Origin of the sequence: Streptomyces sp. NPDC048290, from assembly GCF_040652095.1 — a bacterium.
Classification (GTDB): domain Bacteria; phylum Actinomycetota; class Actinomycetes; order Streptomycetales; family Streptomycetaceae; genus Streptomyces.
The window spans coordinates 1-57671 of the sequence record NZ_JBEZLM010000004.1 but is presented as its reverse complement, the minus strand read 5'-3'; the positions used below and the strand labels follow the sequence as shown (position 1 = coordinate 57671).

Here is a 57671-nt window from a genome sequence, read left to right as displayed (position 1 = left end):
CGCTTGACGGTGAGGGCGGTGTCCATGGGGTGACCGTCCGGCGTCAGCGCCGCCGCGGCGACCAGCAGCCCCAGCGTCCACAGGGCGCCCCGGTGCCCGCCCCCGGCCAGCCCCACCGTGTGCTCCGCCGAGCGCCCGATCGCGCCCAGCTCCCCCCGCAACTGCTCCGTCGGCTCCCCGGCGCGCCGGGCCGCCGCCGCCATCGCCGCGAGGCCGGGCGCCAGTGCCTTCGCCGTCCAGCGCAGGCTGCGATGGTCCCGGCCGTCCGTGGCGCCGAGGTCGCGCGGATCGGGCAGCCCCGGCTTGGGCGCCAGCACCAACTGCCCCGTCAACGCCGAAACAGCCGCCTGCGCCAGCGCCTCATCCACCCGGTTCTGCATCGTCGTACCTTACGAACCACCCCTGTGAATCCCCTGTCCCCCCACCCCCACCTTCCAGGAACGCGCCCTCCAGGAACGCGCCCTTCAGGGGCGCGGGGAACTGCGCGAATTCCCCCCACGCACCGGCACCCGACGACGCACCCCTCCAGGGGCGCGGGGAACTGCGCAAAATCCCCCCACGCACCCGCACCCGACAACCCACCCCTCAGGGGCGCGGGGAACTGCGCGAAAACCCCCACGCACCCGCACCCGCACCCGAAAACGCCCCCGCCCCAAGGCTCACCCCCGCAACAACCCCGCCATCCAAGCCTCCACCGCCGCCCCCTCCCGAGGCAGCGCAGCGCTAAGGTTCCGGTTCCCCTCCCCCGTCACCAGCACGTCATCCTCGATCCGCACCCCGATCCCCCGGTACTCCTCCGGCACGGTCAGATCATCGGCCTGGAAGTACAGCCCCGGCTCCACCGTCAGGCACATCCCCGGCTCGAGCACCCCGTCCACATACGACTCGGTCCGCGCCGCCGCGCAGTCATGGACGTCCATGCCGAGCATGTGCCCCGTCCCGTGCAGCGTCCACCGCCGCTGGAGCCCCAGCTCCAGGACCCGCTCGACCGGCCCTTCCACGAGCCCCCACTCCACCAGCCGCTCCGCCAGCACCCGCTGCGACGCGTCATGGAAGTCCCGGTACTTCGCCCCCGGCCGCACCGCCGCGATACCGGCCTCCTGGGCGTCGTACACGGCGTCGTAGATCTTGCGCTGGATCGCGCTGAACCGCCCGTTCACCGGCAGCGTCCGCGTGACGTCCGCGGTGTAGTACGTGTGGGTCTCGACGCCCGCGTCGAGCAGCAGCAGGTCGCCGGAGCGCACGGGCCCGTCGTTGCGCACCCAGTGCAGCGTGCAGGCGTGTGCCCCGGAGGCGCAGATGGAGCCGTAGCCGACGTCGTTGCCCTCGACCCGGGCGCGCAGGAAGAACGTGCCCTCGATGTACCGCTCCGACGTGGCCTCCGCCTTGTCGAGCACGCGGACGACGTCCTCGAAGCCCCGCACGGTGGAGTCGACGGCCTTCTGGAGTTCCCCGATCTCGAAGTCGTCCTTGACCAGCCGCTGCTCCGAGAGGAAGACCCGCAGCTCCTCGTCCCGCTCGGCGGTGACCTTGTCGGTGAGGGCGGCCTCGATCCCGGCGTCGTAGCCGCGCACCACCCGCACCGGGCCGGTGGCCTCGCGCAGCGCGTCCGGGAGCCGTCGCACGTCGGAGGCGGGGACGCCGTACAGCCGCTCCGCCTCGCCGAGCGAGTGGCGGCGGCCGACCCACAGCTCGCCCTGGCCGCTGAGCCAGAACTCGCCGTTCTCCCGGTCGGAGCGGGGGAGGAGGTAGATGGTGGCGGTGTGGCCGCCGCTCACGCGCGGCTCCAGCACCAGGACGCCGTCCTCGGTCTGGTTGCCGGTGAGGTACGCGTACTCGACCGACGCCCGGAACGGGTACTCGGTGTCGTTGGAGCGGGTCTTGAGGTTGCCCGCGGGCACCACCAGCCGCTCGCCGGGGAACCGCTCGGAGAGCGCGGCGCGCCGGGCGGCGGTCTCGGCGGCCTGCGCGATCGGCGCGAGGTCGCGCAGCTCGGTGTCGGCCCAGCCGGACTTCATGCTCTCGGCCAGCTCGTCGGACACCCCGGGGTACAGCCCGTTCTTGCGCTGCTTGACCGGCTTGCCGGACTCGCCCTCCGCGTCGCTCTCCAGCGCGTCCCCGGGCTCGACGTCCGGGTTCTCCAGGTTCTCCGGGGTCTCCGGGGTGAGCTGGTCGGCCACGGTCTTCCTCCTGCGTACGGCATCGGCACGGCACCGCCAAGCCCGCTGCGGCACCCCTGGCGACCGCACTCCTGTGGCACGGCCCCGTCCATCGTACGGACGTACGGAAGGGGGCACGGCAACCGGAATGCCCCGTTACGTGCGGCTACCGCCCGCCTACTCGAAGCGTGCCGCCAGCATCACCACGTCCTCGTCGCTGTCCGCCGTGTCCAGCCCGTCCGGCAGGACCGCGCGCAGTACGTGCTCGGTGAGCGCCTCGGGGTCGTGGCGGACCGCCTTGGGCACCCCGGCCGCCGCCGAGTGCAGCCGGGCGAACGCGCGGTCGACCGGGTCGCCGGTGCGCTGGAGCAGTCCGTCGGTGTAGAGGAGCACCGTCTCGCCCGCCTCCGCCTGGACCTCCACGCTGGGCGCCTCCCAGCAGGCGAGCATGCCGAGCGGCGCGGACACGGATGTCTCCACGAACTCGGTGCGCCGCTCGCCGATCAGCAGCGGCGGACAGTGCCCGGCCCCGGCGAGGGTGAGCTTGCCGAGCGCGGGCTCGACGTAGGCGAACAGCGCGGTGGCCGACCGGGCGGGCTCGGTGAGCCGCAGCAGCAGCTCCAGATCGGACAGCACCGCCACCGGGTCCTCGCCCTCCATCACGGCGTACGCGCGCAGCGAGGCCCGCAGCCGCCCCATCGCGGCGACCGCGCTCGGCCCCGACCCGGTCACCGAGCCCACCGCCAGTCCGAGCGCCGCGTCGGGCAGCGGCAGCGCGTCGTACCAGTCGCCGCCACCGCGCGGCCCGGTGCGGTGCCGGGCGGCGAGCTGGACGCCGGAGACCCGGGGCAGCCGGGAGGGCAGCAACTCTTCGGCGACGGTGGCCAGCGCGGCGCGGGTGCGCTCGACCTCCAGCAGCCGGGCGAGATGCTCCCCGGCGTAGCGGGTGTACAGCCCGGCGAGGTGCCGCATCCGCTCGGCGGGCGCGGCGGGTTCGTCGTACAGCCAGACGGCGGCACCGAGGCGGCCGGCGTCCGTGCCGGTGAGCGGCAGGGCGTAACTCGCGGCGTAGCCCAGCCGGGCGGCGACCTCCCGGTGACGCGGGTCGAGCCCCTCCTCGGCGAGCAGATCGGCCCGTACCGCCTCGGCCGCTCCGCCGCTCGTCCCGTGGGACGACACGCCCGGACCGTCGAGGAGCGTGCCGTGGGGCAGCGAGGCGCGCGGGACGGTCTCCAGATGGCCGAGGTCGGCGGGGGCGAGACCGAGTCCGACGGTGGAGCGGGGTCCGAGTCCGTCGGCCGGTTCCAGGGCGACCAGTCCGCGGCGGGCGCCGACCAAGGCGGCACCGGCGCGCAGCAGTTCCTGGAGGGCGTCGGGCAGGGTGCCGGTCCGGGCCAGCCGTTCGGTCAGCTCGTGCAGGGTCGTCAGGTCGGAGACCCATCCGGCGAGCCGGTCCTGGAGCAGCGCCCCGGGGGCGGCCCCTGGAGAGGCGTCCGAACAGGCTCCCTTGTCGGCCCCTGAACCGGCTCCCGGGCCGTTCGCCGGGCCCGTCCCCGGGTCGCTTCCCGGGTCGCCTCCTGGGCCGGAAGTGACCGCCGTGGAGCCCGGGACCACCGGCGAGGGCGCGACAGTGTGTGCGGATGAGGGAACCGTGGAATCGATTCCGGCCACTTTCGGAGGGTGCGGGGCGTTCATGGTGTCCGGCTTTCCGGCCGGTGCGTACTGCTCCAAAGCATCGCAAACCCCCATGTCATTCTGCGCCGCTAGCAGTGTCTCCACATGTACACGCACTCGTGAGGGGATGTCCAGCATTGTCCTGCTGGGATTCCTGGTGTCCAAGCGTCCGAAGAGACAGATCACCGTTCCCCTTGTGGAAAGGCAAAGTTGGCCTAAAACTGACTCATGGATCGGGTGATTGAGGTCGACTGGCCTTGCTCGAACGGAGCGTCACAGCGGTCGTGATGGGTACGTACTCGGTGAAGGCCAGGGGTGGTTGAGTGTCACCCGGAACCTGGTGGCGGACCCGGGCGTCTTAGCCACCGACGACCGTGCCCCATCCTCTCGTGGTGGCGGCGAAGAGTAAGAGCGCGACCCGAAAACGCCATACTTCGCCACCCCACGCCACGTCCATGCTTCTGATAGACGCAGATACACGCGGTATGGACGCGACGGCAGCGGACGCAGCCGACGCTCGACCCATAGGGGTTCCCCGTGCTCACGGCAGGGGTGTGATGCGCCCAAAGGTACGCACAGTGAAGTGATCGACACATGGTGTGATGTGGCCCACGGTGTTGCCAGGCGTGCAACGGAAAGGAACGAGCGCTCATGCGCGAGATCCTCGGAAGGCGACGCAGGCTCCTGTCCAGGCGGAACGACGGGAGACCTGAGCTGGTCGGCGCGGCTTTGACCTTCGCGACACAGTGGCAGTGGCCGATACTCCCGGGTGTGGCGGCCGACCCGCAGGGCCGGTCCCGCTGCGGCTGCCCCGACCCCGAATGCACGGTCCCCGGGGCCCACCCCTTCGACCCCGGGCTGCTCGCGGCCACCACCGACGCGCGGATGGTCCGCTGGTGGTGGGCCAACCGCCCCACCGCCCCCATCGTCCTCGCCACCGGCGGCGCCGCGCCCTGCGCGGTGAGCCTGCCCGCGCCCGCCGCCGCCCGCGCGCTCGACGCGCTGGACCACAAGGGCATCCGGCTCGGCCCGGTCGTCGCCTCGCCCACCCGCTGGGCGCTGCTGGTCCGTCCGTACTCGATGGCCCAGCTGGGCGAACTGCTGTACGCCAAGGACTTCGTCCCCGGCTCCCTGCGGTTCCACGGCGAGGGCGGCTATCTGGCCCTGCCGCCATCCGTCACCGGCCAGGGCGAGATCCGCTGGGAGCGCGCGCCGCTGCCCGGCTCGGCCTCCCCCTGGGTGCCCGATGTGGAGGCCGTGGTCGACACGGTCGTCGAGGTGCTCACTCGTACGGGTGTGAGCGCGCCCGAGTTGTAGGGGTGTCGGGCGCCGCCGGAACCGGGCGCCCGTCCCCGCTCGTTATCGTCCCTCGCATGAACCCCCGTCTTCTCGCCCTCGCGGGCCTCGCGGTGAGTGCTGTCGTCCTCCCCCTGGCGGTCGCCTCCGCGGGACCGGCGGGCGGTACGAGCACGGGCCGTGCCGGCAGTACGGCCGGTACGGCGGCGTCCCCGACGGGGCGGGACGGGAGCGACGGGACCGACAGGACCGCCCCGGACTCTCCAGGCTCTCCAGGCTCCCTGGGGTCCCTGGACTCCCCGTTCTCCCAGGGCTCCCCGGACGGCGACTCCGCTGGTGCGGCGTCCCAGCCGTCCCCCCGGGTCTCCGGCTCCGCCACCCCCCTGACCCTCGGTCTCGCCACCGCCGCCCGCTGCGGTCCCGAACTCACCTCGCCCGAGGGCATCGAGGCGCAGACATGTGTGCTCACCCAGGGCGAGGACACCTGGGCCCGCACCTACTACCGCAACGCCACCGGCGCCCCGCTGACCGCCGTCCTCACCCTGATGGGCCCCGGCGGACGCACGGTGACCCTGCACTGTCCGGTCGGCGCGGAGGACGAACCGGCGCACTGCTCGACCCCGAGGGAGCGGACCCGCGCCGAACCGGCGCAGTACACGGCGGTCGCGGAGTTCGCGGACGCGGCGGGCGCCGGGCCCTCGCTGCTGCGCGCGGGAAGCAACTCGACTCCGGCGAACTGGGACCCGTCCACGGGCAGTTGACCGGCGCGGCGGCGGGCGGCGGACCGGGCCCTGGACGCCGTACCGGCGGCGGGCATGAGAAGACCCGGTTGCTGGCGACGGGGGATGCACCAGCAACCGGGCTACTGGAACGGTAACAAGAGATCGGCTGTTAGCAAATTCGATCTCGGGAAATGCCCGCCGATTTGGACTCCGACTGGCTTGTTGCATACGGGAGTTGGCGCGCAATCGCGGGGTGTGATCGCCGGGCGGGGCGACCCCGGGGGGTTTCTCGGTGCCGCCCTCCGGGGTGCCGCGCCCGGTGCCGTGCCGGGCTGGGCGGCGGATCAGCTGAGCGTGACCTGCCGGGCGGCGGATCAGCTGAGCGTGACCTGACGGTTGGTGAGACCGCCGCGGGCCCGCCGCTCCTCGCCGGTGAGCGGCGCGTCCGTGGCCAGCGCGACGGCCAGCCGCTCGGCGAACTCCGCGGCCGGCTTCTCGATGTCCTCCGCGCCCGTCCCGCTCGGCAGGTCCCACACCGGCACGGTCAGACCGTGCGCCCGGAACGAGCCCACCAGGCGGGTGCCCTCGCCGAGCCCCGAGCGCCCGGCCGCGTGCAGCCGGGCCAGCGCGTCGAGCAGCTGCTCCTCCGGGTGCGGCATGACCCAGCGCAGATGGTTCTTGTCGGGGGCCTCGCACCAGTACGCGGCGTCCACACCGGTCAGCTTGACGGTGGGGATGGCGGCGGCGTTGGCCCGCTCCAGGGAGGCGGTCACCTCCGCGGAGGCGTTCTCCGAGTCCGGCACCCAGAACTCGAAACCGGTGTGCACGACGGGCGTGAACGCGCCCTCCGGGTCCAGCAGATCCTGGAGCCGGGGCCCGTCGGCCGGGACACGCCGCCCCTGCACCGGCGTGCCCGGTGTCGCGGTCAGCGCCTGGGCGAGGGTGTCGGCGAGATCACGGCTGATGTCGCCGGAGGCGGTGTCGTTCTGGAGGCCGATCAGCACCGAGCCGTCGTCGCGGCGCAGCGCGGGCCAGGCCATCGGCAGCACCGTGGCGAGCGTGACCGACGGGACGCCGTCCGGCAGCCCGCCCTTGAGGTGCAGCTCGGCGGTCGCGGCCGGGACCAGTTCGCGCAGCGCCACCCAGTCGCATTCACCGGGCAGGCCCTCGAACGGCCGGTGCACCAGCTCCGTCACGGCCTGTGCGGCGGCGCGGCCATGACACGCCTTGTAGCGGCGGCCACTGCCGCAGGGGCAGGGCTCCCGCGCGCCGACGACCGGAACCTCTCCGTCCGTGAGCTGTGGGCGCGCGCCCTTCGTCTGGGGTCGCTTCTTGGCCATGGTGGGTGTCTCCCGGAGGCGGCTCTTCTGGTACGGGCGCGAGCCTAGCCGCTCGGGTGCGGGGGGACGGGAGGCGGCGGGGGTGGGGATGCGGGACGGGTGTGCGGGCGCGGTGTGCGGGGGGTGACGTATGGGGGCGTGAGGCGTGGGGGCGGGACATATGGGGGGCGTGATGGATCGGGCGCCAGGAGGATGACGCCCGCGTCAGCCGTTCCCGTGGCAGCTGTGCCCGCGTCAGCTGTGCCTGTGCCCGCCGTGTCCGCGTCAGCTGTGCCTGTGCTAGCCGTGCCAGTGCAGGCCGTGCCCGCGTCAGCCGTGCCAGTGCCAGCTGTGCCTGTGCTAGCCGTGCCCACGCCAACCACGGCCGTATCAGCCGTACCAGTTCCAGCCGTGCCCGCGTCAACCGCGCTTGCGTCAGCCGTGCCCGCGCCACCCCTGCGCTCGCGTCAGCCGTCCTGTGCCGCCCACCACATGAAGCCGCTGCACATGACCGGGTTTCGCCCGCTCAGTCGATGTCGTCGAACGCGTCCGCGAAGTCCAGGTCCGGGATCGCCGAGAGCGCGGGCGCCCCGACCCGGGCCGCGAAGTCGTCGCGGCGATGGGCGGACGCCCGGTCGCGTACGTCGTCGTGGACCACGACCCACACCGTGACCTCGCCCCGGGCGTCGTCCCGGACGCCCCAGTCGTCGGCCAGTGCCGTGATGATGTTCAGCCCCCGGCCGCCGTGTGCCGTGACGGACGGGGTGGCCGGGGCGGGGCGGGTGGGTCCGCCGCCGTCCGTGACCTCGACGATCAGCCGGCCGCGGGCGTCCACCCGCCAGGCGGCCCGGACGTCCCCGTCCCCGGCCAGGGCCTCGCCCAGGGGGCGGCCGTGTTTGCAGGCATTGCTCAACAGTTCGGAAAGGATCAACACAGCATCGTCAATGACCGATTCGGCCACACCGCCCGTGCGCAACTGATCGCGCATCCGGTGTCTCGCCTTCCCCACGCCCGCAGGGCCATGGGGTACGGCCATGCTCGACGACGTGGGCACCTCCTGTGCCACCACCAACGCCACCCCCGAGACCTCCTTCGCCCCACGCCACGGTGTGGATGCCCCCTTGGCCTGAACCGGAAACCGGCCAACCCATGTGCTGTGACGCACTCACCTGGATCGAACACGGACCGAACGCGCCGGTGCACACCTTGTGACGAGGGCGTCAGGAGCCCGTCAGGAGACTGTCAAGAGGCGATGCGTGTGTGGCTGGAAATAAACGGCGTGGCCGAGACCGGAGAATGGCGGGGCGGCGGGGGCGCGGTCAAGAGACCGGCAGGTTTCTTTACAGTCCTGGTCTCTTTACAGCCCAGGCCTCTTCACAGTCCGGGCTTCTTTACGGCCCAGGCGTCTTCACGGACCGGCTGTGCCGATGCGCCCCGCCGTCCCCTCGTCCCCTCGTCATCTCGTCCCCTCAGCGGCCGAGGTGGCGCAGGACCGCGCGGGGCCGGTTGGTGATGATGGCGTCGATGCCGAGGTCGACACAGAGGTCGACGTCCTCGGGCTCGTTGACGGTCCAGACGTGCACCTGGTGCCCGGCGCGCCGGAAGCGTTCGACGTAGGCCGGGTGGTGGCGGACGATCCGGATCGAGGGGCCGGCGATCCGGACCCCGGCGGGCAGCCGTCCGTCGCGCAGCCGGGGCGAGGCGAACTGCATGAGATAGACGGTGGGCAGGGTCGGCGCGGCGGCGCGGACGCGGTGCAGGGAGCGCGCGGAGAAGCTCATCACCCGTACCGCGGACTCCTCCGGGGCGGCCGGGGCGTCCAGGCCGAAGCGCTTGAGGAGGTGCAGCAGCCGCTCCTCGACCTGTCCGGCCCAGCGGGTGGGGTGCTTGGTCTCGATCGCCAGCTCCACCCGGCGCCCGGCGTCCGCGACCAGCTCCAGGAGCCGTTCGAGGGTGAGGACGGAGGTGTCGGCCGGGTCCTCGGGCCGGTGCTCCCAGTCGGGCTCCTCGTCGCGCGTGCGGTACGCCTCGGTCCGCTTCCAGGAGCCGAAGTCCAGGGCGGCGAGTTCGGCCAGCTCCAGCGCGGAGACGGCACCGCGGCCGTTGGACGTACGGTTGACGCGGCGGTCGTGGACACAGACGAGATGGCCGTCGGCGGTGAGACGTACATCGCATTCGAGGGCGTCGGCGCCGTCCTCGATCGCCTTTCTGTACGCGGCGAGCGTGTGTTCGGGGGCGTCCTCGGAGGCGCCGCGGTGGGCGACGACCTGGATGCCGCGCCGGGGTGCGTGGGTCACCGCGACATGGTGCCATCGGGGGACGTCGGCATGCATCCGTTAAGCCCAATAAATCCGAAACATCACATGTATTCCCATATAAAGAACAGTCAGGGATACACAGGCTCGGCTTATGGTGCTCTGACAGCCGGTGGGAAAAGCTGATGGCACACACCTGCGTGCGTGTGCGTGCGGACACACGCGGGCGAGTGAAGACAGTGGAGACGGAGACCGGCCCTCACCGGGCCCACCCGTGACGATGACCGTGGATCGAGGAGAGCAGCTGTGAGCACCGAGAACGAGGGCACCGCGGTACCACCGGCCCCGTCCGCACCTCCCGTGCCGGTGGACACTCCCGCAGCCTCCCCGCAGGCCGCCGCGCCGACGCCCCCGCTCCCGCCGGGCACCCCGGCGACCCCGGGGTACGAGCCGGCGCCCGCCTACGCGACGGCACCACCCCCCGACGCCACCGTCCCCGGGTACGGCGGCTCCGCGCCGGACGCCTCCTGGCCGCCCCCGGCGCCCCCGGCGGCGGGCGGTCCGGACGGTCCGGGCGATCCCTGGGGCGCCGCGTTCCAGCAGCCGACGCCCGCGCCGAAGTCCGGCTCGGGGCGCGGCCGTGGCGGGCTGCTCGCCGGTGTGCTGGTGGCCGCGCTGGTCGCGGGCGGCCTCGGCGGCGGCCTGGGCTACACCCTGGCGAAGGACAACGACGAGACCAGCTCCACCACGGTCTCGGCCGCCGACAGCGGCGGCGACCTCAAGCGCGACCCGGGCACGGTCGCCGGAGTCGCCGCGACGGCCCTGCCGAGCACGGTCACCATCGAGGCCGCCTCCAGCAGCGGCGAGGGCGGCACGGGCACGGGCTTCGTGTTCGACACCGAGGGCCACATCATCACCAACAACCATGTCGTGGCCGACGCCGTCGACGGCGGCACCCTGAGCGTGACCTTCCCGAGCGGCAAGAAGTACGACGCCGAGGTGATCGGCAACGCGCAGGGCTACGACGTGGCGGTGGTGAAGCTCAAGAGCGCCCCGTCGGACCTGAAGCCGCTGACCCTCGGCAACTCCGACCAGGTGGCCGTGGGCGACTCGACGATCGCGATCGGCGCCCCCTTCGGCCTGTCGAACACGGTGACGACCGGCATCATCAGCGCCAAGAACCGCCCGGTCGCGTCCAGCGACGGCAGCGGCTCCAACGCGTCGTACATGAGCGCGCTCCAGACCGACGCGTCCATCAACCCGGGCAACTCCGGTGGCCCGCTGCTGGACGCCAAGGGCAATGTGATCGGCATCAACTCCGCGATCCAGTCCTCCGGCAACGGCTTCGGCGGCACCAGCCAGTCCGGCTCGATCGGCCTGGGCTTCGCCATCCCGATCAACCAGGCCAAGTACGTCGCCCAGGAACTGATCAAGACCGGCAAGCCGGTGTACGCCAGGATCGGCGCCTCCGTCTCCCTGGAGGAGGGCACCGGCGGCGCGAAGATCACCGACACCGGGGCGGGCGGCGCCGAGGCGGTGGAGCCGGGCGGCCCGGCGGCCGACGCGGGCCTCAAGCCCGGCGATGTGATCACCAAGTTGGACAACCGGGTGATCGACAGCGGCCCCACCCTGATCGGCGAGATCTGGACCCACAAGCCCGGCGACAAGGTCACCCTCACCTACGAGCGCGGCGGCAAGACCAACACCGTCGACGTGACCCTCGACTCCCGAGTCGGCGACAGCTGACCCACCCCCGACCGAACCCGGTTACTCTTGTCCCCGCGCCGGGGATCACCACCCCGGCCCGGGGTGGGTTGCCCGAGCGGCCTAAGGGAACGGTCTTGAAAACCGTCGTGGCAGCGATGTCACCGTGGGTTCAAATCCCACACCCACCGCGTCTTCGTAAGGCCCTCTGACCGGCGTCAGCCGTCGGCAGAGGGCCTTACGGGTTTTTCGGGGACGGGGGCGGGGTTACGGGAGGGGGATCGACGCGTTCACGCGGTGCAGGTGGATCAGGATGTCGAAGGAGCGGGACATCGCCACCGGGGGGCGCTCGGTCGTGAAGGAGCTGGGGACCACGAACGTGGGGCGGGGGGTGGCCAGCCACGGGCCCGCCGCCGGGTGGGGGGTAAGGGCGCGGAGGTCGACGTAGTAGTCACGGGGGCGGGCGCGGTCCAGGAGGTGTTCGTTGCTGTCGGGGGCCGCCGGGCCGGTGTCGAAGACCTGGTACTGGCCGGTGTCCAGGTTCATCGCGCGGTACGCGCCGCTGTGGATCGACGTGCCGATCGCGACGTACGCGTCGCCGATCAGGTCGCGCAGGAACGAGCCCTGCACCACCGGGTGGGACGTCGGGTTCGGGGACTCGTAGGCGAGGTGGGCGTTGTGGGCGGAGACCAGGACGCGGTCGCCGGTCTGGCGCTGCCACCAGACCGTGTTCTCGGCCATCGCCCGGTCGCGGTGCCGGTTGGGTTCGGCCTGCTGGTCCTGGTCCTGGAGTTCATGGGCGAAGAGGGTCGTCATCTGGGCGACCACCCGGGCGTCCTGGAGGATCCAGGGGTCCGTGTCGCCCGCCCGCTCCAGCAGGTCGTACGCCGCCTTCGCCGAGGTGTCGTACGCCTGCCGCTCGGTGCGCGGGGCCGAGACCAGGGCCTGGACGCGGGCTTCCATGGTGGCGGGCAGGGCGAGCAGTCCGGCGTAGTGGCGGCGGAGTTGCGGGGCCAGGTCCGGGCGGTGCTCGTCGGCCCAGGTGAGGATGCGGGCGTACTGGGCGCGGTTGACGTCCCCGATGTCATTGCCCATGACACGCAGTTGGTCGCCGGGCGGGGCCGTGCGGTTGTACCCGCGCATCCAGGTGAACAGGGTCAGGAACTCCTGGTTGTTCCAGTCGCCGAACGAGCCCTGGAACTCCTCGGCCATGATCTGGCGCAGATCGCCCTCGCCGGTGCGGACGTATGTGTCGATCCGCGCCCCCGCCGACCAGGACATCTCCAGCGCGAAGACCCGGAAGTCCGCGCTGCGGACGAGGTGCCGGAAGAGGCGGTCCTTCAGCTGGAACAGTTCCTTCGAGCCGTGGGTGGCCTCGCCGACGCCGACGACGGTCGCGTCCGCCGTCATCCGGGTGAGGGCGGTGAGGTCCGCGGTGGAGGGGGCCTGCGGGGTCGTGGTGCGCAGGGGTTTCGCGTGGGCGTCCAGGGCCCTGATGACGGGGCGGTCCGGGGAGGGGGAGTGCGTTGTCGCCACGGGGTGTGCGGGGGCTCGTGGTGTCGGTGCCGTCGTCGCCGTCGCCGGTGACGAGGTGAGGGCCAGGGCCGTCACCAAGGCGATGGCGGTGCCGGTCAGATACGCCGGGCCGGGGTGTGAGCTGGGCACAGAGGTCTCCCCTCGGAGAGGTGCGCGCAGATGCGCGGAGGTGTGCGGACGGGTCGGTGCAGCTCGTGGCCACGAGGCGCGGCTCCCGGGCGTCCCCTCGCTTCCGGTGCCTGTCCTCATCCTCAGGGGCCCCGTACCGCAAAAAAAGCGGTGCTCTGCTCAGCCTGCGCTAAATTCTGGTCATGGAGTCCCGTGCCGCCGTCATCGCCGTACTCGTCGCCGACGGAGTGCCCGGCCATCAGCTGACCGTCGGCCCGATGGTCTTCACCACCGCCGCCACGGCCTTCCGTACGGTCGAGTACGACGTACGGGTCTGCGCCGCCACCGGCACCGTCGAGACCGGCGAACCCGTGCTGCGGTTCGCCGTGCCCCACGGGCTGGACACGCTCGGGGCGCTCGGCGCCGGGGACACCGTCCTCGTCACCGGGCACCGCGCCTACCGTGAGCCGCCCGCGCCCGCCCTCGCCGACGCCCTACGCGGGTGCGCCGCCCGGGGCTGCCGGATGGCCGCCGTCGGCACCGGCTCCTTCACTCTCGCCGCCCTCGGACTCCTCGACGGGCGCCGCGCGACCACCTCCTGGCCCCGGCTCGCGGAGTTCACCGCGCTGTTTCCGCGCGTGACGACCGTGCCGTCGGGCGAGCCCTCGGTCGCCGACGGGCCCTTCCACACCGCCGCCGGAGTCTTCGGCGGGCTCGACCTCGCCGTCGACCTGGTCGAACGCGACCATGGCGTACGGGTCGCCGCCGAGGTCGCCCGGCGCATCCTGCTGCCGTTCCACGACCAGGTCGCCGCCGATCACCAGGAGATCGAACGCGAGGCCGTCGAACGGGGCGTCGACATCGGCCCCACCCTGGAGTGGCTGGAAACCAACCTCCACCGTCCGCTCACCCTCGACGAGATCGCCGCCCACGCCGGTGTCAGCGTCAGCAGCCTGAACCGGCGTTTCCGGGCCCGTACCGGACAGCCGCCGCTCCAGTACCTGCTCGGCGTCCGGCTCCAGCGGGCGCAACTGCTGCTGGAGAACAGCGAGACACCGGTCGAACAGATCGCCGCCCGCACCGGGTTCGGTTCCTCCGCCAACCTCCGCCATCACTTCCAGCGGCGCACCGGGACCAGTCCCCGCGGCTATCGAGCGGCGCACCGGGTCCTCACGGGGATCGCGGCCAAGCCGGAGGGGGAGGGGGAGGGGGAGGGAGAGGGGGAAGAGGGCAGGGGAAGCTAGTGGGTGTCGGAGGCGTACGGCTTGCCGTCCCCTCCGTACCCGACCTGCCTTACCGTGCCCTCCGGTGAGGTACCCCATCCGCCTCACCGTGGCCTCCGGTGCTGTACCACCCTCACCGCACCGCACCGCACCGCACCTCACCGTCCCCTCCGGTACCCCACCAACCGTGCCGCCGACCCGATCGTCGCCCGTGCCTCCCGTTCCGACAGGCCCGTCGAGACCGCCGCGTCGATCAGCGACGGCAGCAGATCCTGGCCGATTCCGTTCTCGTACGCCCGGCAGGCCGCCCAGAACAGGCGGGTGTTGCGCTGTCCGGCGTGGGCCGCGGCGACGAAGTGGAGCAGGCCCAGTCCGCCGACCGCGCCGCTCCCGGACGGCGCCGCGTGGCGTGGTCGCGGTGGCAGCAGCAGCCGCAGCAGGGACGGCGGACACGGCGCCGGGGGCAGATGCGCGGTGCCCGGTGTGGTCGCGTACACGCCGAACTCGGTACGGGAGCCGGGGCCGACCAGGTAGCCGCCCGCGCCCCGGATGTCGATGCCGGGGGCCAGCCGTCCGGCGGAGTTGGGGATCACCATGTCCGGCGGGCCGCACAGCCACAGGTGCCGGCCGCCGGAGGGGGTGAGGACGACGACCGTCGGCGGGATGGTGAACAGATGCCGCAGCGCCAGTTCGCGCAGCGCGGCCGTCGAGTCGGTGCCCGACTTGGTGTCCAGGTCGATGCCGATGAGGTGGTGCGGGGACAGTCCGCAGGCGATGCCGTAGCCGGTGGCCCAGGGCGCGGCGGCGAACATCCGCCGGACGCGGGCCGGGTCGGTCGAGGCGTCGTAGACCCCGTGCCCGAGGCGTCCGCACGCACCGTGACAGGGGGCGGACGAGGTGGGCGTCGAGGACTCGCGGTGCGGGGACCGCAGTGCCGGCAGCTTCGTCCGGGACAGCGGGATGACCGCCAGACCGCGCTCCGCGGCTGACAGGGCGTATGCGAGGGCCAGTGTGCCGGCCTGCCGGTCGATGGTCGCCATGGCTCTATTTTCGTACGTCTGTTCGAGAAAGGGAAGAGGGGTCGAACGCGACGCGCCCGGCCGGTCGGCGGGGCCGGAAAAGTGCCGGAACGCTTCACCTCTTGTCCCGCTTGGGGCGTGCCGTGCCGAGTGTCCCGACCTGGGAGATGCGGGCAAGGAAAGGGTTTATCGACTTGTCATCACGCTTCAGGGGGAATAGGGGCTTCCGGTCTGGTTCGCCGGGGATTCGGTGGGCAACTCTGATCTCGCGACGTCGTGCACCACCCCGAGGCGGATGGCCAACTGCCTTGGAAACTGCCGTAGTTCACTCATCGCGGCTCACGAAGCCGGGTGTCCCCGTTCCGGAGGAAATACACATGGCAAGCATCCGTACCGCTCGCGTCATCGCCGTCGTCTCCGCCCTCCCGCTCGCCGCCGCGCTCCTCGCCGGTGTCGCGTCGGCCGACAACGGCGCTCTCGCGAACGACGGATCGAGCGCTACCGTCACGAACGCCATTCAGGGCAGCCTCGGCAGTGGCGTGGGCGGCGACAACAGCGGCAACTCGTCCACCACCCAGCAGCAGGCCATCGGCTCGGGCGCCTCGAACCAGAGCAACACAGCTCAGGTCGACGGCTCCGCGTTCACCGCGATCAACCAGGGCAACTCGAACGTCGCGGTCAACTTCACCCCGATCTTCTGGTGAGCCGAGGGGCGGCCGGTCCGGCCGACCGCCCCTCGACCTCCTGTGTGGGTGTGCTCTGTGGGGAAACAGCGTCCGCGCGGCGGTGCTTCGGCACCGCCGCGCAGGCGTGTCCGGGGCCGGTCCCGTCCAGGCGCCGACCTTGACAGCGGACGTCGTCTGACGGACAGTCAGAAACTCTTCCGTACGGCGATCCCCGCGCCCCGAAGGAGTACGTCCGTGACCGACGACGTCCGCGACGCGGACCCCGGCGCAGGACCGGGGCCGGACCCCGGCGCCCCCGCCGTCCCCATCGCCCCCGCTGTTCCTATCGCCCCCGCTTCCGGCGCTCCGGCTGTCGCCGTCGAAGACCTCCCCGCCCGTCTCACCGCCTACGAAGGTCTCCCCGCCGCCGTCGCCACCCCCGGCAAGGACCCCGTCAACCGCCCCATGATCCGGCACTGGTGCGAGGCCCTCGGCGACACCAACCCCGCCTACACCGGCCCCGACGCCGTCGCGCCGCCCACCATGCTCCAGGTCTGGACGATGGGCGGCCTCTCCGGGCACCCCGGCCGCGCGGCCCCGTTCGACGAACTCCTCGCCCTGCTCGACGCCGCGGGCTGCACCTCCGTGGTCGCCACGGACTGCGAGCAGGAGTATCCGCGCCCGCTGCGCCCCGGCGACGAGATCACCTTCGACACCGTGATCGAGTCCGTCACCGGCCCCAAGACCACCAGGCTCGGCACCGGGTACTTCGTCACCACCCGCACGGAGATCCGGACGACGGACGGCGCCCTCGCCGGAACCCACCGCTTCCGCATCCTCAAATACGCGCCCGCCTCCGCTCCCGCCCCCACCGCTCCCGTCCGCGCCCCCAAGCTCGCCCCCGTAACCCGCCCCCGTCGCCCCCGCCCCGTCGTCAACCGCGACAACGCGGACTTCTGGGACGGCGTCGCCCGCCGCGAACTGCTCTTCCAGCGCTGCGCCGCCTGCGCCGCCCCCCGCTTCCCCTGGCTGCCCGGCTGCGCCGACTGCGGCTCGCCCGACTGGACACCGGTCGCGGCCCGCGGCGACGGCACGGTCCACTCGTACGTCGTCATGCACCACCCGCCCTTCCCCGCCTTCGACCCGCCGTACGCGGTCGCCCTCGTCGAACTGGCGGAGGGCGTACGGATGGTGGCCAATGTGACGGGCGTGCCGTACGACAAGGTGCGGATCGGGATGGCGGTCCGGGTGGAGTTCCAGGCGTACGACGACGATCTGGTGCTGCCGGTCTTCCGGGCGGAGGCGGCGGCATGAGCCAGGACGACACTCAGGACGACGTCCAGGACGCCCGGCGGTACGCGCGGCCCGGGGCCGCCCTGCCGCCGCTGGAGATCCCGGTCACCCGCACGCTGATCGTCGCCGGGGCGCTGGCCTCCCGGGACTACCAGGACGTGCACCACGACCCGGTGCTCGCCCGGGAGAAGGGCGCCCCCGACATCTTCATGAACATCCTGACGACGAACGGGCTCGTCGGCCGGTACGTCACCGATCACTTCGGCCCGGCGGCCGTGCTGCGCAAGGTCACCATCCGGCTCGGCGCCCCCAACCATCCCGGCGACACCATGGTCCTGACCGGCCGCGTGGAGTCGGCCGACGGCACCGAGATCGTCGTACGGGTGATCGGGGACAACGGCATCGGACGGCATGTGACGGGCAGGGTCGCCCTCACCGTGCCGCCACCTCGACCGGAGGGCCCCGTGCCGCCACCTCACAGGGAGGGCCCGGCGTGAGCGGCGCCGGGAGCGGGCTCCGCGCGCGGGCCGCCGTCGTCGGCATCGGTGCCACCGAGTTCTCCAAGGACTCGGGGCGGAGCGAACTGCGGCTCGCCGCCGAGGCTGTGCGGGCGGCGCTGGACGACGCCGGGCTGACCCCCGCCGATGTCGACGGCATGGTCACCTTCACCATGGACACCAACCCCGAGATCACCGTCGCCCAGGCGTGCGGCATCGGGGAACTGGGCTTCTTCTCCCGGGTCCACTACGGGGGCGGCGCGGCCTGCGGCACGGTCCTCCAGGCCGCCCTCGCCATCGCGTCCGGCGTCGCCGAGACCGTCGTCTGCTACCGCGCCTTCAACGAGCGCTCCGGGCGCCGCTTCGGCTCCGGGGTGCAGGACCGCGAGCCGTCGGCGGAGGGCGCGGCGCTGGGCTGGATGATGCCGTACGGGCTGCTGACTCCGGCGTCGTGGGTGGCGATGGCGGCCCAGCGCTATCTGTTCACCTACGGGCTGACCCCCGAGGAGGCGTTCGGGCCGGTCGCGGTGGTCGCCCGCCGTCACGCGGCGACCAATCCGGCCGCGCACTTCCACGGCCGGCCCATCACCCTCGCCGACCATGCCGCCTCCCGCTGGATCGTGGAGCCGCTGCGGCTGCTGGACTGCTGTCAGGAGACGGACGGGGCGCAGGCGCTGGTCCTCACCTCCGTCGAACGCGCGCGCGATCTCCGTCGCCCCCCGGCGGTGGTCCTGGGCGCGGCGCAGGGCGCGGGCCGGGGCCAGGAGCAGATGACCGGCTTCCACCGGGGCGATCTGGCCGCCCTCCCGGAGGCCGCGGCGACCGCCCGCAGGCTCTGGCGCGCGACCGGCCTCGGCCCCGCCGACATCGACGTCGGCATCCTCTACGACCACTTCACACCGTTCGTGCTGATGCAGTTGGAGGAGTACGGATTCTGCGGACGCGGGGAGGCCGCCGGGTTCGTCACGGAGGGCCGGCTTCCGCTGAACACCCACGGCGGTCAGCTGGGGGAGGCGTACCTCCACGGTATGAACGGCATCGCGGAGGCGGTACGCCAGGTACGGGGTACGTCCGTGAACCAGGTGCCGGGCGCGGAGCGCGTGCTCGCGACGGCCGGTACGGGGGTGCCGACCTCGGCGGTGGTGCTGGGCAGTGACGGGTGAGGGTCCCCGGGTCCTGGTCCCTCCCCGGGCGCCGCCGCCCCCGCGGGGCCTTCCGGTGTCCCGGTCCCGCCGGGTCCGGCCCCGGGTCCCCCCGATCCCTTCCTGAGGGGAAACCCCCAGTACCCGTCCACCTCCACTCCACCTCTGGGAGGTGCCGCCAGCCCTACCCCTACAACCTGAGGGGGACTCGGCTTCGGCACCTCCGGGCGATCCGCGTGAGGGTGCCTCACTCCTAGCGTGGAGCCATGACCACACCCGTCTGCACCAGTGCTTCGGACGTCGCCCGGCGGCCCTCGCCGTATGCGGCCTACCCGTCGTTCGCGTCGTATGTGCGGGCGCGTCGGCCGGTGCTGCTGCGCACCGCCCGGTCGCTCACCGCCAACCCCAGTGACGCGGAGGACCTGCTGCAGACCGCGCTCACCAAGACCTATGTCGCCTGGGAGCGCATCGAGGACCACCGCGCGCTCGACGGCTATGTCCGCCGCGCCCTGGTGAACACGCGTACCTCGCAGTGGCGCAAGCGCCGGGTGGACGAGTTCTCCTGCGAGGAGTTGCCGGAGCCCGAGCCGGCGCCGTCCGGCGCCGACCCGGCCGAGCGGCAGGCGCTGCATGACGCGATGTGGCGGGCGATCATGAGACTGCCGGACCGCCAGCGCGCGATGGTCGTCCTCAGGTACTACGAGGATCTCAGCGAGGCCCAGACCGCCGAGGTGCTCGACGTCTCGATCGGCACGGTGAAGTCCGCGGTCTCCCGCGCCCTCGGCAAACTGAGAGAGGACCCGGAGCTGGAGCTGATCCGCTAGCCGGACGCGACGCCCGTGACGCCCGTGACGCCCGTGTGTCCGTGTGTCCGCCCCCGCCCCCGCCCGCCCCCTGTCGCCGCCGCGCGGCACCGCTTTCGCCGTAATTCACCGGTCCCATCGCGTTCTGTCCGGCGCCCCGAAGTGCCGACGGTGATCGATCATCGGACTGTGGCCAGGTTCTCCCCCGGTTCTAGTGACATACCGCGCGGTACGTGCGCAGAATCAACGCAAACGTTACCGCCGCGTAGGCAGAGTCGCCCCGGGAGGACGCCGTGCTGAGCACCATGCAGGACGTACCGCTGCTCATCTCCAGGATCTTGACCCATGGGTCAGCGATCCACGGCACATCGCAGGTGATCACCTGGACCGGCGAGCCGGAACCGCACCGCCGCTCCTTCGCCGAGATCGGCACCCGCGCCGCCCAGCTGGCGCACGCCCTGCGCGACGACCTCGGGGTGGACGACGACGAACGTGTCGCCACTCTGATGTGGAACAACGCCGAACACGTCGAGGCGTACTTCGCGATCCCCTCCATGGGCGCGATCCTGCACACCCTCAACCTCCGTCTGCCCCCCGAGCAGCTCATCTGGATCGTCCACCACGCCGCCGACCGCGTGGTCATAGCCAACGGCTCGCTGCTGCCGCTGCTGGCCCCGCTCCTCCCCCACCTCAAGACGGTGGAGCATGTCGTCGTCTCCGGCCCCGGCGACCGCACGGCCCTCACCGAGGCCGCCGCGGGCGCCAATGTGACGGTCCACGAGTACGAGGAGCTGCTCTCCGGCAAGCCGACCGCGTACGACTGGCCGGAGCTGGACGAGCGGCAGGCCGCCGCCATGTGCTACACCTCCGGCACCACCGGCGACCCCAAGGGCGTGGTCTACTCCCACCGCTCGGTCTATCTGCACTCCATGCAGGTCAACATGACCGAGTCGATGGGCCTCACCGACCAGGACACCTCGCTGGTCGTGGTCCCGCAGTTCCATGTGAACGCCTGGGGACTGCCCCACGCCACCTTCATGACCGGCGTCAACATGCTGATGCCGGACCGCTTCCTCCAGCCCGCCCCGCTCGCCGAGATGATCGAGCGCGAACGGCCGTCGCACGCCGCCGCGGTCCCCACCATCTGGCAGGGCCTGCTCGCCGAGCTGACCGCCCACCCCCGGGACGTCTCCTGTCTCACCCAGGTCACCATCGGCGGCTCCGCCTGTCCGCCCGCCCTGATGGAAGCCTTCGACCAGCTCGGTATGCGGGTCTGCCACGCCTGGGGCATGACCGAGACCAGCCCGCTGGGCACGGTGGCCCGGCCCCCGGCCCGCGCCGTCGGCACGGACGAGGAGTTCGCCTACCGCCTCACCCAGGGCCGCTTCCCGACCGGCGTCGAGGCCCGCCTCACCGGCCCCGGCGGCGAACGGCTCCCGTGGGACGGCCGGTCGGCGGGCGAACTGGAGGTCCGCGGCCCCTGGATAGCGGGCGCGTACTACAACGGGGCCGACGGCGCACCCCTGCGCCCCGAGGACAAGTTCACCGAGGACGGCTGGCTGAAGACCGGTGATGTCGGCACGATCAGCGCCGACGGCTTCCTCACCCTCACCGACCGCGCCAAGGACGTCATCAAGTCCGGCGGCGAGTGGATCTCGTCGGTGGAGCTGGAGAACGCGCTGATGGCCCACCCGGCGGTGGCCGAGGCCGCGGTCGTCGCCGTCCCCGACGAGAAGTGGGGCGAGCGCCCGCTCGCGACCGTCGTCCTGAAGGAGGGCGCGGAGGCGGACTTCCAGACGCTGCGCACCTTCCTCCAGGAGGAGGGCAAGATCGCGAAGTGGCAGCTGCCGGAGCGGTGGACGATCCTCCCGGCCGTCCCGAAGACCAGCGTCGGCAAGTTCGACAAGAAGGTCCTGCGCAGGCAGTACGCGGCGGGCGAGCTGGAGATCACCCAGCTCTGACGGCCGTGAGGGACAGGGGATGTACCGGGCCCGGAGCCCTTCGTACATCCCCTGTACCTGCATCCCCTGTACCTGTACCTGTACCTAGGCGGCGGAGCCGCCCCCCCCGCTGTCCGGCTAATTCGTGCCGATCCGCGCCAGCAGATCCACGATCCGGCTCTGCACCTCCGTACTGGTGGAGCGCTCGGCGAGGAAGAGGACGGTCTCGCCGGACGCCAGCCGGGGCAGGTCGGCCTGGTCGACGGCGGCCGTGTAGACCACCAGCGGAGTCCGGTTGAGCTGCCCGTTCGCGCGCAGCCAGTCCACGATCCCGGCCTGCCGCCGATGCACCTGCATCAGGTCCATCACCACCAGGTTCGGCCGGAACTGCCCGGCCAGCGCCACCGCGTCCGCGTCGCTCGCCGCCCGCGCCACCTGCATCGCCCGCCGCTCCAGCGTCGCCGTCAGCGCGAGCGCGATCTCCGCGTGCTCCTCGATCAGCAGCACCCGCGGCGGATGCTGCTCACTGTCCCGCGGCGCCAGCGCCTTCAGCAGTACGGCGGGGTCGGCGCCGTACGCCGCCTCGCGGGTCGCCTGTCCCAGCCCGGCCGTGACCATCACCGGCACTTCGGCGGCCACCGCCGCCGTACGCAGCGACTGGAGCGCGGTCCGGGTGATCGGCCCGGTCAGCGGGTCGACGAACAGCGCGGCCGGGAAGGCGGCGATCTGCGCGTCCACCTCCTCGCGCGAGTGCACGATCACCGGCCGGTAGCCGCGGTCGCTCAGCGCCTGCTGGGTGGAGACGTCCGGCGCGGGCCACACCAGCAGCCGCCGCGGATTGTCCAGCGGCTCGGGCGGCAGCTCGTCGTCCAGCCGCTGCGGACGCGGCGGATCGGCCACCTCGACGGCACCGCCGGGACCGTCCAGCGGCTCCGGCCCCTCGGCCGCGTTCTCGTCCGGCGCCCCTATGGCGTACGAGCGTCCCGCGCCCTCGGAGTTCTGCGCGAGCCGGGGCACGGGCGCCGGGACCGCCTGTTCGGCGGGCGGATGCGGACGGGCCTGCGGCTCGGCGCCGCCCCCGCCGCCCTCGGTACGGGTGCCCAGCTTGCGCCGCCGCCCGGAACCGGACGGCTGCTGCGGCGCCGGGGTGGCACCGGCACCCGGCGGCGGCTGCTGCGCCGGGACGACCGGCGCCGGGGCCTGCGGACGAGCCGGGGGAGACAACTGCGCGGGAGCGTGGGCATGAGCCTCGGCGTGCGCCGGGCCGGAGGAGGGCTGCCGTGCCGGAGCCTGCGCGGACGGCGCTTGCGGCTGCGGCGGCTGGGCCGGCTGGAGCTGCTGAGGCGACGGAGGCTGCTGCCCCGGTTGCCCTCCCGGCTGCCCCACCTGCTGGATCTGCGCGACCTGGCGGGTGAAGGGCACGCCCTGCCCCAGCGTCCGGACGCTTATGGCCCGCCCCTGCGTGGAGTCCGGATCGACCGGGACGCCGGACGCCTCGGCGGGCAGCGGCTGGGCGGCCCGGGGCTGCGCGGCGGCGGCCTCCGGGGGCAGCGGGGTGCCGGGCGCCGGGGTCGGATGCGGCTGCGCCGCCGACGGCTGCCGCGCGGAACCGCGGGTGTCCCCGGTGGTCGGCTCGGCGACGGGCTCGGCCATCGGCTCGATCGCGTGCGGCGGAGCGACATGCCGACGCCGCCGCCCGGTCGGCTGGCCCTCGGGCGCCCCGGCGGGATGCGGCTGCGGCGGTGTGTGGTCCTCGGCCTGGTCGTGCGGTACGGCGTCATGCCGACCCCGCCCGTCGGGAACCCCCTGCGCGGGCACCGGCACCGGCATCGACGCCGGGACCGGCATCCCGCCGGGCGCCACCGGCGCCTGCCGCGGTGCCTCCGGGCCGCGGTCCGCCTCGGCGGGCGGCAGCGCGAACACCGTACGGGGGGCCGCCTCCTGGGCCACCGCCCGTTCCTGCGCGGCGGCGAGCGCCCGGCGCCGCCGCCCGGACGGCTGGCCCTCGTCGTCCTCGCCCGGCTCGCCCGGCGCGGCTCCCGGTGCGGGAAGCGCGGGCGGCAGCGCGGCGGCCGGACGGCCCCCCGCCTGCCGGGCGAGCTGCCCCGCGGGCCCGACGGGCACGCCCTGCGGCGGTACGGCCGCGCCCAGCCCGGTGCGGGACGCGGCGGCCCCGGCCGCGTGCTCGGCGGCCGTGACGACGGCCCCCTGCGCGGCGACGGGCTCGATCGCGCCGACCGGCGGAACGGGCGCGAGCGGTGCGGTGGGGACGGCGGACGGCGCCCCGGGCGCACCCGGGGAAGTCGGCGAGGTCGGCGGGGCCGGCTCGGCGGGCCGCCCGCGCCGCCGCCCGGTGGGCGTGCCGCCGGTGCCGTCGTCCGGCCCCTGCGGAACCGCGTGCTGCTCGGGCTGCTGCTGGTGTGCCGCCTGCGGCAGCTGGGGCTGTTGCTGCTGGCCGTCCGCCGCCCGGCGCCGCCGTCGCCCGGTGGGCGCGGGCGCCTCGCCCTCGGCGCCCCCGGCCCCGGGCGCGACCTCGCTGTCCAGGAACGCGTCGACGGAGGACCGCCGGGCCCGCCGCCGCCCCCCGCCCGAACCCTGCTCACCGGGCTCGTCGCCCGGCCGCTCCCCGGCGACCGCCGGAAGCGCCACAGCCGCCGGGACGGGCGCCGCGACCGCCCCCGCGCCCCCTCCGATCGGCACCTCCAGCACGAACGCGCTGCCGCTCATGCCCGGTACCTCATGGGTCTGGAGCACCCCGCCGTGGGCGCGCACGATGCCGCGCACGATCGGCTCGTGCACCGGGTCGCCCCCGGCGTACGGCCCGCGCACCTCGATCCGTACGACCTCACCGCGCTGGGCCGCCGCGACGACGACCGTGTTGTCCATGTACCCGCCCGCCGAGACCGGCGAGTTGCCGGTGGCGTCGACCCCGGCGACATCGGCGACGAGATGCGCGAGCGCGGTGGCCAGCAGCACCGGATCGACCTCGGCCTCGATGGGCGGCGCGTGCACCGCGAACTGCACCCGCCCCGGCCCGATCAGCTCGACGGCCCCGTCGACCCCGGCGGCGACGACGGAGTCCAGCATCGCCTTCGTGCGGGCGACGGACTCGGTGCCGCTGTCCAGCCGCTGGTAGCCGAGGACGTTGTCGATGAGGGTGGTGATCCGCGAGTACCCGGCGGAGAGATGGTGCAGGACCTGGTTGGCCTCGGGCCAGAGCTGTCCGGCGTCGTCGGCGGCGAGTGCGGCGAGTTCGCGGCGCAGTTCGTCCAGCGGCCCGCGCAGCGACTCGGCGAGCAGCGTCAGGAGCTGTTCATGCCGCCCGGAGAGCGCCTCGTACCGGTCCTTCTCGCGCTCGGCGAGGGCCGCGTAACGGTCCTCACCGGCGGCCAGTTCCTCGGCGTGCGCCTCGCGCAGTTCCTCGATCTCGGTGATGTGCCGCTGGCGCAGCGCGGTGAGGTCGGAGGCGTGCTCCTCGGAGAGCCGCTCCAGCTCCTCGGCGTGCCGCTGCTCGACTCCGTCCTTCTCGGCGGCGAGCGAGTCGTAGGGCCGCCGGTCGGTGAACGCCATGACGGCGCCGACCAGCTGGTCCCCGTCCCGGACCGGCGCGGTGGTCAGATCGACCGCGACCCGCTCCCCGCCCTTGTTCCACAGCACCTGCCCGCGCACCCGGTGCTTGCGCCCGGAGCGCAGGGTGTCGGCGAGCGGCGACTCGTCGTAGGGGAAGGGGGAGCCGTCGGGGCGGGAGTGCAGGACGAGGGTGTGCAGCTCCTTGCCGCCCAGCTCACCGGCCCGGTAGCCGAGGATCTGCGCGGCGGCCGGGTTGACCAGGACGATCCGTCCGTCGGTGTCCGTGCCCACGACCCCCTCGGCGGCGGCCCGCAGGATCATCTCGGTCTGCCGCTGCGAACGCGCCAGCTCGGCCTCGGTGTCGACGGTCCCGGACAGATCCCGCACGACCAGCATCAGCAGCTCGTCGGAGGCGGAGGGGTAGCCGTACCCGTCGTACGCCTGCTGGCCGTTCTCCAGGTTGGCGCTGGTCACCTCGACGGGGAACTCGGTCCCGTCGGTGCGGCGGGCGATCATCCGGGTCGGTTTGGTGCGGGCCCGGGGGTCGATGTGGTCGGGGCGGCGCATGCTGCCCGGGATGAGTTTGGAGTCGAACTGCGGCAGCAGATCCAGCAGCCCGCGTCCGACGAGTGCGGTGCCCGGGGCTTCGAATGCCTCCAGCGCGATGGTGTTGGCGTTGACGACGGTCCCATTCGCGTTGACCAGCACCAACGCATCGGGCAGCGCGTCGAGTATCGCTGCGAGGCGAGCAGCGCCTCGGGATGGCCTGCTGCTCACGAGACGCTTCCTCCCTGTTACCGCACCTTGCCGACGGCTCGGGCCATCTTGCCAACCTGCCCGCGACGTGTCACGGGAGGGAGTCTAAGCGCTGGGGTCCCGCCGGCGGCGCCGGATGGGACAGAGGTCGCACAAGCCGGTGACGGCCGGTGGAGGTGCCCTGGGCATACCGTCGAGGCACCTCCACAGGTGGGCGCGGGTCCTGCCCCGAACCCTCACGTCCCGGGCGTGGCTCAGCCCCGAAGGTCGGGCAGCAGCGGTACGAGCCGGTTCCAGCGGTCGATCTCGCACCCGTTGGTGCGGTCGAAGCGGGCGTCGACCCGCCGCCCGGACCAGGTGCCGGTGACGTGGGCGGTGGCCGTACCGCCGTACACCATCGTGCAGGCGCTGCCCGCGGCGACCGCCGTGAAGGGGTCACGCCCCGTCGCCATCTCCCGCTCCACCGCGGCACACGCGCCGCGGACATCCGGGTGACTCCCCCCGTCCGGCGCGCACGAGACGTCGTACGACGTGACCCGGCCGTCGGCGTCCTCGACCACGACATCCAGCCGCCCACTCACGACCCGGTCCTCCAGCCGGACGGGCGGCGGCAGCGCGGGCGAGGAGGCGGAGGGGATGGCGGGGACGGCGGCGGAGACGGGCGCGACCCCGGAGAGAGAGGCGAGGACGAGCCCGGCGACGAGCAGGAGACGCCGGGAAGGGAGTCGGTAAGGGTGTCGGGACGGGAGTCGGGAAGGGGCTGCTGCGGAGGTGACCTGAGACATGACCTGATTAACGGTGGAGGGCTCGGGACGTTGCGCGACGCGGCCCGCCACGGCTCCTCGCCGCTCATCTCCGTACGCCTCCGTACGTCTCCGTACGCCTCTGCACGTCCTTCTGGACGGCCCTTCTGTACGGCCTTCTGTACGTCTTTCCGGGACCCGGCGACGAGCCTCATATCACCCCCGGGGACCCGCTCGGGAACGCCTTTGCCCTGCCGCCCACCTGCCTAGTACGGTGGGGGCGATTGGTGACACCACACTCGTCTGTGTCATCATCTGCACGCACCGTTCGCGCTCGCGCGAGCGGTTGTGCGGGAGGCGTCGCCTAGTCCGGTCTATGGCGCCGCACTGCTAATGCGGTTTGGGGCTTAAACCCCATCGAGGGTTCAAATCCCTCCGCCTCCGCACCATCGATCAGGGAGCCCGGCCATTCAGGCCGGGCTCCCTGATCCGTTTTCTCTGTCCGTGGGAAGGTCACCGGGCGGGCCGGGGTGACCGCGAGATCGTGGTGGTGCGGCCGGTCGAGGCGCAGGGTGCGTCGGCCGGGGTCGAGCCGGATCTGCGGTACGAGCGCGTGGAGCATGGGGCCTGGCCATCACGGTGGCCGCGGGACGACCCCTGTCCATGATCAGGGATCACCCGTACGAGCAGGGCTCGCGCATGCCCCTGAAACACCGTTTTCGCAGGTCATGCCGGGTGCGGGCAATGGATTTCACATGTCGGCGGCAGTCATGTAATGTTCTTCCTGTCGCCACGAGCGGCCCGAAAGGCGCCCGATGGAGACAGAAAACAGAACACAAGCACTCGTAGCTTAACGGATAGAGCATCTGACTACGGATCAGAAGGTTGCAGGTTCGAATCCTGCCGAGTGCACAGCAAGGTCAGAGGCCCTGTGGAGGAATCCACGGGGCCTCTGGTTTGTGCCGTGACGGCAGCGATTGACGGCAATCACGATGGGGCGCCGATCAGACGGCTGCCGGAACCATCGGCAGCGGGGGACTGACCAGGATGCCAAGACCGGACCACTCTGGATCGCCGTCCAGGCTGAGAGCTGGTCCGGTCTCTTGTTACGGCGTTCGCTGATATCGCGGCACGGGCGGAGAGTGGCCACCGTAGGTGGCGGCTGGGCTCACCATGAGTGCTCTCGGGCGGTTTCCCTGGCGGCGATGAGCCGAGCGAACTGGATCGAGTAAAGCTCGACTTGCGCCGGGGTGAGCACGAGCACCGTCTCGCTGGTGCCGCCGTCCTCGTGGTGGACGGTCACCGCCAGCGCGGCCTGCTGGGCGCGGTGGTCGTAGAGGGCGTCTCGGCGCATGGGTGTGATGTGAGTGACCGGGACCGGCACGGGGCGCAGAGTGGTCCCGTCCGCCCTGGCGCGCCAGTCCGCTCCTCCGCCGGGCGGACGCAGCTGGTACGACGCCGAGGTGTCGCTCGGCAGCGCGACGACCACGCCGATCGTTCCGCTCTTGGCGAGGTCGAGCGCCAGGTCGCCGAGGCGGGGATGGAATGGGGCGCCAGCGCTTAACTCTACGCCTGAGATGGGAAGTTGCTTCGCTGTTCGTTCTGCCATGCCCTGAAGCTAGGAATGTCTCCGGGGTCCCATATGAACCGCAGGAATATGGCCCCTATCCGTCGAGGCGGAAGCGGTCCGACATGCGGCGCAGCTTCTCGCGGGTGCTCGCTCGTTCCGCGTACACGATGCTGCGCAGGGTTGACCGGGCGATGGGGTGGTTGCGGACGAGCTGGGGGGCGATGCGCTCGGCCTTCTCCAGCTCCTTGAGCGCCTTGTCGCGGTTGCCGTCCCACAGCCAGGCGCGGCCCAGGTCCATGTGGTGGTGGCCTTGGCGGGAGTGGGGGAGCGACTCGATCAGCTCCTTGCTCGTGCGACGGTCTATCGACAGCGCCTCGCGTTGCTCATGCATCTCCAGGGCGACGCTGATCGCGTGGATCTGTACATTGCCCGGCGAGAAGGTCAGGCTGTGACGGTCATGGGCCAGAGGTTCGACGGCCTCCGCCATCCGCTCGGCCGCACCCCGCGCGTGCTGGATCCGGTCCTCCGCCTCCGCCTTGCGACCTGCCCTCGCCGCCGAGACGGCCGCACGCAGTTGCAGCGACCCCCACGCCCGCACGGCCAACGGTTCACCCCGGTCGTACTCCCGCTGCACACCGCGCATCGCCTTGTCCGACAGGGCGATGGAGTCGTCCCAGTCCGCGGTGGCCCACATGTCCCACATGCGCATCCAGTCGGCGACGGCGGGCATCACCGGGTCGCCCGACAGCCGTGCGGACCATGCGGCCCGTTCGCAGGCCATGGCGACCAGCTCCGGGTGTCCGAGCGCGTGGGCCGCGGTGTGGGTGAACTTGCAGCACACCGCGTAGATCGCGTACGCCTCTTCCCGCTCATGGCCCGTCGCCACCTCGGCCAGAGCGCGGGCCTCGCGGAACAGGTCGGGGAGCACCTGCATGATCGCGATGTTCGCGGCGGCATCGCGGAGGCGGTGCAGGCGGGTGGTCTCCTGCCACAGCTGACCGGCCGGGCGGGGCGCTCCGTCGAAGACGGGGGCCAGGTCGTAGCGGCGCAGCTCACGCAGGATCGCTGCGGCGGAGACCTGCCACTGATTCTCGGCCGGGGAGCTGGTGTACGGCCGTCCGATCAGGTCGTTCGGGTGGACGTGCAGTTCCGAGGCGAGCCGATTGAGCAGACCGACGCGATCGAGTTCGATCTGTCCGCGCTCCATCTTGGACACCCAGCCCTGTGTCTTTCCCAGGGCGGCGGCGAGGTCGGCCTGCGTCATGCCGAGTCGGAGCCTGGCCCGGCGCACGCGACGACCGATCTCTTCGGCTTCTTCCAGCATCAGCGCTCCCCCCTGGAGAAGAGGCGTCGACGATCCAGCGAGCGGCTAGGCATCGGGCTCCATCCGTCGGGACTTCTGCCTTTGACGGTACCGAGGCCGCGTGCCGTGTGGGGAGTGCACCAGGGCAGGGGTCCTGCGAGGCACGGCTGCGGTCACTCCTCGCACCGTTCAGCGGATCGCTTCGTCCATGAGCAGATACAGCAGACCGACGAGTGAGCCGCCGCTCACAATCTCCCGGCGGTCGATCATGCCCCGCACCTCCGAGAGGGGAATCCACTCGATGCGGTCGGACTCGTTCTTCTCCGTGGGCGGCCCGGTATAGGTGGCGTCGTCGACTCCATACCCGCGGCCCCTCTCACGATCGGTCTCCGGGGTCTCAGACCGATCAAGCGACGAACACGGGTTGAGGGTCTTTTCATGTCAGCCAGACGAGTTGCCGCTATGGTGCCGCGCCGGATGACGGCAGCCAGGGCGTACAGAACCTCCGCTCACACGGAGGAGTTTGTCGTGCCGTACGGCGGCGAAGTACTGCATCGATGTGTCGTCCGTACGAGAAGGGTGACCATGGCACGGACCGAGTACTACGACGACCCGGCGGCGCCGGAGCCGAACAGCTTGGTGGTCGCCGCGTCTGCCGTCGTCGCCGATGGTGAAGGGCGGGTGCTTCTTCAGCGTCGGCGGGACAGCGGTCTCTGGGCGCTGCCAGGTGGCGGTATGGAGATGACCGACTCGCTTCCGGGAACGGCCGTCCGTGAGGTGAAGGAGGAGACGGGGCTGGACGTGGAGATCACCGGGCTCGTCGGCACCTATACCGATCCTCGCCATGTCATCGCCTATGCGGATGGTGAGGTGCGTCGGCAGTTCAATGTGTGCTTCACCGCTCGTGTGGTCGGTGGGCGGCTCGCCATCTCGGAGGAGTCCACGGAGTTGCGGTTCGTCGCGCCGGGGGAGATGGAAGAGTTGCCCATGCATCACACGCAGCGGCTCCGAATCCGTCATTTCCTGGAGCGTCGGGAGCATCCCTTTATCGGCTGAGTGTGTTTCTCAGTTCCGGGCCGGTGCTCCCCGGCGTCAGGGTGTGGGGTCGGGCGGGCAGAACGCTGCCTCCAGGGTCTCGTATGCCGTTCTGTCCTGGTCGATCGTCGGGAACAGGGTCGTCGGGGTGTAGGAGAGGGTGACCTGGCGGGTGGCGTCGGGGGTGGTGAAGGCGAGGGTGGCGTAGCCGAAGATGCCGCCGCCGTGGCCGAAGACCGTGGTGCAGGAGAGTTGGGCACGTTCCAGGCCCAGGGCGTAGCCGCCCTTCGGGCCCAGGTCGATGAAGGTGGTCAGGGCGCGTTGCTGGGCGGGGCGCAGGAGGCGGCCCTCGGCGAGGGCGGCGTAGAAGCGGTTCAGGTCCTGGGCCGTGGTGATGAGGGAGCCTGCCGCGCCGGAGACCGTGACGTTTTGGGAAGTGATGTCGGTGGGGTGGTGGCCCGGGGGGATGACGTAGGAGTGGGCGTGGGGGGTCTTTGGCATGTGGGTCTTGCTGCCGGGGACGGACGTGCCTGTGAGGGACAGGGGGCGGATTATGCGGTGGGTTATCTCCTCGGCGTAGGTGTGGCCGGTGAGTTCTTCGATGAGGAGGCCCGCGAGGATGTAGTTGGTGTTGGAGTAGCGCCACTTCGTGCCCGGGGGGAAGGACGGGGGGTTGGCCGGGTCGGCTGCCTGTGCCACCAGGTCCTCGGGCCGCCAGTCGCGCCAGCGGTCCGTGCGGAGCCAGCGGGCCAGGATCGCCGGGTCGGTGAAGTCGTCCACCACGTCGGGGTCCTGGGTGTAGTCGAAGATGCCCGAGGTGTGGTTGAGGAGTTGGCGGACGGTGATGGCGTCGGCGTGGGGGAGGCCGGTGTCCGGGAGGTGGGTGGAGAGACGGTCGTCCAGGGTCAGGCGGCCCTCGCCCACCAGCTGGAGCAGCACCGTCGCCGTGAACGACTTCGTGACGCTGCCCGTGCGGAAGGTGCCCGTGGGGGAGACGGGGGCGGGGCCCGGGAGCCGGGCCGTACCGGATGTGTCCCGCAGGGCGACCCGGTTGTTGTCCCTGATCTGGATCAGGGCTGACGTCGCTCCCTGGGAGACCAAGGTGTCCAGGTGGCTCTGGATCGGAGTCGGGGTCGGAGTCTTGGGCGCTGCTGTGGCTGTCGTCCCTGCCGTCCCTGCCGTCAGGAGTGCGGCTGTTGCCGTCAGGGTGGCCAGGCGGGTTCTGGTGCGGGTGGGCATGTGGTCTCCGAGGGGGGGAGTGAGGGCTTGGTGGTTGCATCCTCGGAGGGGTGGGTTTCTGGGGCGTCAGACCAGGGGGGCATCTGTCCCGGGTGAGTCCCTGATGTCTCCGCCCTGAGTTTTGTCAGGGGGCGGGGCTACGCGCCCCAGAGGCGTAGGTGGTCCCGTAGTTGGCGGGCCACCTGGCCCATCACCGCGTCCACCCCTGGCTGGTGGCCCGCCGCCACCTGGGACTCCGTCAGGGCCACCACCGCGTAGCGGTGGCCGTCGGTGTGTTCCACCACGCCCGCCTCGTGGCGGAGGTTGAGCAGGGTGCCGGTCTTCGAGGACCAGGTGGCGGCGTCCGAGGCGAAGTCGGGGGCGAGGCGGTGGCGGAGGACGTTCGCGGCGAGCAGGGTCCGGGTGGCCGTGGCCACCTCGGGCGGGAGGGTCGGGTGCCAGATCGCTTCGAGCAGATCGGCGAACGCCCTCGCCGTACCCGTGTTCGCGTGTGAGATGTCCAGTTGGGGGACGCGGTGGCCGCGTCCCGGGGTGCCGGCGTCGATGGCCAGGGCGTGGGCGAGATGGACATCGGAGGCGGCGAAGCGTTCCGCGGGAGTGTCGGTCAGCTCGTCCATGGTGTGGCGTACGGCGATCCCGGTCACCCCGAGGTCCGCCAGGATCGCCGCCACCCGGGCGGGCGGGGTGAGGGTGAACAGGGCGTCGGCGGCGACGCTGTCGCTGACGCAGGTGCTCAGATAGACCAGGTCCTCCACCGCGATCCGCGCCGGGTGGCGGAATCGGCTCATCCCGGTCGGGCCCGGGGTCGTCATCCGGCCCGGCTGCACCTCGACCGGCATCGCCGGGTCCAGTTCGCCCCGCCGCGCCCGCTCCAGGGTGGCCAGCGCGAGTGGGACCTTCACCAGGGACGCCACCGGGAACTCGACGTCCGGGTCGATCCCCACCTCCTCCCCCGTGTCCAGGTCCCTGACCAGGAACGAACCGTGCAGTCCGGTCTCGCGCAGTGTCCCGCGAAGCTCTGTCAGCAGGGCGGCTGTGGTGGTCGTCGTCGTCATATGCGGTCCTCCTTCGCGGGGTGGTGGGGGTGGGGTGTGGGTGTGGGTGTGCCTCTGCGGCGGGGCGGCTCCGGGCGGGGGGAGCCGGGGAGCGTGGAGTCCGGGCGGGGGACGTCCGGGCGGGGGACGTCTGGGCGGGCGGAGTTCGGGCGGGGGACGTCTGGGCGGGTGGCGTCCGGGCGGGCGGAGTTCGGGCGCGCGTGATCCGGACGCGCGTGATCCAGTCGCGCGTACTCCGCTCCCACGCACTCCCCCAGTGCCCGTCCGCATCCCCGTCGGAGGCGTTCCGTCGTCTCGGGGGGTGTGTCCTCCGCGGCGATCAGCGCGTATCCGCGGGTCAGGCCCGGGGGCGCGGCCAGTTCGCCGATCTCGCGCCAGGGCAGGCCGAGCGCCTCCGCCTGGTCCGGGGCGCACAGCAGGGCGTCCCCCGTGCCGGACAGCACCTCGGCCGCCGCCGCGGCCAGACCGTCGGCGACCGCCAGCTGCGACGGGCGCAGGCCCAGCGCGTCCCGCAGCCGGGTCAGCCGGTCGCGTACATGCGGTACGTCGTCCTCCGGCTGGAGCCAGACCCGGCGTGGGCGGCGGGCCGCGTCCGCGCGCCCCGGGCGCAAGGTGTCCAGGTAGACCGGGCCCGCGCCCGGCGGAGCGGTCATCGCGAGACCGAGCGGTACGGTCCAGGCCGCCGCGTCCGGCGCCACCGCCAGCAGCGCCGCCCGCACCTCGCGCGAACCGACCAGTTCGGCCCGTTCGGCGGGGCCCGCCGGGCGGGGTTCCAGGGGGACGCCCTCGCGGTGCGCGGCGGCGATCAGCCGGGCCAGCGCCCCGGTCGGGCAGTCGCGTGGCACCGCCAGCCGCAGCGGCCGGTGCCGGGCGGCCTCCGCCTCGTGCTCCAGCCGGTCGCCGAGCCGGACGAGCTGACGGGCCAGCGGCAGTACCTCACGGCCGAACGGGGTCAGCGTCACCGTACGGGACGACCTCGCCAGCAGACGGTCGCCCAGGTGGCGTTCCAGCGCGGCGACGCGGCGGCTGGCCACGGACTGCGCCATACGGGCCGCCGCCGCGCCCGCCGTGAAACTGCCGTACTCGCTCACATGGACGAACGCACGGCATGCCCCCAGGAGATCCACAGCTCTCACTATGCCAAACCCCGGCCAGGGAGAATCTGTGGCCGATCCATGCCGAATCGGCATCGGTTCGCGCGGGGGCGTCTTGGACCGCAGGGGCGGGCGCGGGTCAGGGTGAGGGTCGGTAGGCGGTCCCGGCCTGGGGATTCGGCCTCGGCGCGGTGTGCCGTCGTGGGTCGCCGCCGTACCTCGCGGCGGGTCGTCGCCGTGTTTCGCTGACTGGAGGCCATGCCATGACGTCGTATGTGCAGAGGGTTCGCCGGGGTGCCGCCGCCGCGGCCGGGGTGCTCGTGCTCGCCGCGCTGCCCGCCTGCGCCCAGGGGGAGCAGGGCGAGCGGAAGTCTCCGGCGGGGGCGCCGGCCGCCGCCGGGAGCCTGCCGCAGCAGCCGGACGCCAAGAGCGTCAAACGGGACTTCCAGGCGCTGGAGAAGGAGTTCGACGCCCGGATCGGGGTCTACGCCCTCGACACCGGGACCGGGCGGACCGTCGGGCACCGGCCGGACGAGCGGTTCGCCTACGCCTCCACCTTCAAGGCGCTGGCCGCCGGAGCCGTGCTGCGCAAGTACGGGGTGGACGGGATGGACAAGGTGATCCGCTACTCCAAGGAGGACATCGTCGCCAACTCGCCCATCTCCGAAGCCTTCGTCGACACCGGGATGAGTCTGCGCGAACTGTGCGCGGCCACCGTCTGGTACAGCGACAACACCGCCGTCAACCTGCTCCTGGAGGACCTCGGCGGACCCGACGCCCTCCAGGCCGTGCTCGCCGAGTTCGGCGACGACGTGACGCAGATGGACCGCTACGAGCCCGACATGAGCGAGGGCAGGCCGGGGGACGTACGGGACACCAGCACGCCTCGCGCGCTGACCGGCAGCCTGCGGGCGATGCTGCTCGGCGACGCCCTCAAGCGCGACGAACGGGACCTGCTCGCCACCTGGATGCGGACCAACACCACCGGCGAGACCCTGATCGCCGCCGGGACGCCGGACGGCTGGACCGTCGCCGACAAGAGCGGTACGGCGGGCTACGGCGGGCGCAACGACATCGCCGTGCTGTGGCCCGAGAACGGCGGCAACCCGGTTCTGCTGTCCGTGCTCACCACGCGGGACAAGCTGAACGCGGAGCGCCGGGACGAGGTGGTCGCGAAGGCGGCGGCGGTGGCGTTGAAGGGGCTCGGGCGGGGCTGACGCCCCGGTCCCGGTTTCCGGTTTCGGTTCCGGCCGGTTCAAGGGGACTGTCAGTGCCGCGTCCTACCCTTCGAGGTCATGGACGGGCAATGGCGTTGTTCCGGGCTGCGGTGGTCCGCGCGGGGTCCCGAACTGGAGTGGGACGGGGGGCGGCGGTCCCCGCTGACCTGGGGGAAAAGGGTCGCCTTCGGAGTCGGCGGCGGGCTGGGCGGCGGGGTCGGCGGCCAGGTCGGCGGTGGGCGGACGGGCCGCGCGTGCGTGGGCGCGCGCGGAAACCCCTGTCCGCTGCGCGCCCCGGTGCCGGGTCGGAGCACGGGCGCCCGGTGTGAGGAGTGCGCGCGGCTGGACCGGGCGCATTCGGTGGCCGCCGACACCCTCGCCGACGACCCCCGGCCGTACCACGTGTATCTGGCGTGGTTCGGACCCGGTCTGACCAAGGTCGGGATCACCGCCGTGGAGCGGGGCCCGACGCGGCTGCTGGAGCAGGGCGCGGTCTGTTTCAGCTGGCTCGGCGCCGGGCCGCTGATGTCCGCGCGCCGGGCCGAGGAGCTGCTGCGGGCGGCGCTGGGCGTGCCGGACCGGATTCCGTACGCCGACAAGCGGGCGGTGCGGTCGGCGCTGCCGGTGACCGGGGCGGAGCGGTCGGCGGAGATCGCGGAGCTGCATGGGCGGGCGGTGGCGCTGGGCGGCTGGCCGGAGGCGCTGAGACGGGCACCGCTGCGGGTCGTGGACCACACCGGGGTGTTCGGGCTCGCGGGGCTGCCGGACGCCTTCGGCGAGGTGCGGGAGCTGGTGGCGGGCGGGGTGGTCGGCGGGGAGCTGGTGGCCGCCGCCGGGCCGGACCTCCATCTGCGGACGGGGACGGGGACGGGGAAGGGGGTGGGCGCGGGCGCGGGGGAGCGGGTCGTCGTCCTGGACACTCGGCTCATGCGGGGCTGGGCGCTGACGCCCCTCCCCGCCGGGATCGCCGCTGCGGGCGGGGACAAGGGCGAGGGCGGGGACGAGCTGGCCGTTCCCGTACGGGAGTACCCCCGTGAGGAGCACCAGCAGGACGGCCTCTTCTGAACGGAGGAACCCCCAACCCCCACCCCAGCCCCCACCTCAACCCACCTCCCCGTTTCTCAGAAAAATCACAGGTTGTGGAAAGGGCCCTCTAAGAGGCCCCGGACAGGGTGTCCCGTATGACCACGACCTCGCCCCAGGGGCGCACCGAACTGCTCAGGCCGGACGGGAGCCCCGTCCGCGTGCTCGTGGTGGACGACGAGCAGTCGATCACCGAACTGCTGTCCATGGCCCTGCGCTACGAGGGCTGGCAGATCCGGAGTTCGGGGGACGGCCAGGGCGCCGTGCAGACCGCGCGGGAGTTCCGCCCCGACGCCGTCGTCCTGGACATGATGCTGCCCGACATGGACGGGCTCACCGTCCTGGGGCGGCTGCGCCGCGAACTGCCGGACGTACCCGTGCTGTTCCTGACCGCGAAGGACGCGGTGGAGGACCGGATCGCCGGGCTCACCGCGGGCGGGGACGACTATGTCACCAAGCCGTTCAGCCTGGAGGAGGTCGTCGCCCGGCTGCGCGGGCTGATCCGCCGCTCCGGCGCCGCCGACCGCCGCTCCGAGTCCGTGCTGGTCGTCGGCGATCTCACGCTGGACGAGGACAGCCATGAGGTGACCCGGGCCGGGCGGAGCATCCATCTGACCGCCACCGAGTTCGAGCTGCTGCGCTTCCTGATGCGCAATCCGCGCCGGGTGCTCAGCAAGGCGCAGATACTCGACCGGGTCTGGTCCTACGACTTCGGCGGCCAGGCCAACGTCGTCGAGCTGTACATCTCCTATCTGCGGCGGAAGATCGACGCCGGGCGCGAGCCGATGATCCACACCCGGCGCGGCGCCGGTTATCTGATCAAGCCCGCCGCCTCATGACCCCTTGGCGACGGCCGCTTCCGCGGCGGCGGCCGAGAGGCCGGCCACGTACCCTGCGGACCCGGCTGGTCGTCGCCTCGGTGGTGCTGATCGCCGTGGTCTGCGCGGTGATCGGGACCGTCACCACCCTCGCCCTGCGCTCCCATCTCTATGCCGAGCTGGACAAGCGGCTCATGGAGTCCGTGCAGCGGGCGGCCGGTCCGGGACCGTACGCCGACCAGCCCGGCAAGGCAGACAAGACAGATAAGGCGGACAAGAAGGACCCCACCGATCTCGGTGACTTCGTCACGCGCGGCCCGCAGCCGCAGGGCACCATCGGCGCCGAACTGATCGGGGGCACGGTCGTCGCCGCGAAGGTCGGCGAGCGCTCCGCCGACTACACCCTGCCCGTGGATCTCGACCAGCGGCAGACCGACGCCCTCGCCGCTGTCCCGCGCGACGGCGACCCGCACACCGCGGAGATCCCCGGACTCGGCGGGTACCGGGTCCAGTTCGGCAGCTCGGCGGACGGCGTCCGGGACTACTACGTGGCCCTGCCCACCACGGACGTCAACACCACCCTGCGCACCCTGCTGCTGATCGAGATCAGCGTCACCGCCGCCGGACTGATCGCCGCCTCGCTGGCCGGGGCGGTGATCGTCAATGTCGCCACCCGCCCGCTGCGCAGGGTCGCCGCCACCGCCACCCGGGTGTCCGAACTGCCCCTGCACAGCGGCGAGGTGAACCTCGACGAGCGGGTCCCGAAGTCCGAGACCGACCCCTACACCGAGGTCGGCCAGGTCGGACTGGCCCTCAACCGGCTCCTCGACCATGTGCACGGGGCCCTGCACTCCCGGCAGCAGAGCGAGACCCGGGTCCGGCAGTTCGTCGCCGACGCCAGCCATGAGCTGCGTACCCCGCTGGCGTCGATCCGCGGGTACGCCGAGCTGACCCGGCGCGGCCGGGAGGAGATCGGCCCCGACACCCGGCACGCGCTGTGCCGGATCGAGTCCGAGGCCGGGCGGATGTCGCTGCTGGTGGAGGATCTGCTGCTGCTGGCCCGCCTGGACGCGGGCCGTCCGCTCCAGTTCGAGGAGACCGATCTCGTCCCGCTGGTCGTGGACACGGTGAGCGACGCGCGGGCCGCCGGGCCGGACCACAAGTGGCGGCTGGCGCTGCCCGACGAACCGGCGACGGTGTGGGCCGACGCCACCCGGCTCCAGCAGGTGCTGGTCAATCTGCTGGGCAACGCCCGCGCCCACACCCCGCCCGGCACCACCGTCACCGCCCGCGTGCGGCGCAGCGGTCCCTGGCTCTGTGTGGACGTGTGCGACGACGGCCCCGGCATCCCGGCCGATCTGGTGCCACGGGTCTTCGAACGGTTCGCGCGGGGCGACTCCGCGCGGACCCGGGCGACCGGTTCGACCGGGCTGGGGCTCGCCATCGTGGAGGCCGTGGCGACCGCGCACGGCGGTGCGGTGAGCGTCGACAGCAGGCCGGGGCACACCGCGTTCACGCTCCATCTGCCCGCGCTGCCCACCGCGTTCACCCTGCATCCGCCCGCCGTGCCCACCGCCCCGGACGGATCGCCGCAGCACGCGATGGACCGGCGACAGCACTCATAGCCACGGCACAGTGCCAGCACACCGCCACGACAGGGCGCGTGGCGACAGTCACCGTCATGCGAACCGACTCGCGGGCGCCCGTAGCGGGCGCCTCACCCCCCACCCTGCCGGCCCGGGAACACCTCCCGGCGGCGGCCGGAGCGCCGGTCCTCGATGTCGTGATCCCCGTCCACAACGAGGAGAAGGACCTGGAGCCGTGCGTACGGCGGCTGCACGAGCACCTCACCCGCACCTTCCCCTATCCGTTCCGCATCACGGTCGCCGACAACGCCTCCACCGACACCACCCCCGAGGTGTCCCGGCGGCTCACCGCCGAACTGCCCGCGGTACGCGCGGTCCGGCTGGAGCAGAAGGGCCGCGGCCGGGCCCTGCGCACGGTCTGGTACGGCTCCGACGCGCCCGTCCTCGCGTATATGGACGTCGATCTGTCCACCGACCTCAACGCGCTGCTGCCGCTGGTCGCGCCGCTGATCTCGGGCCACTCGGACCTGGCCATCGGGTCCCGGCTGGCCCGCAGTTCGCGGGTGGTGCGGGGCGCCCGGCGGGAGTTCATCTCCCGCTCCTACAACCTGATCCTGCGCGGCTCGCTCCAGGCCCGGTTCTCCGACGCCCAGTGCGGTTTCAAGGCGATCCGGCGCGAGGTCGCCCAGGTGCTGCTGCCGCTGGTGGAGGACTCCGGCTGGTTCTTCGACACCGAGATGCTGGTGCTCGCCGAGCGGGCGGGCCTGCGGATCCATGAGGTGCCGGTGGACTGGGTCGACGACCCCGACTCCACCGTGCACATCGTGCGGACCGCCGCCGACGACCTCAAGGGCGTGTGGCGGGTGGGCCGGGCGCTGGCCACCGGTTCGCTGCCGCTGGACCGGCTCACCCGGCCGTTCGGCGACGATCCGCGCGACCGTGAGCTGACCGATGTGCCCGGTGGGCTGGCCCGGCAACTGGTCGGGTTCTGTGTGGTCGGCGCGCTGTCCACGCTCTTCTATCTGCTGCTCTACACCGCCTTCCGGGGTTTCGCCGGGGCCCAGCCGGCCAACGCGCTGGCGCTGCTGGTGTCGGCGCTCGCCAACACCGCCGCCAACCGACGGCTCACCTTCGGGGTGCGCGGCCGGTCCGGCGTGATCCGGCACCAGGCGCAGGGGCTGGTGGTGTTCGGCATCGGGCTGATCCTGACCAGCGGTTCGCTGGCCGCGCTGAACGCGGCGAGCGGCGACCCCGGGCACTCCACCGAACTGGCCGTGCTGATCGCCGCGAACCTGGCGGCGACCGTGCTGCGGTTCCTGCTGTTCCGCATCTGGGTCTTCCCGGACCACCGCGAGCCGTACCCGGCGTCCGCGCCGGGCACACCGGGTACGCCGGGTACGCCGGGTACGCCGGGTACGCCGGGTACGCCGGGTACGCCGGGCGCGCCGGGTACGCCGGGCGCACCTGGTACGCCGGGTACGCCCGTCCCGTACCGCCCGCCGTCCTCGTACGGCCCGCAGACCGCCCCGGACTCCACCGTCCCGCCGCCCCTGCCCCGGCGCACGGGCCTGAACGGCACGCACCCCCAACCCCCGCCCCCGCACTCCCACCCCCCGCACGACACCCACCCGCACGCCCCCCACCCCCACGCCCCCCACCCCACGACGGAGCCGAGGAACGTCCGATGACGTCGACCACCACCCCCCACGACCCCACCTCGACCCCAGCCCCGCCCCCAACCCCGGTCGCGTCCGCCGCGCCCCGCCCCGCGGTCCCGCACCACCGTCCGCCCCTGCTCCGGCGGGTCTGGCGGGGGCGGCCCGAGGACCCGCGCTGGGTGCGCCCGGCGTTCCTGGGCGCGCTGGTCGTCATCGGCGCGCTCTACACCTGGAACCTGACCTCCTCCGGCTACGCCAACTCCTTCTACTCGGCGGCCGTGCAGGCGGGCAGCGAGTCCTGGAAGGCGTTCTTCTTCGGCTCGCTCGACGCGTCCAACGCCATCACCGTCGACAAGCCCCCGGCGTCGCTGTGGCCGATGTCGCTGTCGGTGCGGCTGCTCGGGCTGAACTCGTTCGCGATCCTCTTCCCCGAGGTGCTGATGGCGGTGGCCACGGCCGGTGTGCTGTACGCCGCAGTCCGCCGCCGGTTCGGCGCGGGGGCCGGGTTCGTCACCATGACGGTGTTCGCGCTCACCCCGGTCGCCGCGCTGATGTTCCGCTTCAACAACCCGGACGCCTCCCTCGCCCTGCTGATGGCGCTCGCCGTCCACTGCACGCTCCGGGCGCTGGAGCGGGCCCGCGCCCGGTGGCTGATGTGGGCGGGCGCGGTGATCGGGCTGGCGTTCCTGGTCAAGACGCTCCAGGCGTTCCTGATCCTGCCGGTGCTGGCGCTGGTGTATCTGCTCCTCGCACCGACGACCGTCCGCAAGCGGATCGGGCACCTGCTGCTGGCCGGGCTCGCGATGGTGGTCGCGGGCGGCTGGTGGGTGGCGGCCGTCGAACTCTGGCCCGCCTCCTCCCGTCCGTACATCGGCGGCTCGCAGAACAACTCCTTCCTGGAGCTGACCTTCGGCTACAACGGGCTCGGCCGGCTCAACGGCGAGGAGACCGGCAGCGTCGGCGGCGGCGGACGCGGCTGGGGCGAGGTCGGCTGGGACCGGATGTTCAACGCGAGCGTCGGCGGCCAGATCTCCTGGCTGATCCCGGCCGCGCTGATCCTGCTGCTCGCCGCCCTCTGGCTGGTGCGCGAGGCGCCCCGCACGGACACCGCCCGCGCGGCGTTCCTGCTGTGGGGCGGATCGCTGCTGATCACCATGGTGGTCTTCAGCTTTATGCAGGGCATCTTCCACGAGTACTACGTCGTCGCCCTCGCCCCCTATCTCGCGCCGCTGATCGGCATGGGCGTGGTGGTGCTGTGGGAGGAGCGCTCCCGTGCCTGGGTGGCGCTGGCCCTGGCCGCCGCGGCGACGGCGACCGCGGTCTGGGGGTACGTCCTGCTGAACCGCACGCCCGACTACCTGCCCTGGCTGAAGTGGCCGGTGCTGGTCGGCGGGCTGGTCGCCGCGCTGGGGCTGGTCTTCGTCACCCGGCTGGGCCGTCCGCTGGCCCTCGGGGTGGTGGGGCTGGGCGCGGTCGCCTCGCTGGCCGGGCCGACCGCGTACAGCCTGAGCACGCTGGACGTGGGGCACACCGGGTCGATCGTGACGGCCGGTCCGGCGGTCGAGGGCGCCCGGGGCGGCTTCGGGGGCGGCGGCAACGGCCCGAACCCACAGGGCGAGCAGACCGCGCAGGGCGCTCCCCCGGCGGGCGCCTTCAACCGCAACGGCACGGGCGGACCTCCGCAGGGCCGGACCGGCGGCGGTGGCGGCATGGGCGGGCTGCTGGACGGCGCCGAGGTCGGCACCGAGGCACGGCAACTCCTCGCGGACTCCGCCGGGTACACCTGGGCGGCGGCGGCCTCCGGCGCGCAGAACGCCGCGAGCTACCAACTGGCCGCCGGGGTCCCGGTCATGGCCATCGGCGGATTCAACAGCTCGGACCCGTCCCCGACGCTGGCACAGTTCCAGCGGTACGTGGCGGACGGGAAGATCCACTACTACATCACCGGCGGCGGCTTCGACGGCGGCGGCGGCGACGGCACCTCCGGCCAGATCGCCACCTGGGTGGAGCAGAACTTCACCGAGGTCACCGTGGGCACCAGCACCTTCTACGACCTGACCAGCCCGGTGTCGGCGACCACCGGCTGAGCCCGCCCCGCCCCAGGACAGGGTGCCCCGGAGACGAGCGGCTCCGGGGCACCCACCACCCCGCCCCCACCGTTCCGCCGGACGGCCGCACCGGGATGCCGGGAGGCGGCCCCCGGCTTTCAATGAAGGCGTGTCCAGCGCCCCGAACCGGCCGAGAACCGGCTTCCTGCAACGGCTCGGCGAATGGTGTGCCCGCCACTTCGTGATCGTGATCGTGGCGTGGCTGGCCGCGATGGGAGGTCTGCAAGGACTGGAGCACGCCTACGGCGGCACATACTCGGACGACTTCGCGCTCCCCGGCAGCCAGTCCCAGGACGGCATCGAGGTCCTCAAGGAGCACGACCCGGCGGCGGGCGGCTACAGCGCCCAGATCGTGCTGCACGACGCCGGACAGCCGCTCTCCACGCTCGGCTCCGAGATGGCGCAGACGGTCGGCGACCTGCAAAAGCTCCCGCACGTCCTGTCCGTGCAGAATCCGCTGACCGTGCCGTCCACCGACCCGCATATCGGCCCGGTGTCCACCGACGGCAGGACGGCCTACATCACCCTCCGGTTCGACGTCATGCCCTCCACCCTCGGCGCCGACTACCTGACCGGCGTCGACACCTCCGTACAGCCGCTGCGGGCGGCCGGGGCGGAGGTCGAGTACGGGGGATCGCTGGGCGAGCTGGCGCGGCCCAAGCCCAACGACCGGGTCAGTGAGCTGATCGGGTTCGCGGTGGCCATCGTCGTCCTGCTGATCGGCTTCGGCAGTGTGCTCGCCGCCGGAATCCCGCTGCTCACCGCGCTGGTCGGGGTGGTCACCGGGCTGGCCTGTCTGGGGCTGCTGGCCGCCGCCTTCACCTTCGCGACCGTCTCCCCGACCCTGGCCACCATGATCGGGCTCGGCGTCGGCATCGACTACGCCCTGTTCCTGATCACCCGGCACCGCCAGCGGCTGATCGACGGCGAGAGCCCGGTCCGCGCGGCCGGGCTGGCGAACGCCACCAGCGGCCGGGCGGTCCTGGTCTCCGGCTGCACGGTGATCGTGGCCCTGGCCGGGCTGTACGCCTCCGGCGTCTCCTTCATCGGCAAGCTGGGCGCCGCCGCCGCGGTCACCGTCGTCTCGGCGGTGCTCGGCGCGCTGACCCTGGTCCCGGCGCTGCTCGGGCTGATCGGCACCCGCATCGACCGCTGGCACGTACGCCGTCCGGTGGCCGAGACCGACGCCCCGCCCGGCGAGGCCCCACAAGGCATGTGGCACACCTACGCCCGCCGGGTCGAGCGCACCCCGCTGCGCTATCTCGCCGCCGGGGTCGCCACCATCGTGATCCTCGCCATCCCGGTGTTCTCGATCCAGCTCGGCCATATCGGCGACGGCGCCGACCCCACGTCCTTCACCGACCGGCGGGCGTACGACCTGATGACCGACGCGTTCGGACCGGGCTCCAACGGGCCGCTGACCGTCGTCGTGGACCAGTCGGCGGTGCCCGCGGACCAGCGTGCGGCGCTCGCCGCGCAGGCCCAGAAGACGCTGGACGCGGTGCCGGGCGCGGTGGCGGTCACCCCGCTCACCCCGGCCGGTGACGGGGACGTACTGCTGTCCACGGTCTACTCGGCCGTGTCCCCGCAGGACGCGGGCACCACCGACCTCACCAACCGGCTGGTGCACGACACCCTCCCGGCCGCCGTCGCCGGTACCCCCGCCCATGGCTATGTCACCGGGTCGACGGCCGCCCAGGTCGACTTCCGGGACCTGGTGGCGAACCGGCTGCCGCTGATCATCGCGGTCGTGGTGGGCCTGGCCTTCCTGATCATCCTGGCGGTCTTCCGGGGCCTGCTGGTCGCGGTGAAGGCGGCCGTCCTCAACGTCCTGTCGATCGCCGCCTCGTACGGGGTGGTCGTCGCGGTCTTCCAGTGGGGCTGGGGCGGTCCGGCGCTGGGCGTGGCGGGCAAGGTGCCGATCGAGAGCTATGTCCCGATGATGATGTTCGCGATCATCTTCGGCCTCAGCATGGACTACGAGATCTTCCTGCTCTCCCGGGTCCACGAGGGCTGGCTGCGCACCCATGACGCCAAGGCGGCGGTGGCGCACGCCCTGGAGATCACCGCCCGGGTGATCACCTGTGCCGCGCTGATCATGGTGAGTGTGTTCGCGGCGTTCATCGTCAGCGACAACATCGTGGTCAAGATGCTGGGCCTCGGCCTGGCGGTGAGCGTGCTCATCGACGCGACCGTCGTACGGCTGCTGCTGGTCCCGGCGGTGATGACACTGCTCGGCGAGCACGCCTGGTGGACCCCGAAGTGGCTGGACAAGATCCTGCCGCACATCGACGCGGAGGGGGAGAAGGTGGATCAGGGGGCGGGGACTACCTGATCCCGCCCGCCGCCGGGCCCCTTGTGATGGCCGTATGGCCTCATTCCGTCCGCCGCCCGCGCTCTCTAGCCTTGTCGTCACGGGGACGGCGGTCGAGGTCGAGGAGGGGGCGCGGATGGCCAGGGCCGAGCGGGGAGTGCGGGCCAGCGTCTGGCTGGTGGAGCGGGACACCCGGCGGGGCGCGCGCCGGCCGTCGCCGCTGGACCGGGAGCGGATCACCGCGGCGACGGTCCGGCTGCTGGACGCGGGCGGCCTCGACGCGTTCTCGATGCGCAGACTGGCCGCCGAACTGAAGGTCACCGCGATGTCCGTGTACTGGTACGTCGACACCAAGGACGACCTCCTCGAACTCGCGCTCGACGCCGTCTACGGTGAACTCGCCCTGCCCGAGGAGCGGGACGCGGACTGGCGTGGCCCGCTGCGCGCGCTGGCCACCGAGTACCGCCGGCTGCTGGTCCGCCATCCCTGGCTGCCCCCGCTGGCCGGCCGCTATCTCAACATCGGCCCCCAGGCGCTGGTCTTCGCCCGTCACATCCATACCGTGATGCGACGCGCGGGCCTGCCCGACGAGGGGGTGCCGGGCGCGATCTCGGCGGTCTTCCGGTTCGTGTACGGCTACGGCACGGTGGAGGGCCATTTCCTCGGCCGGGTCACCGACTCGGGGCTGACGCCCGACGCGTACTACCGGCAGGTGATGGACACCGTCGGCGAGCATCCCGGCACGGCCGAGGCGGTCACGGGCGCCCGGGACATCCTGGCCGCGCGGGGCGGCGCCACGGTGGCGGACATGCTGGACCGCGATTTCGCCTTCGCCCTGGATCTGCTGGTGGCGGGGATCGAGGCGATGGCCGCCCGCGCCCGGCAACAGGGAAGCGCCCTGGAACCGTGAGGCGCCGAGGAGCCAGGGGGCGCCAAGGAGCCGTGAGGCGCCCGGACCCGGCTACCTGGCGACCTGGCTACCCGGCCCCCTCAGCCCTCCTCAGCCCTCCTCAGCCCCCCTCGACCAGCCGGGCCGGAAACCCACCGGTCGCGACCGGCCCCCACCGCACCGGAGTGATCCGCAGCAGCGACTTGCCCTGACGGAGCATCGCCGCCCGGTACTCGTCCCAGTCCGGGTGCTCCCCGGCGATGTTCCGGTAGTACTCCACCAGCGGCTCCACCGAGTCGGGCGCGTCGACGACCTCCGCGGTCCCGTCCACCTGCACCCAGGGCCCGTTCCACTCGTCGCTGAGCACGATCACCCCGACCCGCTCGTCGCGCCGGGCGTTACGGGTCTTCGCCCGCTCCGGGTAGGTGGCGACGACGATCCGCCCGGCGTCGTCGACCCCGCAGGTCAGCGGCGATCCCTGCGGCCCCCCGTCGGCCCGCCGGGTGAGCAGGATCGCCCGGTGCCGGGGCCGTACGAAGTCCAGCAGCTCGGCGCGGGAGACGGGGGTGTTCGTCGCGATGTCGGGTGCCATACGGGCAGCCTAGGCGCCGGGCGCCTCGCCGGTCGGCGACTCCCCGGGCAGTGTCTCCCCGGCCCCGGTCAAGGACTCGCCCCGGACCACCTGTACGTCCAGCCGGACCTTCAGCGTCGTACCGATCGCCGTGATGCCCGCCCGGACGACCTGGTTGTAGTGCAGCGCGAAGTCGTCGCGGCGCAGTGCGGCCGTGGCGCGGAACGCGGCGCGGGTGCCGCCCCACGGGTCGGGACCCGTCCCGAGGTGGACGAGGTCGAGGTCGACCGGCCGGACGAGCCCGCGCAGCGCGAGGTCGCCGTGCACGGTCCAGCGGTCGTCCCCGGCCGGGGAGAGCCCCGTCGAGCGGTAGGTGATCTCCGGATGGCGCCCGCTGTCCAGGAAGTCGGGGGAGCGCAGATGGCCGTCCCGGGTCCCGTTGCCGGTGTCGATGGACGCGGCCCGGATGACCGCCGTCACCCGGGACTTGGCGATCTCGTCCGGCGCGATCTCCACCGTCCCGCCGAAGTCGGTGAACCGGCCGTGCACGCTGGAGATCCCCAGATGCTGGGCGACCACGCCCACCGTGGAGTGCGCGGGGTCGATGGTCCACAGCCCCGGCGACGGCAGCGCGCTACCGCCCTGCCGGGCCAGCGTCAGCGTGCCCAGCTCGGCCCGGCCGCTCGCGGTGACCAGCGCGCCGCGCGCGGCGGGCGCGTAGCCGACGGCCGTGACGAGCACCGTGTACGCCCCCGGCGCCAGCGCGTTCCCGTCCCGTACCGCCCCCTCGGCGTCCGCCTCGGCGCGCAGCACCTGCGTACCGGACGCGTCCAGCACCGTGACGGCGGCGCCCGGCACGGCCCAGCCGTCCCGGGTCCGGACCAGTGCGCTCAGTCCCATCGCGACTCCCCCTCGGTGTGCGGTCGGTGCCCGGTCATGCGCCCGGGTGGGCGAGGTCGATGTCGTGGTCGTCGACCCCCTGCCCGGAGACGGTCAGCGAGGTCGCCGACGGGGGATAGCCCGTCGCGACGACCGTGTACGCGCCGCCGTCCAGATCGGTGAAGGCGTACGCCCCGTCCGGGCCGGTGGTCGCGGAACGGATCACGTTCCCGGCCGCGTCGACCAGGGTGACCCGGGCGTCGGCGAGCGGCCCGTGCGGGGCGCGGACGATCCCGCGGACCCGGGCCCCGGCGTCGAGGGCGACCTCGGTCCGCGTGACCCCGCCGCCGATCTCCACGGGCAGGGCGCGCGGCCGGAACCCGGCGGCGTTGACGGCCAGGGTCACCGTCCCCGGCACCAGCTCGTCGAACCCGAACTCGCCCTGCTCCCCGCTGCTCCGACTGGCCAGCAGATCCCCCCGCACATCGGTCACCACGACCATGGCCCCCACGACCGGCAGCCCGCCCACAGCGGCCCGCACGACCCCGCTGAGCCCACTGGTCCCACTGAGCCGGATGTCGTACGAGACCGGCTCGCCGTCCACCGAGATGGTCGACGCCTGCGGCTGGAACCCGTCGGCGGAGGCGATCAGGACATACGATCCGGCGCCGGGCGCGTCCAGCGCGTAGCCGCCGTCGGACCGGGCGACCGCACGGCCGAGCTGGCGCCCGCCCAGCGAGATCAGCGTGACGGCGGCCTGCGGCACGGGCACACTCTCGGCCCCGTGCACGAAGCCGCGCACGGGAGTACCGCCCGAGGGGACGGAGGCGGAGGTGGGCCCCGGCCGGGCCTCCACGCCGGACGCGCCGACGGCCACCACCTCAAGGGACTTCTCGAGGCCGCCCTCGTTCTCGGCGGCGGCCTGGGCCAGCGCCCCCTGGGTGCGCAGCGGGACCTCCTTGATGAACAGGGCGCAGATCAGGGAGAGCAGCGCGACCGGCGCCGCGTAGAGGAAGACATCGGCGATCCCGCTGCCGTAGCTGCTCTCCAGGAGGGTGCGGATCGGGCCGGGCAGGCTGTCCAGGTCGGGGAGGGAGCCGTTGGTGTCGCTCGCGCCGCCCAGCGCGGCGGCGGACCGGGGGTCGAGTGCGGCGGCGCCCTGCTGGACGTAGTGGCTGATCCGGTGGGTGAGGATCGCGCCGAGCGCGGAGACCCCGATCGCGCCGCCCAGCGAGCGGAAGAAGGTGACGACGGAGCTGGCGGCGCCGAGATCGCCCGGGGCGACCTGGTTCTGGGTGGCCAGCACCAGGTTCTGCATCATCATGCCGACCCCGAGCCCGAGCAGCGCCATGAAGACGCCGACCCGCCAGTACGCGGTGTCGTACTCGATGGTGCCGAGCAGCCCCAGCCCGGCGGTGATCAGCACACCGCCGGTGAGCAGCCAGCCCTTCCAGCGTCCGGTGCGGGTGATGACCCGCCCGGAGACGGTGGAGGACACGAAGAGACCCATGATCATCGGGATGGTGAGGACCCCGGACATGGTGGGCGACTCGTTCCGGGCGAGCTGGAAGTACTGCGAGAAGAAGATGGTCCCCGCGAACATCGCGATGCCGACGAAGAGCGAGGACAGCGAGGCGAGGGTGATGGTCCGGTTGCGGAACAGCCGCAGCGGAATGATCGGCTCACTCGCCCGCGCCTCCACCGCCACGAACACCAGCAGCAGCCCGATCGTCCCCCCGACCATGGCGTACGTCTGCCAGGACACCCAGTCGTACTTGTCCCCGGCGAAGGTGACCCAGACCAGCAGCAGACAGACCGCGGCCGTGATGAAGAACGCCCCGGCCCAGTCGACCTTCACCCGCCGCTTGACGACGGCGGGCAGATGCAGGGTCCGCTGGAGCACGACCAGGGCGACGACGGCGAACGGCACACCCACGTAGAAGCACCAGCGCCAGCCGAGCCAGTCGGTGTCGGTCATGACCCCGCCGATCAGCGGACCGCCGACCATGGCGGTGGCGAAGGTGGCACCGAGATAGCCGTTGTACCGGCCGCGTTCGCGCGGCGAGATCATCGCCGCCAGGATGATCTGGGCCAGCGCCGACAGCCCGCCCATGCCGATGCCCTGCACGGCCCGGAAGGTGATCAGGGTCGCCGGGTTCTGCGAAAGACCGGCCGCCGCCGAACCCAGCACGAATATCACCAGGGCGATCTGGATCAGCAGCTTCTTGGAGAACAGATCGGCGAGCTTGCCCCACAGCGGGGTGGAGGCGGTCATCGCGAGCAGCGAGGCGGTGACGACCCAGGTGTACGCGCTCTGGCCGCCGCCGAGGTCCTTGATGATGTCGGGCAGCGCGTTGGAGACGATCGTGGACGACAGGATCGCCACGAACATGCCGAGCAGCAGCCCGGTGAGCGCCTCCATGATCTGCCGGTGCGACATGGGCTCCCCGTGGACGGCTCCCCCGCCTCCCCCGTGCTTGGCATGGGCCCGCACACCGGCCGGTGTGGTCGTTGCCATGGACTTCCTTTTCTCTTGCTGCCGTTCGTCGGTCAGGTGTTCGCGGTCGCACGCGCCCGGACGTCCCCGAAGCTGGCCCGCAGCCGGGCCATCAGCCGGGTCAGTTCACCGACCTCGTCGTCGGTCCACTCGCTCAGCCGCTCGGCCAGCAGCGCGGTGCTGCGCCGCTGCAACTCGTCCAGCACGGACCGCCCGTCGGGGGTCAGCCGCAGGATGCGGGAGCGTTTGTCGGCGGGGTCGCAGGTGCGTTCGAGGAGCCCGCGGTCGGCGAGATGGGCCACATGCCTGCTGGTCACGGACATGTCGACGGCCAGCAGCTCGGCGAGCCGCCCGATCCGCAGATCCCCGTGCTCTTCGACCACCAGCAGCGCGGCCACCGATCCGGCCGGGCAGGAGGACGACAGATTCCGCGCCAGTTCCCGCTTCACCGCGCCCACGGCACTGAGCTGCCGGGCCAGTTCGGCGTACCGCGTCGGCTCCGCCATCGGGCCACCCTCCCCTTTTCGTTGCTTCAGGCAACAATAGGGATAATTGGTTGCTGAAGGCAATCAAGAGGATGCTAGGGGCAGCAAAAATTTGGCAAAGGCAAGTATTGCCGGGTGTAAAGGGGCTGGTGAGGCGCGAGGTCTCTCATGGGCGGATCGTGCGACCGGACGCCTCAGGCCCGCCCCCCAGCCCGCCCGGCGGTTCCCGATGGACCGGCCCCGCCCTCCCCGCCCGACCGGCGGTTCCTGACGGGCCGGGCCCAGCCCCCTCAAGCCCGTCCGGCGATTGAGGACGAGGCCGTCCAGGCCGAAGGGGGGTCTGGGGGCACAGCCCCCAGGAATCCCAACGCCGCCCACCCAAAAACACCGCTCACCGAACCCCGCTTAGGCCAGCGCCAGCGACTTCGCTAGGGTCTCGGACCATGGCCAACTCCCAGAACCCCCACGGCACCCCGGACCCCGCGGGCAGCACCCAGATGTTCCGCGCCTTCGTCGACGACCCCCAGGGCAGCCGCCCCCAGCAGACCTCCTCCGGCCCCAAGCTGGGCCTGATCATCGGTGTGATCGCGGCGGTCGTGATCGTCGCGGCGGTCGCCTGGCTGGCGCTGAAGTAACGCTCCCTCCCGGGGCGGCCGTCACCGCGCGCGCTCGCCCTCCCGGGGGATGAAGACCGGCTCGGCGCCGGGGTACGCCACCGTCACCTCGTGTTCCAGATGGGCGCCGAGCATCAGCGCCCCCTCCCAGAACCGGTCGACGCACACGGTCCAGGTCTTCGTCACCCGTGCCCCGGCCCGGATCGGCGCCGGCAGCGGCTCGGCCGCCTCGAAGGTCGCCCAGTCCACTCCCAGCGCGCCGATCACATGGGTCCCGAACGTCACCGTGCCCGAAGCGACCGCGCTGCCGCCGGTGTTGTGGAAGGCGAGGGTCACGTCCTCGCAGTACCGCTTGCCGGTGGCCGCGACCACCGGTTCGCCGACGCCGAGCACGGCGGGCCCGGCCGACCCGGTGGGCGACGGCGACTGCGGCGGCCGGGGGCGAGGGGACCCACCACCCGGTACGGCCGTGGACGGGTCGGCTGACGGCCGAGGGGACGCACCGGACGTCTCACCGGACCCGGAAGCCCCACCGGAACCCGCAGCCGCACCGGAACCGGCCGAGGATTCAGCCGAGGGACCGACCGGGGAACCAGCGGGGGAACCGGCCGAGGATTCAGCCGAGGAACCCCCGCCGGAAGCCCCCGCAGCCCCCCGCGCACCCCCCACCGCGCCCCCGGACCCCTCCCCCGCCCCGGCGGGCCCGCCCGTCCCCGAGGGGTCCAGCGGCACCAGCCGTACCTCCGCCGACGCCTCGCCCCCCGTCGGCGTACGTCCGCCGCCCGCGCCGACCGCCACGAACCCGCCGCCGCCACCGCCGCCGCACGCGGCCAGTGCCGCGCCCAGACACACAGCAGCCGCCGACGCGCCGATCAGGGCGCGCCGACGGCCGGTGGTCAGGACCGTCGAAATCGATGAAACCGACGAAACCGTCGAAATCAACGCAACCGTCGAGACCGCTCGCTGTATCGCGGGAAGCATCGGGCCATGGTCGCTGACGATCCATCAGAAAGGAAGGGTCGCGCGCCTCGCCCCGAGGGCCCGGCTCAGTCGGAGATCAGCCCTTCGCGCAGCTGCGCCAGGGTCCGGGTGAGCAGCCGGGAGACATGCATCTGGGAGATGCCGACCTCCTCGCCGATCTGCGACTGGGTCATATTGGCGAAGAAGCGGAGCATGATGATCCGGCGCTCGCGCGGCGGCAGCTTGGCCAGCAGCGGCTTGAGCGACTCGCGGTACTCCACGCCCTCCAGCGCCGTGTCCTCGTAGCCGAGGCGGTCCGCGAGGGAGCCCTCGCCGCCGTCGTCCTCCGGGGCCGGGGAGTCCAGCGAGGACGCGGTGTACGCGTTGCCGACCGCGAGGCCGTCGACCACGTCCTCCTCGGAGACACCGAGGACCGAGGCCAGCTCGGTGACGGTCGGGGAGCGGTCCAGCTTCTGGGACAGCTCGTCGCTGGCCTTGGTGAGCGCCAGCCGCAGTTCCTGGAGGCGGCGCGGGACGCGCACGGACCACGAGGTGTCCCGGAAGAACCGCTTGATCTCCCCGACGACCGTCGGCATCGCGAAGGTCGGGAACTCCACGCCCCGCTCGCAGTCGAACCGGTCGATCGCCTTGATCAGCCCGATCGTGCCGACCTGGACGATGTCCTCCATCGGCTCGTTGCGCGAGCGGAACCGGGCCGCCGCGTACCGCACCAGCGGGAGGTTCAGCTCGATCAGGGTGTCCCGGACGTACGCCCGCTCGGGGCTCTCCTCGGAGAGCGCGGCGAGGCGCAGGAACAGGGAGCGGGACAGCGTGCGGGTGTCGATGGCGCCCGAGGCGGCCGGGAGGGCCGGTGCCGGGTCGGCCGCGAGGGCCGAAGAGGCGTCCATGGCCGGCGTGGCGTCGATGGCGTCGATAGGGACGATGGGGACGAGCGTGTCGAGCGCCTCGGGCGCCGCGTCGCTCTTCGTCAGCGTGAGCACCTTCGAGCTGCCCTGGTCTGCGGACATGCCACCCCCTTTGGGTCGCGGGACGGTCGTGGCCACTCCTCTGCCGAGGAGCGCAGCCTTCACCTGAATACCGGAGCCGGAGCCACGGCAAACGCGCTTCCGGCAGAATGTCACATGTCGGCAACACGCTGTAGTGACATGTCGACATGCGAGACGCGAATCGGCCCTGGAAAGAGGCGGTGTGACGGTGTTTCAACCCGATTCCGATGCCAACATCCCTGGTGAGCGATTCGCTCGTGGCGGTGATGGGTCGCTCTGGCTTTCGGTTGTGCGCCGGTCCACTTCCCGGGCTCTTCCGTATCCGCCCGTCCGGGTCCCCGGCGGCCCCCGGCGGCTCCGCTCCGGTTACCGCGCGGCGGCCCAGCCGGTCACGCGTCACCGGCCGCTCCGGTTCCCGGTGCGCCCGGTCGGGTGCCGGGCGTCAGGCGTCGATCCGGTTGGCGGTGCGCAGCCGCTGGAAGCTGCGCGCCAGCAGCCGTGAGACATGCATCTGGGAGACCCCGAGTTCCGCGCTGATCTGGGACTGGGTCAGATTGCTGTAGTACCGCAGCAGCAGAATTCGCTGTTCGCGTTCCGGAAGCTGGACCAGCAGATGCCGTACGAGATCCCGGTGCTCGACCCCGTCGAGAGCGGGGTCCTCGTAGCCGAGGCGGTCGAGGAGTCCGGGCAGGCCGTCGCCCTCCTGGGCGGCCTCCAGCGAGGTGGCGTGGTACGACCGCCCGGCCTCGATGCAGGACAGCACCTCGTCTTCGGAGATCCGCAGCCGCTCGGCGATCTCGGCGGTGGTGGGGGAGCGCCCGAAGGCGGTGGTGAGGTCCTCCGTCGCGCTGTTGACCTGGACCCACAGCTCATGGAGGCGGCGCGGTACATGGACCGTGCGCACATTGTCGCGGAAGTACCGTTTGATCTCCCCGACCACGGTCGGCATGGCGAAGGTGGGGAACTGCACACCGCGTTCCGGGTCGAACCGGTCGATGGCGTTGATCAGCCCGATGGTGCCGACCTGGACCACGTCCTCCATCGGCTCGTTGCGGGACCGGAAGCGGGCGGCGGCATAGCGCACGAGCGGGAGATTGGCCTCGATGAGCGCCCCGCGCACGCGGTTGTGCTCCGGCGTACCCGGCTGGTGCTGTTGCAGCTCGCCGAAGAGCACCTGGGTGAGCGCCCGGGTGTCCGCGCCCCGGCTGCTGCGCTGCGGGGCACCGCCCGCCGGACCCTGGCCGGGGGCTTGAGCAGGGGTGACGGCGGGGGCGGGGGCGCTCGCCGGGGACTCCTGGGGCGGTGCTTGAGGCGCAGTACTGGCCGGCACGGTCAACTCCACCTCGTAATCTGTCAACTCATTCGTCAAAAGCGGTCATAGCATCACAAGACATGTGCACCGTGTGCAAGCACCGCATTACGCCGTGTTGAGGCTGAGTTGGGTCGCGAGGCGCGGTAGAGCCGGGGGAGAGGCGGGGAAAGGGGCAGGGAAAGGGCGGCGGAAGAGCCGGGAAAAGGGCAAGGAAAAGGGCAGGGGAAAGCCCTCCGCCGTGGTGGCGAAGGGCTTGATGACCAGAGGAACCAGGGGACCCAGGGACCCGGGGGCCGTGTGCCGCCGTCGGGATCGGGGTCCGGGTCGGTCAGATGTCGGTCAGATCTCGAAGTCGGCGACCACCCAGGTGGCGACCGCCCGCCACAGGGCCACGCCCGCCTGGTGGTCCGGGTGCTCCAGATAGCGCCGGAGGGCGGCGGGGTCCTCGACGACCGAGTTGATCGCGAAGTCGTAGGCGATGGGGCGGTCGCTGATGTTGCGGCCCAGCTCCCACTCGCGCAGTTCCTCGATCCGGTCGTCCAGGCCGTCGAACGACGCGACGGCGGCGGCGACCCGGGGGTCGTCCGGCGAGACGCCCTCGTTCAGCTTGAACAGCACCAGGTGGCGGATCATGACTTCCCTCCGTTGACGACCCAGGTCATGAAGTCGCCGATGGCCTTGGCGGCGTTCGAAATGCCCTCGAACCCTACCTGGACGTAGTCCGCGGCCTTCGCCGGGTCCGTGATGATCAAGTACAGCACGAAGACCACGACTACGTAGACGGCGATCTTCTTCGCGTTCACCGCCACCGCGGCCTCCCCTGTGACCCTTGACTGTGATCTCGGCTGTGATCTCGGCTGTGACCTTCGTCGCTGCTGACGGCGGTGAGTGTAGCTTCAGGTCTGATTTGAGGACCAACGGCCCAACCGGTGGGGCCGTTTGCCGCCATCCGCCGGGCGGCGGCGCGGGCCACCCTGGAGTGGTGGCCGGGCGGTTCTGGCAGGAGTCCGCGGCGGCCAGGGACGGACCCCCACTGCGGGGTACGCGCCATGTCTCCCCGTGACCGGCGTGTACTTGAGGGTCCGTCCCCGCCGGGGGAGACGGCCGATCCCCCGCGACCGTCTCCCCCGACCCCCTGCGTGAGACATGCGAGAAGGGCCCCATCTTTCGACGGGGCCCTTCTCGTTGGCTGGCGGTAGCGGAGGGATTTGAACCCTCGGTGACTTGCGCCACACTCGCTTTCGAGGTCTGTTCGTGCTGGTCAGGCGGTCATGCGGGGTCGTTCAGGCCCGTTCACGCCAGTACCGGAACTCGTCCCTGCGGACGGCTGTGAACGGCTCCGGACGGGGGTGAATGAGACGGAAACTGAGACGGGAGGTGTCCACCGCTGGCGCCTCCCCTGTGCCTCAGGCGGCAAAGGGGAGCCGGGCGGGGGCGGGTGTGCGGTCCGTGAATCCGTGCTCAGTCGGACGCGCGGCGCGCTGTGCAAGCCACCCGGATACCCGGGGCCCCCCGTTCACTGCCGTGCCTTCCCACACCGTGCGGACGTGGGCAAAACCCTGGCCGAGGTAGTACCGCTGTAGAGCTGTGTTCGTCGTCCACGCGTCGAGCCGGACCCAGCGCGCCCCTGCCCGGTGGGCTCGATCTCCAGCCCAATCGAGCAGTCGAGCGCCGAGCTGCCGTCCTGCGTACTCACGGGTAACCGTGAGCTTGTTGACGAACATGGAAGGCTCGGCCAACTCGTCCGCGGTCCACAAGCCGTCTTCGGCATCTGGGGTGAGAGTGATGGTGCCCGCCGTCGTGTGCCCATCGCGCAGCATGAACACCGTGCCCGCCTCAACCGTGGCCAGCAGTTTGTCTGCTGGGTAGGGGCGGCTCCACTGGTCTGATCCGCGTCCTCGTATCCAAGTGGCGGCCTCCTGGCGGAAAGTCAGGAGCTTGGCTACGTCATGGGGCTCTGCGGGGGTGATGATCACGTGTTCTCGCTCCGGGCGCCCAGGTCGCCAATCTCGTAGTTCATCCGGTTCAGGTCGCCGCGAAACGTCGTGATGGTGCACCGGATCGGCCGGTCCGCCGAGTAGCCGGTGCGTGTCCAGAGCATCACCGGCACACCAGGGCCGATCTCCAGAAGGTGCGCTTCCTCCGGGGTCGGCATCCTGGTCTCGATCTCATCGAAGTACCCGATCTGTTCGATGCCCCGAGCGGCCAGGTAACGCGTCGTCCCTTCCTCAATGTCTCCGGGTTCTGCCAACCGTGGCGACTCATCTACCAGCCACGACGGATAGTAGGTGGCCTGAGTGGACCAAGGAACGTCGTCCACGTAGCGATGACAGAACCGCAATACGGCCGTAGTGCCAGCGCTGACCTTGAGGCGGTCGGCAAGGTCTTCTGAGGCGGGCAGCACTTCGACTCGGAACGTCTGGTGTGGCGTGCGGCCGGCGTTGGTCACGTCTGTGTTGTACGCGTCCCCGTTCTGGGGGAAGTCCAAGTTCTCGAACTTTGAGGCGTTGAGCTGAAACACCTCGTGCGACCGTACGTCGTACCCGAGTCCCTGGCTGGACGTGATCAGCCCCTCGCCGACCAGCAGACTCAATCCGTTTCGGATCGTGTTCCGCGATGCGCCGAAGCGCTTCATCAGATCACTCTCGGACGGCAGTCGCTCGCCCGGCCGGTACGTCCTATCTGCGATTTCTCGGCGTAGAGCGTGTGCCACCTGGCGGTACTTCGGCTGCATCCTCATGCCTCCATCATGACGCACTCGCTCAACTTGTTGGTACATGTAGGCCCAATCCTCTTGACGGCTCACGGTCGGTGGGTGCACCATCACTGCATCAGCTTGTACCAACAAGCTGAGCAAGAGGTGCAACACCATCAAGTGTGCCCTCTTGCGCTGACAGCGCCCGGAGGAAAGCCCGCAGGGGTGATTACGAAGGAAGCGTCCGTTGGTTGAGAACTGAACAGTGACTAGATCGACGGGGACTCACGCCCCGTCCCCGCAACGGCCCGGGTGACGGCCGCTGGCAGCCACTTCGTGGCAGGCGTACGTGGCCTGTCCTGCGTGTCAGCTCTGGAGAAGCACGGTCCGGATCATCCCTCCCTTTCTGGGAGGTCAACCGGGCCCGTGTCCACCTGGTGCGCGCTGCCCTGCTTGGCGTCAGAGCAGTGACGATGACGTGCCCGATTCCCCGGCTCGGGGCCGGTCCGCTGTGGCAACGGCGGACCGGCGAAAGCCGTGTCCCTGCGATCTGCGGGAGGTCGGCATGAGCCGACGACATACCAGGGTGCCGCCGGACGGACCGGACGGTCGGCGCCTGCACAGTCCTTCCGGTCCGCTCTGGCTTCGCAGCTTTGACGCTGCGGTCGGCTGCCTCTCCCGCCTGTCCGTCCGGCGCGCTGCGCTGGGACGTACAGGCGGGGGCGCGGGGAGCCGAGCACGAGCCCGGCTCGACACAAGAGCGGCCCCGGGGGGCAACCCGGGACCGCGGCAGGCACCTGATGTGGAGGCGCCCGGTGACGAGTCTGACAGATCGAGAGCGCGAGGAGCTCTCGCGTAAGAACGCTGAAGCGAACAAGCGCAGCGAGGATGCGGCATGTGTGCGGGGTGGTCGGTGATGGCCGCCGCTGAGCACGAGAGGACCAAGCCGCCGTTGCCGGTCCGTCCGCCGCGTCCGCACCCGCATGTGGGGGTGTGCTGATGGCGACCGATCCGGCCGCGTGGCACCTCCAGTCGGCGGGTGACGCGCTGGCCGCCGATCTCGGGCGGATGGACCCCGCACCCGCCCCGGCTGAGCTGGCATGGCAGCAGGAGGAGATCCGGACCGCCTACGCGGATGCCGCCCGCCTGACCGACCAGCCCCGCTAGTGCTGTGACCGGATAGGTTCGCCGGGTTGGTCAGGCGGCGGTGGTGAGGGGGCGTCCGCCCCAGCGGATGCCTTTCTCGCTTCGTATGCGG

General features: G+C 72.1%; 47 protein-coding genes, 3 tRNA genes and 1 pseudogene (1 of these 51 running past the window's edge). 24 read left to right on the top strand and 27 right to left on the bottom strand.

Annotated elements, in window-relative coordinates:
* From AB0D49_RS07405 to AB0D49_RS07395, 3 genes are all read right to left on the bottom strand, one after another.
* Positions 1-380: the start of a triphosphoribosyl-dephospho-CoA synthase gene (locus tag AB0D49_RS07405; RefSeq protein WP_362752280.1), read on the bottom strand. Its footprint begins 427 nt before the window's first position; only the first 380 of its 807 coding nucleotides appear in the window; the start codon lies at positions 378-380; its stop codon lies beyond the left edge, outside the window.
* Between the two features lie 279 nt (positions 381-659).
* On the bottom strand, positions 660-2111 hold the full coding sequence (locus AB0D49_RS07400) for an aminopeptidase P family protein (RefSeq protein ID WP_362753398.1): 1452 nt from the start codon (positions 2109-2111) through the stop codon (positions 660-662).
* Between the two features lie 225 nt (positions 2112-2336).
* Positions 2337-3854 (bottom strand): PP2C family protein-serine/threonine phosphatase, encoded by a 1518-nt coding sequence (locus AB0D49_RS07395; protein ID WP_362752277.1) that lies wholly within the window; start codon positions 3852-3854, stop codon positions 2337-2339.
* Between the two features lie 630 nt (positions 3855-4484).
* Between AB0D49_RS07395 and AB0D49_RS07390 the strand changes: the two genes are divergently transcribed.
* Together AB0D49_RS07390 and AB0D49_RS07385 are read left to right on the top strand one after the other, a co-directional pair.
* Positions 4485-5150, top strand: a complete 666-nt coding sequence (locus tag AB0D49_RS07390; protein ID WP_362752274.1) for a bifunctional DNA primase/polymerase — start codon at positions 4485-4487, stop codon at positions 5148-5150.
* Between the two features lie 56 nt (positions 5151-5206).
* The gene (locus AB0D49_RS07385) at positions 5207-5890 is read left to right on the top strand and encodes a hypothetical protein (RefSeq protein ID WP_362752271.1); all 684 of its coding nucleotides are present in this window, start codon (positions 5207-5209) and stop codon (positions 5888-5890) included.
* A 335-nt stretch (positions 5891-6225) separates the two neighbouring features.
* On the opposite strand, the gene AB0D49_RS07380 is transcribed toward AB0D49_RS07385, so the two are convergent.
* The 3 genes from AB0D49_RS07380 to AB0D49_RS07370 form a co-directional block, all read right to left on the bottom strand.
* Positions 6226-7191, bottom strand: a complete 966-nt coding sequence (locus AB0D49_RS07380; RefSeq protein WP_362752268.1) for a DUF5926 family protein — start codon at positions 7189-7191, stop codon at positions 6226-6228.
* A gap of 505 nt (positions 7192-7696) precedes the next feature.
* On the bottom strand, positions 7697-8248 hold the full coding sequence (locus AB0D49_RS07375; RefSeq protein WP_362752265.1) for an ATP-binding protein: 552 nt from the start codon (positions 8246-8248) through the stop codon (positions 7697-7699).
* A gap of 391 nt (positions 8249-8639) precedes the next feature.
* Positions 8640-9467: a glycerophosphodiester phosphodiesterase gene (locus AB0D49_RS07370; RefSeq protein ID WP_362752262.1), complete on the bottom strand. Its 828-nt coding sequence runs from the start codon at positions 9465-9467 to the stop codon at positions 8640-8642.
* Positions 9468-9731: 264 nt separating this feature from the next.
* Here AB0D49_RS07370 and AB0D49_RS07365 point away from each other — a divergent pair, with 264 nt between their 5' ends.
* Both AB0D49_RS07365 and AB0D49_RS07360 read left to right on the top strand, forming a co-directional pair.
* Complete coding sequence (locus tag AB0D49_RS07365; RefSeq protein WP_362752259.1) at positions 9732-11171, top strand: trypsin-like peptidase domain-containing protein; 1440 nt, start codon at positions 9732-9734, stop codon at positions 11169-11171.
* Positions 11172-11233: 62 nt separating this feature from the next.
* Positions 11234-11320 (top strand) — tRNA-Ser (locus tag AB0D49_RS07360).
* A gap of 76 nt (positions 11321-11396) precedes the next feature.
* Here the strand turns inward: AB0D49_RS07360 and AB0D49_RS07355 are convergent.
* Positions 11397-12794 (bottom strand): erythromycin esterase family protein, encoded by a 1398-nt coding sequence (locus AB0D49_RS07355; RefSeq protein WP_362752256.1) that lies wholly within the window; start codon positions 12792-12794, stop codon positions 11397-11399.
* 182 nt (positions 12795-12976) lie between these two features.
* Between AB0D49_RS07355 and AB0D49_RS07350 the strand changes: the two genes are divergently transcribed.
* A complete protein-coding gene (locus AB0D49_RS07350; RefSeq protein WP_362752253.1) occupies positions 12977-14017 on the top strand; it encodes a helix-turn-helix domain-containing protein in 1041 nt (346 codons plus the stop codon).
* 137 nt (positions 14018-14154) lie between these two features.
* Here the strand turns inward: AB0D49_RS07350 and AB0D49_RS07345 are convergent, their stop codons facing one another.
* Entirely contained in the window at positions 14155-15036 is an 882-nt protein-coding gene (locus tag AB0D49_RS07345) for a bifunctional DNA primase/polymerase (protein WP_362752249.1), read from the bottom strand.
* 356 nt (positions 15037-15392) lie between these two features.
* On the opposite strand from AB0D49_RS07345, the gene AB0D49_RS07340 reads away from it, so the two are divergent.
* The 6 genes from AB0D49_RS07340 to AB0D49_RS07315 all read left to right on the top strand — a co-directional run bounded on the left by AB0D49_RS07340 (position 15393) and on the right by AB0D49_RS07315 (position 21376).
* On the top strand, positions 15393-15719 hold the full coding sequence (locus AB0D49_RS07340; protein ID WP_362752246.1) for a hypothetical protein: 327 nt from the start codon (positions 15393-15395) through the stop codon (positions 15717-15719).
* Positions 15720-16025: 306 nt separating this feature from the next.
* Positions 16026-16994, top strand: coding sequence for an OB-fold domain-containing protein (locus AB0D49_RS07335; RefSeq protein WP_362753394.1), 969 nt, complete (start codon positions 16026-16028; stop codon positions 16992-16994).
* A complete protein-coding gene (locus AB0D49_RS07330; RefSeq protein WP_362752243.1) occupies positions 16991-17470 on the top strand; it encodes a MaoC/PaaZ C-terminal domain-containing protein in 480 nt (159 codons plus the stop codon). The genes AB0D49_RS07335 and AB0D49_RS07330 overlap by 4 nt, the downstream gene beginning before the upstream one ends.
* Positions 17467-18633, top strand: a complete 1167-nt coding sequence (locus AB0D49_RS07325) for a lipid-transfer protein (RefSeq protein WP_362752240.1) — start codon at positions 17467-17469, stop codon at positions 18631-18633. The genes AB0D49_RS07330 and AB0D49_RS07325 overlap by 4 nt, the downstream gene beginning before the upstream one ends.
* Before the next feature lie 245 nt (positions 18634-18878).
* On the top strand, positions 18879-19436 hold the full coding sequence (locus AB0D49_RS07320) for a SigE family RNA polymerase sigma factor (RefSeq protein WP_362752236.1): 558 nt from the start codon (positions 18879-18881) through the stop codon (positions 19434-19436).
* 284 nt (positions 19437-19720) lie between these two features.
* Positions 19721-21376, top strand: a complete 1656-nt coding sequence (locus tag AB0D49_RS07315; RefSeq protein ID WP_362753391.1) for a long-chain fatty acid--CoA ligase — start codon at positions 19721-19723, stop codon at positions 21374-21376.
* A 117-nt stretch (positions 21377-21493) separates the two neighbouring features.
* Here the strand turns inward: AB0D49_RS07315 and AB0D49_RS07310 are convergent, their stop codons facing one another.
* Both AB0D49_RS07310 and AB0D49_RS07305 read right to left on the bottom strand, forming a co-directional pair.
* Entirely contained in the window at positions 21494-25702 is a 4209-nt protein-coding gene (locus AB0D49_RS07310) for a PAS domain-containing protein (protein ID WP_362752233.1), read from the bottom strand.
* A 233-nt stretch (positions 25703-25935) separates the two neighbouring features.
* A complete protein-coding gene (locus AB0D49_RS07305) occupies positions 25936-26466 on the bottom strand; it encodes an SSI family serine proteinase inhibitor (protein WP_362752230.1) in 531 nt (176 codons plus the stop codon).
* A 311-nt stretch (positions 26467-26777) separates the two neighbouring features.
* Between AB0D49_RS07305 and AB0D49_RS07300 the strand changes: the two genes are divergently transcribed.
* A tRNA-Ser gene (locus AB0D49_RS07300) sits at positions 26778-26868 on the top strand.
* 395 nt (positions 26869-27263) lie between these two features.
* Positions 27264-27336, top strand: a tRNA-Arg gene (locus tag AB0D49_RS07295).
* Between the two features lie 256 nt (positions 27337-27592).
* Here the strand turns inward: AB0D49_RS07295 and AB0D49_RS07290 are convergent.
* From AB0D49_RS07290 to AB0D49_RS07280, 3 genes and pseudogenes are all read right to left on the bottom strand, one after another.
* Positions 27593-28033, bottom strand: a complete 441-nt coding sequence (locus AB0D49_RS07290) for a hypothetical protein (RefSeq protein ID WP_362752227.1) — start codon at positions 28031-28033, stop codon at positions 27593-27595.
* A 55-nt stretch (positions 28034-28088) separates the two neighbouring features.
* Positions 28089-29318, bottom strand: a complete 1230-nt coding sequence (locus AB0D49_RS07285) for a helix-turn-helix transcriptional regulator (protein ID WP_362752224.1) — start codon at positions 29316-29318, stop codon at positions 28089-28091.
* Between the two features lie 168 nt (positions 29319-29486).
* Positions 29487-29645, bottom strand: a pseudogene (locus AB0D49_RS07280) (NUDIX hydrolase); the annotation flags it as partial.
* Between the two features lie 237 nt (positions 29646-29882).
* On the opposite strand from AB0D49_RS07280, the gene AB0D49_RS07275 reads away from it, so the two are divergent.
* Positions 29883-30353 carry an NUDIX domain-containing protein gene (locus tag AB0D49_RS07275; protein ID WP_362752222.1) on the top strand — a complete coding sequence of 157 codons (471 nt, stop codon included), beginning with the start codon at positions 29883-29885 and terminating at the stop codon, positions 30351-30353.
* Positions 30354-30389: 36 nt separating this feature from the next.
* On the opposite strand, the gene AB0D49_RS07270 is transcribed toward AB0D49_RS07275, so the two are convergent.
* The 3 genes from AB0D49_RS07270 to AB0D49_RS07260 all read right to left on the bottom strand — a co-directional run bounded on the left by AB0D49_RS07270 (position 30390) and on the right by AB0D49_RS07260 (position 33753).
* On the bottom strand, positions 30390-31571 hold the full coding sequence (locus tag AB0D49_RS07270) for a serine hydrolase domain-containing protein (RefSeq protein ID WP_362752219.1): 1182 nt from the start codon (positions 31569-31571) through the stop codon (positions 30390-30392).
* Between the two features lie 137 nt (positions 31572-31708).
* On the bottom strand, positions 31709-32626 hold the full coding sequence (locus AB0D49_RS07265; protein WP_362752215.1) for a serine hydrolase: 918 nt from the start codon (positions 32624-32626) through the stop codon (positions 31709-31711).
* Positions 32623-33753: a LysR family transcriptional regulator gene (locus AB0D49_RS07260; protein ID WP_362752211.1), complete on the bottom strand. Its 1131-nt coding sequence runs from the start codon at positions 33751-33753 to the stop codon at positions 32623-32625. The genes AB0D49_RS07265 and AB0D49_RS07260 overlap by 4 nt, the downstream gene beginning before the upstream one ends.
* 230 nt (positions 33754-33983) lie before the next feature.
* On the opposite strand from AB0D49_RS07260, the gene bla reads away from it, so the two are divergent.
* From bla to AB0D49_RS07220, 8 genes are all read left to right on the top strand, one after another.
* Positions 33984-34937: a class A beta-lactamase gene (gene bla / locus AB0D49_RS07255; RefSeq protein WP_362752208.1), complete on the top strand. Its 954-nt coding sequence runs from the start codon at positions 33984-33986 to the stop codon at positions 34935-34937.
* A 78-nt stretch (positions 34938-35015) separates the two neighbouring features.
* Positions 35016-36002, top strand: a complete 987-nt coding sequence (locus AB0D49_RS07250; protein ID WP_362752206.1) for a DUF2797 domain-containing protein — start codon at positions 35016-35018, stop codon at positions 36000-36002.
* Positions 36003-36118: 116 nt separating this feature from the next.
* Positions 36119-36859, top strand: a complete 741-nt coding sequence (locus AB0D49_RS07245; protein ID WP_362752204.1) for a response regulator transcription factor — start codon at positions 36119-36121, stop codon at positions 36857-36859.
* A complete protein-coding gene (locus AB0D49_RS07240) occupies positions 36856-38463 on the top strand; it encodes a HAMP domain-containing sensor histidine kinase (protein ID WP_362752201.1) in 1608 nt (535 codons plus the stop codon). The genes AB0D49_RS07245 and AB0D49_RS07240 overlap by 4 nt, the downstream gene beginning before the upstream one ends.
* A gap of 56 nt (positions 38464-38519) precedes the next feature.
* Positions 38520-40112, top strand: a complete 1593-nt coding sequence (locus AB0D49_RS07235) for a bifunctional glycosyltransferase family 2/GtrA family protein (RefSeq protein ID WP_362752198.1) — start codon at positions 38520-38522, stop codon at positions 40110-40112.
* The gene (locus AB0D49_RS07230; protein WP_362752195.1) at positions 40109-42169 is read left to right on the top strand and encodes a glycosyltransferase family 39 protein; all 2061 of its coding nucleotides are present in this window, start codon (positions 40109-40111) and stop codon (positions 42167-42169) included. Before AB0D49_RS07235 ends, AB0D49_RS07230 begins: the two co-directional genes overlap by 4 nt.
* Positions 42170-42299: 130 nt before the next feature.
* Entirely contained in the window at positions 42300-44525 is a 2226-nt protein-coding gene (locus AB0D49_RS07225) for an MMPL family transporter (protein WP_362752192.1), read from the top strand.
* A 115-nt stretch (positions 44526-44640) separates the two neighbouring features.
* The gene (locus AB0D49_RS07220) at positions 44641-45414 is read left to right on the top strand and encodes a TetR/AcrR family transcriptional regulator (RefSeq protein ID WP_362753388.1); all 774 of its coding nucleotides are present in this window, start codon (positions 44641-44643) and stop codon (positions 45412-45414) included.
* Between the two features lie 100 nt (positions 45415-45514).
* On the opposite strand, the gene AB0D49_RS07215 is transcribed toward AB0D49_RS07220, so the two are convergent.
* From AB0D49_RS07215 to AB0D49_RS07200, 4 genes are read right to left on the bottom strand one after another with little or no spacing between them, the layout of a single operon-like run.
* Positions 45515-45985: a PPOX class F420-dependent oxidoreductase gene (locus AB0D49_RS07215; RefSeq protein ID WP_362752189.1), complete on the bottom strand. Its 471-nt coding sequence runs from the start codon at positions 45983-45985 to the stop codon at positions 45515-45517.
* A 9-nt stretch (positions 45986-45994) separates the two neighbouring features.
* Positions 45995-46864 (bottom strand): YceI family protein, encoded by an 870-nt coding sequence (locus AB0D49_RS07210; protein WP_362752186.1) that lies wholly within the window; start codon positions 46862-46864, stop codon positions 45995-45997.
* Between the two features lie 34 nt (positions 46865-46898).
* Complete coding sequence (locus AB0D49_RS07205) at positions 46899-49361, bottom strand: MFS transporter (RefSeq protein WP_362752183.1); 2463 nt, start codon at positions 49359-49361, stop codon at positions 46899-46901.
* 32 nt (positions 49362-49393) lie between these two features.
* Positions 49394-49846: a MarR family transcriptional regulator gene (locus AB0D49_RS07200; protein WP_362752179.1), complete on the bottom strand. Its 453-nt coding sequence runs from the start codon at positions 49844-49846 to the stop codon at positions 49394-49396.
* Between the two features lie 422 nt (positions 49847-50268).
* Here AB0D49_RS07200 and AB0D49_RS07195 point away from each other — a divergent pair, with 422 nt between their 5' ends.
* The gene (locus AB0D49_RS07195; protein WP_362752176.1) at positions 50269-50460 is read left to right on the top strand and encodes a hypothetical protein; all 192 of its coding nucleotides are present in this window, start codon (positions 50269-50271) and stop codon (positions 50458-50460) included.
* Between the two features lie 21 nt (positions 50461-50481).
* Here AB0D49_RS07195 and AB0D49_RS07190 read toward each other — a convergent pair whose 3' ends face one another.
* The 7 genes from AB0D49_RS07190 to AB0D49_RS07160 form a co-directional block, all read right to left on the bottom strand.
* Complete coding sequence (locus AB0D49_RS07190; RefSeq protein WP_362752173.1) at positions 50482-50832, bottom strand: hypothetical protein; 351 nt, start codon at positions 50830-50832, stop codon at positions 50482-50484.
* 653 nt (positions 50833-51485) lie between these two features.
* Positions 51486-52427: an RNA polymerase sigma factor SigF gene (locus tag AB0D49_RS07185; RefSeq protein WP_362752170.1), complete on the bottom strand. Its 942-nt coding sequence runs from the start codon at positions 52425-52427 to the stop codon at positions 51486-51488.
* Positions 52428-52848: 421 nt separating this feature from the next.
* Positions 52849-53736 carry an RNA polymerase sigma factor SigF gene (locus tag AB0D49_RS07180; RefSeq protein ID WP_362752167.1) on the bottom strand — a complete coding sequence of 296 codons (888 nt, stop codon included), beginning with the start codon at positions 53734-53736 and terminating at the stop codon, positions 52849-52851.
* Between the two features lie 321 nt (positions 53737-54057).
* A complete protein-coding gene (locus AB0D49_RS07175) occupies positions 54058-54351 on the bottom strand; it encodes a Dabb family protein (protein WP_362752164.1) in 294 nt (97 codons plus the stop codon).
* Positions 54348-54527: a hypothetical protein gene (locus AB0D49_RS07170; protein ID WP_362752161.1), complete on the bottom strand. Its 180-nt coding sequence runs from the start codon at positions 54525-54527 to the stop codon at positions 54348-54350. The genes AB0D49_RS07175 and AB0D49_RS07170 overlap by 4 nt, the downstream gene beginning before the upstream one ends.
* A gap of 597 nt (positions 54528-55124) precedes the next feature.
* The gene (locus AB0D49_RS07165; RefSeq protein WP_362752158.1) at positions 55125-55694 is read right to left on the bottom strand and encodes a GNAT family N-acetyltransferase; all 570 of its coding nucleotides are present in this window, start codon (positions 55692-55694) and stop codon (positions 55125-55127) included.
* A complete protein-coding gene (locus AB0D49_RS07160) occupies positions 55691-56458 on the bottom strand; it encodes a GntR family transcriptional regulator (protein WP_362752155.1) in 768 nt (255 codons plus the stop codon). Before AB0D49_RS07160 ends, AB0D49_RS07165 begins: the two co-directional genes overlap by 4 nt.
* Positions 56459-57412: 954 nt before the next feature.
* Here AB0D49_RS07160 and AB0D49_RS07155 point away from each other — a divergent pair.
* Positions 57413-57580, top strand: coding sequence for a hypothetical protein (locus AB0D49_RS07155; RefSeq protein WP_362752152.1), 168 nt, complete (start codon positions 57413-57415; stop codon positions 57578-57580).
* Positions 57581-57671 lie beyond the last annotated feature (91 nt).

Coding starts and splice junctions, on each gene's coding strand:
- bla (WP_362752208.1), top strand. CDS start 33,984: ATGACGTCGTATGTGCAGAGGGTTCGCCGGGGTGCCGCCGCCGCGGCC.
- AB0D49_RS07235 (WP_362752198.1), top strand. CDS start 38,520: ATGCGAACCGACTCGCGGGCGCCCGTAGCGGGCGCCTCACCCCCCACC.
- AB0D49_RS07285 (WP_362752224.1), bottom strand. CDS start 29,318: ATGCTGGAAGAAGCCGAAGAGATCGGTCGTCGCGTGCGCCGGGCCAGG.
- AB0D49_RS07290 (WP_362752227.1), bottom strand. CDS start 28,033: ATGGCAGAACGAACAGCGAAGCAACTTCCCATCTCAGGCGTAGAGTTA.
- AB0D49_RS07240 (WP_362752201.1), top strand. CDS start 36,856: ATGACCCCTTGGCGACGGCCGCTTCCGCGGCGGCGGCCGAGAGGCCGG.
- AB0D49_RS07175 (WP_362752164.1), bottom strand. CDS start 54,351: ATGATCCGCCACCTGGTGCTGTTCAAGCTGAACGAGGGCGTCTCGCCG.
- AB0D49_RS07205 (WP_362752183.1), bottom strand. CDS start 49,361: ATGGCAACGACCACACCGGCCGGTGTGCGGGCCCATGCCAAGCACGGG.
- AB0D49_RS07210 (WP_362752186.1), bottom strand. CDS start 46,864: ATGGGACTGAGCGCACTGGTCCGGACCCGGGACGGCTGGGCCGTGCCG.
- AB0D49_RS07320 (WP_362752236.1), top strand. CDS start 18,879: ATGACCACACCCGTCTGCACCAGTGCTTCGGACGTCGCCCGGCGGCCC.
- AB0D49_RS07155 (WP_362752152.1), top strand. CDS start 57,413: ATGGCGACCGATCCGGCCGCGTGGCACCTCCAGTCGGCGGGTGACGCG.
- AB0D49_RS07245 (WP_362752204.1), top strand. CDS start 36,119: ATGACCACGACCTCGCCCCAGGGGCGCACCGAACTGCTCAGGCCGGAC.
- AB0D49_RS07215 (WP_362752189.1), bottom strand. CDS start 45,985: ATGGCACCCGACATCGCGACGAACACCCCCGTCTCCCGCGCCGAGCTG.
- AB0D49_RS07195 (WP_362752176.1), top strand. CDS start 50,269: ATGGCCAACTCCCAGAACCCCCACGGCACCCCGGACCCCGCGGGCAGC.
- AB0D49_RS07220 (WP_362753388.1), top strand. CDS start 44,641: ATGGCCAGGGCCGAGCGGGGAGTGCGGGCCAGCGTCTGGCTGGTGGAG.
- AB0D49_RS07340 (WP_362752246.1), top strand. CDS start 15,393: ATGGCAAGCATCCGTACCGCTCGCGTCATCGCCGTCGTCTCCGCCCTC.
- AB0D49_RS07270 (WP_362752219.1), bottom strand. CDS start 31,571: ATGCCCACCCGCACCAGAACCCGCCTGGCCACCCTGACGGCAACAGCC.
- AB0D49_RS07330 (WP_362752243.1), top strand. CDS start 16,991: ATGAGCCAGGACGACACTCAGGACGACGTCCAGGACGCCCGGCGGTAC.
- AB0D49_RS07275 (WP_362752222.1), top strand. CDS start 29,883: ATGGCACGGACCGAGTACTACGACGACCCGGCGGCGCCGGAGCCGAAC.
- AB0D49_RS07385 (WP_362752271.1), top strand. CDS start 5,207: ATGAACCCCCGTCTTCTCGCCCTCGCGGGCCTCGCGGTGAGTGCTGTC.
- AB0D49_RS07390 (WP_362752274.1), top strand. CDS start 4,485: ATGCGCGAGATCCTCGGAAGGCGACGCAGGCTCCTGTCCAGGCGGAAC.
- AB0D49_RS07265 (WP_362752215.1), bottom strand. CDS start 32,626: ATGACGACGACGACCACCACAGCCGCCCTGCTGACAGAGCTTCGCGGG.
- AB0D49_RS07185 (WP_362752170.1), bottom strand. CDS start 52,427: ATGTCCGCAGACCAGGGCAGCTCGAAGGTGCTCACGCTGACGAAGAGC.
- AB0D49_RS07345 (WP_362752249.1), bottom strand. CDS start 15,036: ATGGCGACCATCGACCGGCAGGCCGGCACACTGGCCCTCGCATACGCC.
- AB0D49_RS07395 (WP_362752277.1), bottom strand. CDS start 3,854: ATGAACGCCCCGCACCCTCCGAAAGTGGCCGGAATCGATTCCACGGTT.
- AB0D49_RS07250 (WP_362752206.1), top strand. CDS start 35,016: ATGGACGGGCAATGGCGTTGTTCCGGGCTGCGGTGGTCCGCGCGGGGT.
- AB0D49_RS07160 (WP_362752155.1), bottom strand. CDS start 56,458: ATGAGGATGCAGCCGAAGTACCGCCAGGTGGCACACGCTCTACGCCGA.
- AB0D49_RS07315 (WP_362753391.1), top strand. CDS start 19,721: ATGCAGGACGTACCGCTGCTCATCTCCAGGATCTTGACCCATGGGTCA.
- AB0D49_RS07380 (WP_362752268.1), bottom strand. CDS start 7,191: ATGGCCAAGAAGCGACCCCAGACGAAGGGCGCGCGCCCACAGCTCACG.
- AB0D49_RS07350 (WP_362752253.1), top strand. CDS start 12,977: ATGGAGTCCCGTGCCGCCGTCATCGCCGTACTCGTCGCCGACGGAGTG.
- AB0D49_RS07200 (WP_362752179.1), bottom strand. CDS start 49,846: ATGGCGGAGCCGACGCGGTACGCCGAACTGGCCCGGCAGCTCAGTGCC.
- AB0D49_RS07305 (WP_362752230.1), bottom strand. CDS start 26,466: ATGTCTCAGGTCACCTCCGCAGCAGCCCCTTCCCGACTCCCGTCCCGA.
- AB0D49_RS07230 (WP_362752195.1), top strand. CDS start 40,109: ATGACGTCGACCACCACCCCCCACGACCCCACCTCGACCCCAGCCCCG.